Genomic DNA, 48,183 nt, shown 5'->3' on the forward strand with positions numbered 1-48,183 from the left:
ATCGTCATAGGGATGGACAAAGGTCATGCCGCGTGTCTCGCAAAGCTTGCGGGCAAACTGCGCGGCGTCCTCCAGCGTCGCGCCGGAGATGATGACTTCGGCGCCATGGCGCCGCGTATTCTCGATCTTCACCATCGGCGTGCCGATCGGCATCACGATCGTGGCGGGAATGCCGAGCCGCAAGGCGTGGTAGGCGACGCCCTGCGCATGATTGCCGGCCGACATCGCGATCACGCCGCGCTGTCGTTCCTCCGGGGACAAAGCTTGCAGGCGGTTCAACGCCCCGCGTTCCTTGAAGGAGGAGGTGAACTGCAAATTCTCGAATTTGAGCCAGATCTCGCAGCCGCAGATCTCGCTCAGCGTCCGGCTCTGGTTGCAGGCGGTGACGATGACGGAATCGCGGATGGTGGCCGCGGCGGCCCTGATATCGGCCAGGGTGATCGGAAGGTTTTTCAAGTTGACCTCGGTTTGTCCTGTAGCTCCTGTTGGCGCGCCTGTGGCATGCTCACGGCCTCCCTCCTTGGATACGGTCTGGAATGCCAACCTATATTGCCCTGCTCCGTGCCGTGAATGTAGGCGGAACCGGCAAGCTGCCAATGGCCGAGCTGAAAGCGATGTGCGTCGCCGAAGGATTTGCAAGCGTACAAACCTATATCGCCAGCGGCAATGTGGTGTTCGACAGCAAATTGCCCGCCGGGAAGGTGAAGGCTGCATTGGAGAAGCGGCTGCAGGCCTATGCGGGCAGCCCGATCGGCGTGGTGATCAGGACTGCGGAGGAGATGGCCGCGGTGCTGAAGGCCAATCCGTTCCCCAAGGCGCAGCCGAACTGGACGGTTGCGATCTTCCTCGACGAAGCGCCGCCGCCCGATGCGCTTGCCGCGATCAGGGGGCAGCAGGACGAGGACGTGCGCCTCGGCAAGCGCGAGATCTATGTCGCCTATCGCTCAGGCATGGGTCGCTCGAAGCTGAAGATACCGGCAGCCGCAAACGGCACCGCGCGGAACATCAATACGATCGCCAAGCTCGTGGAGCTCGCGTCGGGCAGTTAGAGCATCCCTGGGCGAAGTGGAGACCGGCTCAGGCGTCCTGGAGTGCGGCCTGGGCGTGCTCGCGCGGCCTCACCGGCTCGGCCCGCTCGACCACGTCGCAATTCTCACAATGCAGGACGGTACGAAAATGCTTGTCCAGCGCGACGGTCCGTTGCCGGCCGCATTGGCAGCGCATCTGCTTGTCCATGGGAATGACCCTGGTTGTACTGGTTCGCGGGAAGGTCAGTGCGCCTAGCTAGCCGCTAAGGGTTAACCTAGTGTGACGACGATGACGCAAATCAGGCGCGGCTTCGACAAGCCATCTTGCCGCGGCGCCGATTTTCCTGCGGTTCGAGGCCGACCTGGTCGCGGGCTCAATGGCGCCGAGGGCCAAGCTCAGAGGCTCGGCACTTCCTCCAGCGCGACCGCTTGCAAGCCGCCAAAGCGGCGTTCCCGGCCGTGGAAGGAGGCTAGCGCCTCGGCGAGATCGTCCCCGTCGAACTCCGGCCACATCCGATCGGTGAAGTGCAGCTCGGCGTAGGCGCCTTCCCACAGCATGAAATCGGACAGGCGCTTTTCGCCGCTGGTGCGGATGATGAGATCGACGTCGCGCAGATTCGGCTCGCCGGTGACGAGCTCTGAGAAGGCCTCGCGCGTGAGCTTGCCAAAGCCGGCGACCCGCGTCGCGGCGTTGAGGATGGCATCGCGGGCGGAGTAATCGATCGCGATGCGCAGATGCAGGGTGTCGCCATCGGCCGTTGCGTCTTCCGCACGGGCGATCGCAGCCGCAATGCCGTTGGGCAGACGATCGCGGCGGCCGATCACGGTGAGGCGGACGCCATTGCGCACCAGCGCCTGGATCTCGTTGGCGAGATAGAAGCGCAACAGGCCCATCAGCGCGGTGACCTCGGTCTTCGGCCTGCGCCAATTGTCGCTGGAGAAGGCATAGAGTGTCAGCGTGCCGATCCCCTGTTCGGGCGCTGCCTCGACGATGCGGCGGATCGCTTCGACCCCGGCCTCGTGGCCGCGCAGCCGCGACAACCCCCTCCGCGTCGCCCATCTTCCATTGCCGTCCATGATGATGCCGACGTGAAGTTTGGAGGAAAGATCACTTTGCATTACAAAGTCTCCGATCAAAAAAGGGAATCGTGATCAGGCCGGCAGGATGCCGAGCTGGGAAGGCGCGGCGCCCTCCTTGCCCGCGGCCTTGGCGGCGTCGCGCACCAGCCGTTCCAGCACAGCCAGATAGTCGAGGAAGCGGCGGCGGCCCGCCTTGGTGAGGCGGCAAGTGGTGTGCGGGCGATTGCCCTCATACCTCTTGGTGACTTCGACGAGTCCGGCTTCCTGCAACACCTGCAGATGACGGCTGAGATTGCCGTCGGTCAATCCGCAAAGCTGCTTGAGATCGGCGAACGCCAATCCCTTGGGATGCGTCATCAGCGAGGTCATCAGCCCGAGTCGCGCCTTCTCGTGGATCACGCGGTCGAGACCGTCATAGGAGAACGGCGCGGTGTTGGCTTCAATCTTCGACATCGTTTTCTCCGGTGGCGAAATACAACAGGGCAGCCATCAAAACCTGACCGACGACAAAGGGCAGGCCCATGGTCCAGGGCGACAACGCGTGGCTCTGGCTCGCGACCACCAGCACCGCAAAGCCCGAGAGGAAATACCAGGCGCCGGCAAAGGCGATGCTGCGCGGCAACGAGCGGACAGAAGCGAACACGCCGAGGCTCACCAGCACCTGCCACAGGCCGGGCAGCATCCACAGCGTTTCGGGCGCGAACTTCCACAACAGGATCGCGAGCAAGACGCCGGCGACGCCCGCGGGCAGGAACTGCTCGACCGCTTGCTGGATCATGGCGTCCGCGAGCCCGGAATGATGCCGGCGCGAGCGCGCCCGCATCTCGGTCCAGATCAGCGCGGCCGAAAGCAGCGCGGCGACGGTCCAGCCGCCAAAGAAGGTGAGCGGGTTCCCGGTCGGATTGTTGAGCCAGAGGAACTGCAGGATGGCTGTCAAGAACGCGACGCCGCCGGTGGCGGCCACGGTCGCCGGGCCATAGCCGCGGAACGCCGTGCCCGCCGCAATCTGGCTGCGGATGGCGAGGATATCGGCCAGGGCCTTGTCGAGGTCGCGCATCGGTTGTCCGAACTTTGCATTGCAAAGTATACCGAGTCGCAACACCGGCGCAAGTCGGCCAGCGGCCGACTGGGATCACTTCGGCCGTCTCCATGGAAACAGTTTGTGTAGCGCCAGCGCCGCTACACCTTCACCAGGCTCGCAAATCCGCCATAGATCATGCGCTTGCCGTCGAAGGGCATCGACTTTCCGTTCATCATGGGTTTGAGACGCTCATCCGCCATCACCTTGGCATTGATCTTGTCGCGCTGGGCACGCGATTTGTAGGTGATCCAGGCGAACACGACGGTTTCGCCGGGTTTCAGCTTGACGCTTTGCGGGAACGAGGTGAGCTTGCCGGGCTTGACGTCCTCGGCGACCCATTCGCGATAGTCCAGCGCGCCATGCTCGCGCCAGATCTTGCCGCACTTTCGCGACATCTGGGCATAGGCGGCGAGATTCTTCTTCGGGACGGCGACGATGAAGCCATCGACATAGGGCATGGGCGATTCCTGTTGTTGTTCCCGTCCTTGCGAGGCGCGAAGCAACGAAGCAATCCATTTCTCTGCTTGCGGTGGATTGCTTCGCAATGACGGTTTGTGGGTGCGTCAGCTATGGCAACAGGATGCCTGAAACGGCATCGGCTGGTATTGGTCACGGTGCCGCACCCAGTCCATCGGATAAGGCAGGCCCTCTTCATGCCGGCCGAGCGGCGTGAGATCGAGATAGTGGTAGGCCGCATTCATCATGTCGGTACCTCGGGCAAAACACGAATAGGTGTGAAAGACGTTGCCGGTCTCGTCGCGGTAGAACACGCTGATGCCAGGCGCCTCCTCGATACCAAAGCCGGACGTGCCGAAATTGTAGATCTTAGCGCCCGACTTCACTTCTTCCGGCGTGAACGACACCGCGAAATCATGGTTGAAGTCGCTGTTGGCCGAGGACAGCCAGTCGAACGTCCAGCCCATCCGTTTCCTGAACGCTTCCAGCTTCTCGAATGGCGCACGCGAGATTGCCACCAGCGTGGTGTCGCGCGCTGCAAGATGCGGGATCATGCGCTCGTATCCGTCGGCCCAGAACGAACAGCTCTTGCAGCCTTCGTCCCAATCGGGCCCGAACATGAAGTGCTGCACCACGAGTTGCGGCCTGCCCTTGAACAGGTCGGCGAGCGCTATCTTGCCGTTCGGGCCGTCGAACATGTAGGCCTTGTCGATCTTGACCCAGGGCAATGCCCGACGCTCCGCGCTGAGGGCATCGCGGGCACGGGTGAGCTCCTTTTCATGCGCCATATGGACCTTGCGGGCTTCAATCCACTCCTCCCGTGACACGACTTTGTGTGGCTGCATGGTGTCCTCCCTTGACAGTATTCAAGCGATGAAACTTTCCAGCTTGGTGAACAGCTCCGTCCATCCGCGCTCATGATTGTCGCGCGCGGTCTCGTCGACGAACTGCTCGTGATGGAAGGTCAGCAGCGTGCCGGCGCCATCTGACCTCAGCGATACCGTCACCAGCGACTCGCGCTCGGGCGTCGAATGCCAGGCCCAGGTGAACACCAATCGCTCGTTTGGCACGACATCGCGATAGACGCCGCCGACTTCGTGATATTCGCCGTCGTTGCCGGTGAAACTGATGCGGTAGCGCCCGCCGGCGCGAACGTCGAGCTCAGCCCGCACCGAGCCGGGCTTCACATTCGCCGGCCCGAACCACTGCACTAGGTTTTCCGGTTCGGTCCACGCGGCGTAGACTTTTTCCGGCCGCGCACGGAGGCGGCGCGTGAGGGTGAGGCCGGGGCGCGCGGCGGGGCCGGAGCTGGCGGTGCTGATGGCCATGGGTCTTCCTCCACGAAGGCGGCAAGGCGATCGAAATTGTCGGACCAGAAGCGCACATAGCGATTGAGCCAGTCCATCGCCTGCTCCATCGGGCGCGCGGTCAGCCGGCACGCCACCGTGCGGCCGGTCTTCTCCCGCGTGATCAGGCCGGCATCCGACAACACGTCGAGATGCTTCATGATCGCGGGCAGCGACATCTGAAATGGCTGCGCGAGCTCGCTCACGGACAAGTCGTCCTTCTCGCCAAGCCGTGCCAGAAGCGCACGGCGGGTGGGATCGGAAAGCGCCGCGAAAGTGCGGTCCAGCGTCTCGTCGAGATACTTAACCATATGGTTTAGTATAGACGCGATCGATCACGAGTCAATGGCGCGTATCGCGAGAACATTCACGAAAATTTGGCGCGCAAGAGAAGGGGACAGAAGCGACTAGCGCGCGCCGTTCTTTCCTTCTCCCCTTGTGGGAGAAGGTGGCGCGCATGCAATGCGCGACGGATGAGGGGTTGTCTCCGCGGGCGACGGTGATTGTGGAGACAACCCCTCACCCTAGCGGGTCTGTTGCTGACGCCGGCGCAGCCCTCTCCCACAAGGGGAGAGGGCACATCAACTCACGCCGCGAAGGCGCACCGCGTGAAGCGCGCCGTTCGCAAGCTCAGTTGTAATAATAATAGTCCCTATGCACGCGCCCGCGACGCGGCGGCTGCTGCTGACCGAAGGCGACGCGTGGATTGATGTTGCAATAGAGGTTGCGGCCGGACGCGCTCGCCATGCATTGCCCGTAGGTTTGATACGAGCAGTCGCCCGGAATGCCGAAGCCCCTGCCTTGGGCGCACCAGGGATAGTCATAGGCCGCGGCGGGAGCGGAGCCGGCGGTGACACCCGCCCCGACGGCCATCACGGCCAGCACTGCCAACATCAGTTTGCGCATCGTCGTTCTCCTTCGCCTGGGCCAAGCTGACCATTGCCCCGCATCTGCGTAGTCGCATCGCCGGCGTCAAGGTTCAGAACGCGATTGCCGCAGGAAGGTTCTGGCTGGTGCGCGCTTGTGTCCTATTCCACCTTGAGCCCGGCGCCCTCGACGACTTTCCTCCACTTTTCGGTCTCGGCGACGATCTCCGCGCCGAACGCCTCCGGCGTCTGGATGCGCGGCTCGCCGCCCAGTTCAATCAAACGTGTTTTCATCGCCGGCTCGGCCATCACAGCGTTGATCTCGCTGTTGAGCTTGGCGATGATCTCCTTCGGTGTGTTCTTTGGCGCGCCCATGCCGAACAAGGCGCTCGCCTCATAGCCCTTCACGGTCTCGCTGATGGCCTGCACGTCGGGCAGTTGCGATGAACGCTCCGCCGTGGTGACGCCGAGCGCCCGCAATGAGCCGGAGCGGATATGCTGGATGACCGAGGGCATGTTGTCGAAGATCACGTGCACTTGACCGGCAAGGAGGTCGGTGATGGCCGGCGCCGCGCCGCGATAGGGCACGTGCTGCATCTTGGCGCCGCTCATCGCCATGAACATCTCGCCGGAGAGATGTACCGAAGTGCCATTGCCTGATGAGGCCATGTTCACCTTGCCGGGATTGGCCTTCACATATGCGATGAACTCGGCGACGTTTTTGGCCGGGACATCCTTGTTGACGGTCATCACGTTCGGCACCCGCTGGAACGAGGCGACCGGCGCGATGTCGCGAACGAAATTGAACTTCAAATTCGCATACAGCGTGGCGTTGATGTAGTTCGCGGGATTGACCAGCAGCACGGTGTAGCCGTCCGGCTCGGCGTTGATCGCCGCCTCCGTGCCGATATTGTTGCCGGCGCCGGGCTTGTTCTCGACCACGAATTGCTGTCCGAGCTTTTCCGACAGCCGCTGCCCGATCAGGCGCGCGAGGATATCGGTGGCGCCGCCCGGCGGATAGCCCACGATCCAGCGGACCGGCCGAGCCGGATAGTCCGCCGCTGCCGAAGCGCGGCCGATCGCAAATGTCGAAATCCCGGAACCGATCAGGCCAAGCGCAGTACGGCGTGAAATCATGTAGTTTCCTCCGATATGGCCGGGTTCACACTCCGGTCCGTTTCTATTGAATTAGTGACGGCGCGCGTTGTAACAAACTACGCACTGGACAGCCAGTGCGCGGCCTGCGCGCTGGACCGCGACGAAAGGATGAGGCCATGGCCGTCAAGGTGAACGCGCTCGACCATCTCGTGATCAACGTGTCCGACGTGGCGCGATCCACCGAATGGTACAGCAGGATCCTCGGCATGGAGGTCAAGGTGTTCGATCCCGGCGAAGGCAAGGCGCCACGGACATCGCTGGAGTTCGGCAACCAGAAGATCAATGTGCGGCCGCGCGATGCCTCCAAGATCGAGTGGTTCACGGCCGACCACGAGACGCCCGGCAGCGAGGACCTCTGCTTCCTCACCTCCAGCACGCCCGATCAGGTGGTCGCGCATCTGAAGGCCAACGGCGTCAGGATCGAGGAAGGCCCGGTGCCCAGGCATGGCGCGCGCGGCATGCTGCGCTCGGTCTATTGCCGCGATCCCGACGGCAGCCTGATCGAGATTTCGTCGTATGAGGATGGCGGCAAGTAAGCGCGAAGTAAGCGCACCTTTCCGAGCACGCCCTCAGTCGTCATGCCCGGGCTTGACCCGGGCATCCACGTCTTGCTTGCCGCGGTTTCGTGGATGGCCGGGTCAAGCCCGGCCATGACGGGAGAAATAGCGCGATTTGATCGCGCCGGAATCCAGTGGCAAAACTGTCCTCCGAACAAGCACGACGAAAGCAGCCGGCAAGGTTGCACGGGAGGAAGCATGACCAATTCACAGGCAGCACCTGGGATCGTGGGACCGTTCGCAGGCCTCGACGTGCCGTGGCTGCTTCGGATGCGCGCCGAGGTCCGGCGCGATCACCCGTTTCTGATCTGGGCGCCGTTCGAGGCGCCGGCGCGAAAATGGACCTATGGCGAATTTCACGAGCGCGTCGGCGCGCTGGCCGCAGGACTTGCGAGACGCGGCATCAGGCCCGGCGAATATGTGCTGATCCATCTCGACAATTGCATCGAGGCGATGCTTGCCTGGTTCGCCTGCGTCGAACTTGGCGCGATCGCGGTCACCACCAACACGCGCTCGGCCGCCGCCGAGATGGAATATTTCGCCGGGCATTGCGGCGCGGTCGCCGCCATCACCCAGCCGGCCTACGCGGAACTGATCGCGGCCAATTGCCGCGAGCTGCGCTGGATCGCCGTGATCTCGCATAACGCCGGCGCCGCGCCGGCACAGGCCACCTCACGTAGCGACAGTTTTGAAGCGCTGTTCGCCGACAGCGCCGACCGGCCGCGCCGCGCCACCGACCCGCTCGCCCCCTGCAGCGTGCAATACACGTCCGGCACGACATCGCGCCCGAAGGCGGTGTTGTGGACCCATGCCAATGCGCTGTGGGGCGCCAAGGTCAATGCCGCGCACGAAGACCTGCATGCCGGCGATGTGCACCAGACCTACCTGCCACTGTTCCACACCAATGCGCTGGCCTATTCGATGCTGGCGACGCTCTGGGTCGGTGCCTCCTGTGTGATCCAGCCGCGCTTTTCCGCAAGCCGGTTCTGGGGCGTCGCGCTGGAGCATGGCTGCACCTGGACCTCGACCATCCCATTCTGCATGAAGGCGCTGGTGGAGCACGAGATCCCGAAGAACCACAAGTTCCGGCTCTGGGGCACGGCCGTGTGCGAGCCGCCGGCCTTTGCCGCGTTCGGCGTCAGGACCATCGGCTGGTGGGGCATGACGGAGACCATCACCCACGGCATCGTCGGCGAGGTCGACCAGCCGAACGCGCCGATGTCGATCGGCCGCGCGGCGAGCGAATACTCGATCCGGATCACCAATGATGACGGCTCGGCGACGGAAGTCGGCGGCACCGGCAATCTCTCGATCAAGGGCATTCCCGGATTGTCGCTGTTCAAGGAATATCTGCACAACGAAAAGGCTACCCAGGAAAGCTTCGACGAGCACGGCTATTTCCTGACCGGCGACCGCGTCACGTTGCTCGAACACGGCTTCGTCAAGTTCGGCGACCGCGCCAAGGACATGCTGAAGGTCGGCGGCGAGAACGTCGCGGCGTCCGAGATCGAACAGGTGATCGCGGTGGTCGCAGGCGTGCGCGAGGCGGCGGTGGTTGCAAAGAAGCACCCGATGCTCGAGGAGGTGCCGGTGGTCTTCATCATTCCGCAAGGCGGCGTCGCACCCGCAGGCCTGCACGACGATGTCATGGCCGCCTGCCGCAACGCGCTCGCCGACTTCAAGGTGCCGCGCGAAATCCGCTTCGTCGACGACATGCCGCGCTCGACGCTGGAGAAGGTCGCGAAGGCGGAATTGCGCAAGCTGCTGGAGTGACACGCGGACGCGTCATTTCCGGAGCTACGCCTCTCCACGTCATTGCGAGCGAAGCGAAGCAATCCATGGTGCCGCTTGCGGAAGCATGGATCGCTTCGTCGTGGAGCCTGTCATCGGGCCCGCCAGAGGCGGGACCCGTTGGCTCCTCGCAATCACGGGCGGCGCAGTCCGAATCAATAATGCCCGAACGCGACCGGGCGGAACGCCTGCAGCAATTGCTGGTCGAGCTTGGCGCCCATATCTTCCATGATCGCGAACGCCTTGGCGTGGGTGAACTGCAGCCGGTAGGCGCGCCTCTCCACCAGCGCGGCATAGATATCGACGATGGTGGTGACCCGCACGATGTCGCTGATCTGGCCGCCGTGGAGGCCATTCGGATAGCCGGAGCCGTCCAGCATCTCGTGATGGTGCAGCACCACGTCGAGCATTTCAGGCGGAAAGCCGCCTTGGACCATGAGCGCCTCGTAGCCGCGCCGCGGATGCTCGCGCATCTCGGCCATCTCGTCCGCGGTCAATTCGGTCGGCTTGTCCAGGATCGAGGTCGGGATGAACGCCTTGCCGACATCGTGCAAGAGCGCCGCGCGGGCGAGGCGGCGCTGGTCGTCCTCTCGCATGCCGAGGTGCTGCGCGAACGCCACCGCAAAGCCGGTCACGAACAGGCAATGACGATAGGTGTCGGTGTGATGGCAGCCGACCATGGTCAGCCATTCGCGCAAGGATGAGTGCTTGATCGCCTTCAGGATCTTGCGCTCGGCGGCGACGATGTCGCTGAATTGCAGGGGCACGCCGGCCGGCAGCTTTTCGAACATCTTGACCATGACCGCGTGCGCCGCCTCGACGCCGCGGTTCAGCGCCTTGCCGCGATCGGTTTCATCGTAGCCGTCGGCGTCCGGAAACGCGGCGCGAATGCGCTGCAACAGTCCGGCAGCGTCGAACGGACGCGAGATCGTGTCGGTGGCCCCGAGCGCCCAGGCCTGCATGGTCGCGTGGTGCAATGCATCCTGCAGCACGAACAGGCGCGGCATTTCGCGATAGGCTTCCGTCCTGAGCTTGTTGCGCACGAGTTGCACGCTCTCGGGCGAGCGCAGGTTGATGTCGACCACGATGCCCGAAAGATTATCCGCGGGCTTCTCGGGAATCTCCGCGGTCGAGATGGTATCGACCTCGCCGACGGACCGCAAAATCCTCGCCAGTTCGCTGCTCTGGTCGCCTCGATCCGACGCCAGCAACAGGCGGCGTCTTAGCGAAGTCTTGTTGGCTAACGCTGTCATGAAATCCTTGGGCGTTCGCAATGACGATCGACAAGCCAGGCTAGCGGAGAATGGGTTCCCTGCGGCTTAATAGGCGTGATGAACGGGGGTCTAGCGCCAATGCTAGAATTTTAACGATCGGGCCTTCCATTTCTGCATTTCCCACCCGCGAACGGATCGCGCTAGGATGATTGCGCAGCATCGCTGCGGAAAATCTGGTCGGGGAAACGCAATGCCGAAAATCAAGCGAGATGGGGTCGAGATTTATTACGAGGTCCATGGCGATGGCCCTCCCCTGCTTCTGACCCACGGCTATTCATCGACCTCCGCGATGTGGCAGGGCCAGGTCGGGGCGCTGTCGAAGCGCCACAGGCTGGTGCTGTGGGACATGCGCGGCCACGGCCAGTCGGACTATCCGAGCGATCCCGCGGCCTATAGCGAAGCCCTGACGGTCGCCGACATGGCCGCGCTGCTCGATACGGTCGGCGCGGAAAAGGCGATCGTCGGCGGGCTCTCGCTCGGCGGCTATATGTCGCTTGCATTCTATCGCGCCTACCCTGAGCGGGTGCGCGCGCTCCTGATCATCGACACCGGACCCGGCTTCAAGAAGGACGACGCCCGCGATGCCTGGAACAAGCGCGCTTACGACACCGCAGAGAAGTTCGAGCGCGAAGGCCTGGACCTTTTAAAGTCGTTCAGCCGTGAGCGCTCGACGGTAACGCACCGCGATGCCACTGGTCTTGCGCTTGCCGCCCGCGGCATGCTGACCCAGCGCGACGCGCGCGTGATCGAGTCGCTGCCCGAGATCAAGGTGCCGTCGCTGATCGTGGTCGGCGCCGACGACACGCCGTTCCTCGCCGCCTCCGACTACATGGCGGCCAAGATCCCCGGCACGCAGAAGATCGTGATCCCGGCCGCCGGCCACGCCGTCAATATCGATCAGCCGCAAGCCTTCATCGAGGCGGTGTTGCCGTTCCTCGATAGCCTCGAAGTCAAGTCGGAGCAGAAGGCTGCGTCATGAGGAGGATGACCGCGACACTGCTCGTGCTCGTGCTCGCCGCTGCCGCGGAACCGGCCTGCGCGCAACACCTGCCGCCATTTGGCGGTCCTGCTCCTGCGCCATCTTACTTCGTTACAACGCTGTCGAACACCGCGCCGCTGGTGTTCGGGATGGACGTGGAAGAAACGTCGCGCGCGCTCGGCACGCCCCTCACCTACCTCAAAGGACGTCCCGGCAATGAGATCTATCTCACCTTCCGTGACCTCGGCGGCAGCGGCCTGTTCCCGCACAAGGACCGGCTGTTTCTGCAGTTCCGCAAAGGACGACTCGCCGGCTGGAAAGCCGACTGGGGCCAGAACTGGATGTGGCGGTAGAGCATGATCCGGAAAAGTGGAAACCGGTTTTCCGAAAAGATCACGCTCAAACAAGAGATGAGATCATGATCCGATTCCGTAATCGGATCATGATCTACCCGCTGCTCTTTCGCGAACGGTAATTGCAACCCTCAAACGAGAAGGGATGACCCATGGGACATGATATCACGCTGACGGCTTCGGACGGCTTCAAGCTCGGTGGCTACCGCGCGGACCCGTCCGGCGCGCCAAAGGGCGCGATCGTGGTGATCCAGGAGATTTTTGGCGTCAACCACCACATCCGCTCGGTCTGCGACCGCCTCGCGCAGGAAGGCTATGTCGCGATCGCACCCTCGATCTTCGACCGCAGCGAGCCGAATTTCCAGAGCGGCTATTCCCCTGATGAAATCGCCGTTGCGCGAAAGTTCGTCGCCAATCCGGATTGGACGGCGATACTGCGCGACACGCAGGCTGCGATTGATGCCGTGAAGAGCGTCGGCCCGGTCGGCATCATCGGCTTCTGTCTCGGCGGCAGCGTCGCCTATGTCGCGGCGACCAAGCTGACGGGCCTGAAGGCAGCCGTCGGCTATTACGGCGGCGCCATCGTCCGCTTTGCCGACGACAAGCCGAAAATGCCGACGCAACTGCATTTCGGCGAGAAGGACAGCGGCATTCCTTTGACCGATGTGGAGACCATCAAGGCCAAGCGACCCGAGGTCGAGATCCACATCTATCCCGGCGCGCAGCACGGCTTTCACTGCGACGAACGGGCGAGCTACGACAAGGCCAGCGCCGACATCGCCTGGCCGCGCAGCCTGGCGTTCTTCGCGAAGCATTTGAAATAGCGCACTCTCTCCACCGTCATTCCGGGGCACGCGCAGCGTGAGCCCGGAATCCATCGGGCCGCAGGCGCCGGCGGCGAAATGGATTCCGGGCTCGATGCTTCGCATCGCCCCGGAATGACGAGTGGAGAGAGTGTCGCCTAGCCTAGAACCACCGCTCGCCGACGAACACCGTATCGCCGGGACTCATCGGCGTGCCGAGCGGCACGGTGTAGCGCCCCGAGCCGCCAGCGTCGGTATGCGTCAGCGTCACCACGTCGCGCTTGGCGCGCGGCGAGAAGCCGCCCGCAATCGCCACGGCGCTTTCGACGGTCATGTTGGGCACGTACGGATATTGTCCGGGCGCGGCGACTTCGCCCAGGATGAAGAACGGCCTGTACGCCTCGATCTCGACGGCGACCGAAGGCTCGCGGATATAGCCGCTGCGCAGCTTTGCCGCGATCTCGCCTGCGAGCCCCGACGTCGTCCTGCCGCGCGCGGGCACCTGCCCGATGAGCGGCATGGTGATCGAGCCGGCAGCATCGATCGCGTAGGTGTTGGTGAGCCCCTCCTGGCCGTAGACCACGACGCGCAGCCGGTCGCCGGCATCGAGATGATAGGCCGAGTCGTAGCGGACCGCAGCAACCGGCGCCGCCGCATAGGCCGCGCGGGGTGAAGCGGCAAAGGCGGAGCGAAGCGCGCCGACGGCGCCACCGCCGCTGCTGGCGACTGCGACCGGCGCAGGGGTGGCGGGCCCGCCATAAGCCATGGAGTCGAGATCGGCCGGCGCTGGAGCGACCGCGACCGGGCCGCTCGCGTGCATGCAGCCTGACAGCACGAGTGCAGTCATAACGGCAGTGATCGGCAATCGAAACGCGCGTGCAACCCGCACCCTGGCCATCCCTGAAAAGCGAGACAGCCTAGTCTTGCACCGGTTATGGTTAACAAATGGTTTGTTAGAGAGAACTCCCTCGCCCCGCTCTTGCGGGGCGAGGGAGAACGCGATCAGGCGGTGACGCCGACCCCGATCGGGCACGACACGCCGGTGCCGCCAAGGCCGCAATAGCCCGCCGGATTCTTGGCGAGATATTGCTGATGATAGTCTTCCGCGAAATAGAACTCGCCGGCCTTTGCGATCTCGGTGGTGATCGGACCGAGGCCCTTGGCCGAAAGCGCTTTCTGATAGGCGGCCTTCGAGGCCTCCGCGGCCTTCCGCTGCGCGTCGCCAAAGGTGTAGATCGCGGAGCGATATTGCGTGCCGACATCGTTGCCCTGACGCATGCCCTGCGTCGGGTTGTGATTTTCCCAGAATGTCTTCAGGAGTTGCTCGTAGGAGATCTTCTTCGGATCGAACACGACCAGCACCACTTCGGTGTGGCCGGTACGACCGGAGCAAACCTCCTCATAGGTCGGATTCGGCGTGTAGCCGCCGGCATAGCCAACGGCGGTCGTGTAGATGCCATCGCCGAGCTCCCAGAATTTGCGCTCGGCGCCCCAGAAGCAGCCGAGCCCGAACACCGCCTGCTCCAGACCTTCAGGATAAGGCGGCTGCAGCTTGCTGCCGTTGACGAAGTGGGTGGTGCCGGTCGGGATCGGCGTGGCGCGTCCCGGCAGCGCTTCGGCTGCACTCGGCAACGTGGTGGTCTTGCGCATGAACAACATGGATTACCTCCAGGCGGGCACATCGGCCTGAAGCCGAGAGCGGCTTCGGCCGGCTAGGCCCTCATATAGGTATTTACGCGCGATCTGGCAGCCCTGTTACGTCCCCACAACCCGAAGGAGCAAAGTTACGATCAATCGCGCGCGTAGCCGATCAGCGGCTTGCGCGGCCGGAACAGGATCATCAAGAGGATGCCGGCGACACCGAGCACGACGAAAACCGGCTGGTCGAGGATGATCTTGATCACGCTGTCCCAGAGGAAAGGCGCGGTGCGCTCGATCCAGGCACGGAAGGCCGCCTGGCTGGACTGGTGGATGTCGTTCCAGAACTGGCCGAAACGGGTGAAGCGCAGGGTCTGATCGGCGACGAAGCGGGCGCCGTCATAGACCATGAAAACAAATCCGCCGGCCAGGAGCAGCAGGCCGATTAACCGAAAAAACCCGCGGATCATGCCTCACCCTTAGTCCCTGTCCGCCCCAAGCGCGCCAAGGCCCATTAACGGCAGGAAGGGCGGAAATTCAACCTGTTCAGCACCTTGGCGGCCATTTTCTGCCGGTTTCGGCCCTCCGAACCGGGTGGAAAACGTTGACGCTGGGGGCCGGCCCCTCTATAAGACCGCGCAATGGCGGCGGGCGCAATCCTGCCGCCGCTGTTCTTTGGACGGGCGGCCGCCGGGACTTTTGCTTCTGGGCACGGCTCCCTCAAGAACACATCTCGACAACACAGCAGAGTAGATCACGCGATTTCAACGGCCGGCGCGCTCGAGCCCGACCAACAGAGCGACCAACGCCGAAGGACAATTGAGACCATGGCCAACACCACTTCCGCCAAGAAGGCGACCCGCAAGATTGCCCGCCGCACCATCATCAACAAGTCGCGCCGCACCCAGATGCGTGGTGCGGTTCGCACGGTCGAAGAAGCGATCAAGCGCGGCGACCGCGATGCAGCGCTGAAGGCGATGGCGCATGCCGAGCCCGAACTGATGAAGGCCGCACAGCGCAACATCGTTCACCGCAATACTGCGAGCCGCAAAGTCTCGCGCCTGACGCATCAGATCGCCAAGCTGGCGAAGTGAGCTGACGGAAAAACACTTTCGTCAAGGGCCCGGCTTTACGCCGGGCCTTTTTCTTTTGCGAAGCTTCGAACGACTGTGCTCCCGAAGTGACTCGCTGTTGCAGGACAGCGCGTGTGCCATATTCCGCGCGTCCGTAGTTTTACCGAACCTGCAGTTCTTGCTGCGCCTCACACGCGACGACGCGATTAAATACGCACGCGCGCGCCACATAATGGAATAGCACTAAACATTTCCTCGGCGAAAAGCCGCGAAGGGTTACCCTCCAAAAGCAATCGCGAAAAACTTCGTCTCGCTAATCACTTACCCACATAGCGAAGCCGACTTGTTTGAAAAATGGCGCCGCCGAGATGCTACGTAAATATTTTATGAACTTTTTTTTCCGTTACACCGCGCTTTGTGACACGCGCGAATCTGCGCGGTGATTCAAAAACTTGCTTTCCGGTTTCGCAATTGCAATGCCGCAACACCGGCGAAGACTCAACTCACGAGCCACAAACAACGGATTGTCAGAAATCGCGCTTGGTGTATTTGTTTATGCGTTCGCGGCGCCCACGGCTCTTAAGATCAGCGCGATCTTAGACCCACGGGCGGACGTGCAAATCGGCGGCGGTGTGCGCGTTAGCGACGCTTTCCAAGCGAAGCTGAGTTGGCAACTCATAGCAATATGAGAACGGTTGTTCTGTGTCTGGATTTCTCGATCGCAGCGTCCGCGCTGCGAGAGAGACGAACTGGGGAGACACGCAACAGCCGCAGCCTTAAGCAGCGGGGAACGCGGTGCCCGTGAATGGGTTGACAAGGACTGAACTACGCGGCGGCGCAGCACTGGACATTTCGATGTTTGGGAGCGGCACACTGAATTTGGACCACTTGCGAGCGGATTGCTCGCCGCGCGCAATCGCGGCGAGAGGGGGAGGCAGTATGATTTACGGAACCATCGCAGCATTCGAATTGCGCATTTCAGACAAGTCCGTATTCGACACCTTGAATTGCTCTTCCGCAAACAGCTCCACGCGAACTCCAGATACTCCTTCGAGTACGCGCTGACCTCGCGAACGCACGTCTGTTCCAGCACATAATCTGCCCTGCGGCGGTTTCGCCGAACGGGAGAGATGTGCCCGGAACAGAAGGCCTCGCTCGAGGTCGCGCCGTGGCAAGAAACATGCACGGCGCTTTCACAATCAACGGCACTACTCTTGAGAAAAGTCTTCAGGCAATGACAAACACGGAACAGGATCGCTGGTCGCGGGTGAAGGGACGGTTGCGGACGAGCGTAGGGGAGGATGTCTATACGAGCTGGTTTGCACGCATGGATCTTGAGGGCGTGCAGGACGAAAGCGTCCGCCTGTCGGTTCCGACCCGATTCCTGAAGAGCTGGATCCAGGCGCACTACGCCGATCGCGTGCTCTCCTGCTGGCAGGCCGAGATGCCGGAGGTGCATCGCATCGATCTGACCGTGCGCACGGCAGTGCGGCCTTCGGCCACGGTGAAGGAGATTCCCGCGCCGGCAGAAACGCGCCGCGTCGAGCGTCCGGAAGGACGGCCTTCTGTCGAACTGCGTTCGACCGCGACCGCGCCGGTATCGGCGAGCCACGATGCGCTCGGTGGTTCACCGCTCGATCCGCGGCTGACATTTGCGAGCTTCGTGGTCGGCCGCTCGAATACGCTCGCGCATGCGGCGGCGCGCCAGGTTGCGGAAGGTCGTCGCGGCGATCCCGTGATGTTCAACCCGCTCTACATCCATGCCGGCGTGGGGCTCGGTAAAACCCATCTTCTGCAGGCAGTGACCTGGGCCGGCAATTCCGGTGGCGAGCGCAAGGTGCTGTATCTCACCGCGGAAAAATTCATGTACGGGTTCGTCGCGGCGCTGAAGACGCAGACGGCGCTGGCGTTCAAGGAAGCGCTGCGCGGCATCGACGTGCTGGTGATTGACGACCTGCAATTCCTGCAAGGCAAATCGACTCAGGCCGAGTTCTGTCACACGCTGAATGCGCTGATCGATGCCGGCCGCCAGGTCGTGATCGCGGCCGATCGTCCGCCGTCCGATCTGGAAAGCCTCGACGATCGCGTGCGCTCGCGGCTTGCTGGCGGGCTCGTGGTCGAAATGGGATCGCTCGGCGAGGAGCTGCGCCTCGGCATCCTCAAATCGCGCGTGGCCGCGGCCCGCGTCCATCACGCAAGCTTCGACGTGCCGGACGAGGTGCTGGACTATCTGTCGCGCACCATCACCCATAATGGCCGCGACCTCGAGGGCGCGATCAACCGCCTGCTCGCGCACAGCAAGCTGAACAACCAGCCGGTGACGCTGGAGATGGCCGAGCGCGAGGTCCGCGATCTGATCCGCCCGCAGGAGCCGAAGCGCATCAAGATCGAGGACATCCAGCGCGTGGTCGCCCGGCAGTACAATGTCAGCCGTTCCGACCTCTTGTCCTCGCGCCGCACGGCGAACGTGGTGCGTCCGCGCCAGGTCGCGATGTACCTGGCCAAGACGCTGACGCTCCGCTCGCTGCCCGAGATCGGCCGGCGCTTCGGCGGGCGCGACCACACCACGGTGCTCCATGCCGTGCGCAAGATCGAAGCACTGGTCGCCAAGGACAACTCGCTCTCCGAAGAGGTCGAATCCCTGAAGCGCCAATTGCAGGAATGAATTCTTCCCTCCCGTCCCGTTTTCCGGGGCGGGAGGGACCTTTATGCCTGAAAACGTGGGGAACGGCGTCCCGCTCCCTTGCGCTCGCGCGTTATCCGCGCCACCTTGCGGTCCCCCCGACGGTTTGGTCAAATCCCATGGATTGATCGGCTTTCGGGCCTCAAACGCCGCGGCGCGCCCCATGGCCGCCCGGCCTTTCCATCTCAGAGCACGGTGGGTTACCGGTTTTCGGACAGACCATGCTCAACTCAGGGATCTGGCGGGTATTGCAATGAAGGTCACCGTCGAGCGCGCGCAACTCCTGAAGTCGCTCAGCCACGTGCATCGCGTGGTCGAACGTCGCAACACCATCCCGATCCTCGGCAATGTGCTGGTCCGCGCCGAAAATGCCAAACTCTCGCTGAAGGCGACCGACCTCGATCTCGAGGTGACGGAGACGCTGGCCGCGGAAACCGCCACCGCCGGCTCGACGACGGTGCCCGCCCACATGTTCTACGACATCGTGCGCAAGCTGCCCGACGGCTCCCAGATCGTGCTGGAGGCGGACGGCGACCGCTCGGTGCTGGCGATCCGGGCCGGCCGCTCGCGCTTCACCCTGCAAACGCTGCCGGAGAGCGATTTCCCGGATCTGGCCGCCGGCGACATGACGCATTCGTTCTCGCTTCCCGCCGCCGGCGTCAAGCGCCTGATCGACCGCACGCAGTTTGCGATCTCGACCGAAGAGACACGCTATTACCTCAACGGCATCTACCTACATTCGGCGGGCAGCGCCCAACAGGCGACGCTCCGCGGCGTCGCGACCGACGGCCATCGCCTGGCGCAGGTCGACCTGGTGCAGCCGAAGGGTGCCGCCGGCATGCCCGGCGTGATCGTGCCGCGCAAGACCGTCGGCGAAGTGCAGCGGCTGATCGAGGATACCGAGGCGGAAATCACCATCGAGCTCTCGCCGGGCAAGATCCGCTTCACGCTCGGCAATGTGGTGCTGACCTCGAAATTGATCGACGGCACCTTCCCCGATTACGGCCGCGTGATCCCGCAGAACAACGACAAGGAACTGGTGGTCGACAAGAAGGATTTTGAAGCCGCCGTCGACCGCGTCTCGACCATCTCCAGCGAGCGCGGCCGCGCGGTCAAGCTGTCGCTGTCGGCAGGCAAGCTCGTGCTGTCGGTGACAAACCCGGATTCCGGCAGCGCCACCGAGGAACTGGAGGTCGAATACGCCTCCGACGCACTCGATATCGGCTTCAACTCGCGCTATTTGCTCGACATCGCCGCCCAGATCGAGGGCGAAGTCGCAGTCCTGAAACTCGCCGATCCCGGCTCGCCGACGCTGGTGCAGGACAAGGACAACAAGAGCGCGCTGTACGTGCTGATGCCCATGCGGGTGTGACCTCGTCCCGCGAAACGCGCTCCGACGTACCCTCTCCCCTTGTGGGAGAGGGTGGCGCCTCACGAAGTGAGGCGCCGGGTGAGGGGTTCGCGCCGCAAACACCACACCATCGGCCGATCGCCAAGCGCATCCGCACCTTCGCGAAGAAGATGCGGCGGGAGCCGACCGATGCCGAAGCGAAGATGTGGCGATTGCTCCGCGATCGACGCCTTTCACACCTGAAGTTTCGTCGCCAAGTCCCGTTTCAGACCTATATTCTCGACTTCGTCTGTTTCGAGAAGCGCCTCGTCATCGAAATAGACGGCAGTCAGCACGCGTCATCGACACGAGATGCGGTGAGAGAAGCCGCCCTCATCGCGGAAGGCTTTCGTGTCGCACGTTACTGGAACAACGATGTGCTGCTGCAACCCGGCGCGATATTGGAGGACATTCTCGCAAAGCTTGCCGAGCTGTGAGATACCCCTCACCCGTCGCCTCGCTTCGCGAGGCGCCACCCTCTCCCACAAGGGGAGAGGGGAAGGACGACGAACGACATGACCCCTTCGCGCATCCATCGGCTGTCGCTGACGCATTTCCGCAATTATCGGGCGGCGAGCGTTTCGACGCGTGGTGACGTGGTGGTGCTGGTCGGGCCGAACGGTGCCGGCAAGACCAATTGCCTCGAGGCGATCTCGTTTCTGGCGCCGGGGCGGGGCCTGCGCCGCGCGACGCTGGAAGACGTCGCCGACAACCAGGGCGAAGGTTCCTGGGCGGTCTCCGCCGAGGTCGAGGGCGCGCTGGGACTGTCGACGCTCGGCACCGGGATCGAAGCGCCCGCGCAAGGGGGCGAGAGCGTCAGCCGGCGCTGCCGCATCGATCGCGAGCCGGTGGGTTCGGCCGCGGCCTTCGGCGACCATCTGCGCATGGTGTGGCTCACGCCTGCGATGGACGGCTTGTTCATGGGCGCGGCCTCCGAGCGACGGCGGTTCTTCGATCGGCTGGTGCTTGCGATCGACTCCGAGCATTCCAGCCGCGTCTCGGCGCTGGAGCGCTCGCTGCGCTCGCGCAATCGCCTCCTGGAAGTGCGCAATTATGACGACCACTGGTGCGGCGCGATCGAACGCGAGACCGCAGAGCTTGCGGTCGCGGTGGCGGCGACGCGCGGCCAGACCGCCGCAAGACTGTCGGCGATGCTGCGCGAGCGCGCGCAGGGCTCGGCGTTTCCTTCCGCCGAGATCGCGCTCGACGGCTGGATAGAGAATGCACTGCTCAGCGAGCCCGCAACGGCCGTCGAGGACCGCTACCGGGAGATCCTGCGCCTCAGCCGCGCGCGGGATGCCGCCGCCGGACGCACGCTCGACGGCCCGCATCTGACCGATCTGCAGGTCGTCTACGCGCCGAAGAACATGCCGGCACGCGACGCCTCCACCGGCGAGCAGAAGGCGCTTCTGATCGGGCTGGTGCTGGCACATGCGACATTGGTCGCCGAGATGACCGGCATCGTGCCGCTGCTGTTGCTCGACGAAGTGGTGGCGCATCTCGATCCGAACAGGCGCAAGGCGCTGTTCGACGAGTTGGCAAAGCTCGGCGCGCAGGTCTGGATGACCGGCGCCGATCCTGCCGCGTTCGTCGATATTGGGGCCAATGGCGAGATCTTCGACGTCGACGCAGGCCGCATCAGCCGCCGCGGCTGACGCTACTTTCCCGGATCGCTTGCTTTGCGCCCGTCGAGCACACGGTCAATCACCGCGTCGACGAGATAGGCCGAACCCTTCTCGGTGAGGTGAATGCCGTCGCTTGCGGTGATATCGCCGGCACTGTCGCCGATCCGGGTCAGGCAGCCCTCGCCATTGCACAGCACATCCCAGGCGGAGACGAAGTCCGCACCGGCGGGCGCAAGCTTGTCACGCATCACCGCGTCGAACCATCCGCTGGTCACGCCGCCGCTCCAGCGCGCCGGGAGCAGGTCGTGATAAAGCAGGAAATAACGCAGCACTTCATTCGGCAGCCCGCGCCGCCAGGTCGGCACCGCACCGAGCACGACCACGCGCGCGCCGGTCTCACGCTTCAGCGCGGCGGCGGTCTCGGCGATCTTGTCCGGATAGCGATCCCAGGTGCCGTGCATCAGCACGATGTCGGGCCTGATATCGCGGATCAGTGAGAACACCTTGTCATTCATCGCGCGGCAGTTGGGCGTGCCGGGCACATCGACATTCAGGATGGGGACGCAGGATGCCGAGGTGAACTGCGCGATGCCGAAATTCTTCGTCTCCTGCACTTTCCGCAATCCGGGCAACAGCGCGCCCGCGGTCGAGTCGCCCCAGATCACGACCAGCGGACGGTGGCCCAGATCGACGCAATCATCTGCGAACGATGTGTCGCGGCCGAGATCGAGCAGGCATCGGTGGTACCGCCATTGCGCTGATTGTGTCGACACACCGGCCATGGCGCGGATTTCCGGCGGCAGGCGGAAATCATAGCCACGCCCCCAAACGACAGTGCCACCGAGCGCGGCGATGAGCACGATGCTGGCACCCAGCGCAACCAATTTGCGCGGCTGCGGCCGGCCGAAACGCAGCGGCTTCTCGATGAAGCGGTAGGTCGCGCAGGCAAGCAGCACGCTGAGCAGCAGGATCAGGCCGCGCTCGAGCAGCGTCAGCGGACTGAACTTGATCAGCGCAAAGAACACCAGCAGCGGCCAGTGCCAGAGATACAGCGGATAACTGATCAGCCCGATCCATACCATCGGCCGGCTGGCGAGCAGGCTGCGATTGAGCCAGGCAGCGGGAGCCGACAGCAGCAGCGCGGACCCAACTACCGGCAGCGCCGCGCGCCAACCCGGAAACTGGCTGTGACTGTCGTACAGGCCGACCGCGAGCGCGATCAGGGCGAACCCTGCGAACGCACGCCAATCACTCGCGACGGTCGGTTTGCCGGTCTGGCTCCAGCCCAGCGCCAGCAAGGCGCCGGCGAGCAATTCGAAGGCGCGCGTGAACGGCAGATAGAAGGTTGCGACCGGGTTTGCGCCGATCAGCACCAGATTGAGGGCGAAGGAGGCGGCGCCGAGGATTGCGGCGATCCAGAACAGTTTCAGCCGCAGCCGCGCCACCAGGATCAGCAATAGCGGCCAGAACAGGTAGAACTGCTCCTCGATGCCGAGCGACCACAGATGCAGCAGCGGCTTCTTGGCCGATTCGACGTCGAAATAGCCTGACTGCAGCAATAGCGCGATGTTGGCGAGAAACGCAGCGCTGGCAAAGACGTCGCTGCCCAGTTGCACATAGGCGGACGGCAGCATCAATAGCCAGCCCGCCACCAGCGCGACAGCGAGCACGACGATCAGCGCTGGAAAAATCCGCCGGATGCGCCTGGCATAGAAGCCGGCCAGACTGAAGCGCTGCTCGCCGAGCTCGCGCGCGATGATACCGGTGATCAGAAAGCCGGAAATCACGAAGAAGACATCGACGCCGACGAACCCGCCCGGCGCGGCTTCAGGAAAAGCGTGAAAGATCAGCACCAGCATCACGGCGATGGCGCGGAGGCCATCGATATCGGGCCGATAAAGCTGGGACGGCAGGGACAAGGGCAAATAATCCGGAAATCGCGGAACTAGGAGAAGGCATCGAAGTCAGCCTGCTTCGATGCCCTCTCTAGCAGGTCCGCGAAGCGCTGCCAGAGGGAGCTCGCCGAGCGATCCAAATCGGGATTCTCGAGCGCTCGCAATGGACCTCGAATCGCGCTTTTTCGCGGCCTTTGAAACAGCCTTAAACCGTCTTGAAAAAAGGCAGAAAAATACTATTTATTCAACAGCTTGCGGAGACAGACTTTGCGCTAGGCGCGATGCATCTTTCGTGGCACAAATAGTGTAATCAGCCCTCAGTTTTGCGCTGCTGATTCGGGACATCCTAAGGCCTCACATGACAGAACCAGCCCGGCAGACCCCTGCCGAAAGCGAGCATCCCATTCCCGTGGAATATGGTGCGGAATCGATCCGGGTCTTGAAGGGCCTGGATGCCGTGCGCAAGCGGCCGGGCATGTATATCGGTGACACCGATGACGGTTCCGGCCTGCATCACATGGTCTATGAAGTCGTCGATAACGCGATCGACGAAGCGCTCGCGGGCCATGCGACGCGCGTCGAAGTCGTGCTCAATCCCGACAATTCCGTCACCGTGCGCGACGACGGCCGCGGTATTCCCGTCGGCATCCACAAGGGCGAAGGCATCTCCGCGGCCGAGGTCATCATGACCCAGCTCCATGCCGGTGGTAAATTCGACCAGAACTCCTACAAGGTTTCGGGCGGCCTGCACGGCGTCGGCGTCTCCGTCGTCAACGCGCTGTCGAGTTCGTTGAAGCTCCGCGTCTGGCGCGACGACAAGGAACATTTTGTCGAATTCGCCCATGGCGATTCGCTCGCCCCGTTAAAGGTGGTCGGCGACGCCAATGGCAAGCGCGGCACCGAGGTCACCTTCCTCGCCTCCACCGAGACCTTCAAGAACATCGAATATGATTTCGCGACGCTGGAGCATCGCCTGCGCGAACTCGCCTTCCTCAATTCCGGCGTCAACATCGTGCTCTCGGACATGCGCCATGCGGTCGAGAAGCGCGAGGAACTGCACTATGTCGGCGGCGTCGAGGAATTCGTCAAATATCTCGACCGCAACAAGAAGGCGGTCGTCGCCAATCCGATCATGGTCCGTTCGGAGATGAACGGCATCGGGGTCGAAGCCGCGCTGTGGTGGAACGACAGCTACCACGAGAACGTGCTGTGCTTCACCAACAACATCCCGCAGCGTGACGGCGGCACCCATCTGGCCGGCTTCCGCGGCGCGCTGACGCGTCAGGTCAACGGCTATGCCGAGGCCAACGCGAAAAAGGAAAAGATCACGCTGACCGGCGACGACTGCCGCGAGGGCCTGACCGCCGTGCTCTCGGTGAAAGTGCCGGATCCGAAGTTCTCGTCGCAGACCAAGGACAAGCTGGTGTCCTCGGAAGTGCGTCCCGTTGTCGAGAACGTCATCAACGAGGCCCTTGCCGCCTGGTTCGAGGAGCATCCGAGCGAGGCGAAAGTCATCGTCGGCAAGGTGATCCAGGCCGCGGCCGCCCGCGAGGCCGCGCGCAAGGCGCGCGAACTGACCCGCAAGAATCCGCTCGCGGTCTCCTCGCTGCCGGGCAAACTGGCCGACTGCCAGGAGAAGGATCCCGCCAAGTCGGAGCTCTTCATCGTCGAGGGTGACTCGGCAGGCGGCAGCGCCAAGCAGGGCCGCAACCGCGAATTCCAGGCGGTGCTGCCGCTGCGCGGCAAGATCCTCAATGTCGAGCGCGTCCGCCCCGACAAGATGCTGTCCTCTGAGCAGATCGGTACGCTGATCACGGCGCTCGGCACCGGGATCAGCGACGACTTCTCGATCGACAAGCTGCGCTATCACAAGATCATCGTGATGACGGACGCCGACGTCGACGGCGCCCATATCCGCACGCTGCTCTTGACCTTCTTCTATCGCCAGATGCGCGAGATCATCGACGGCGGTTATCTCTATATTGCGCAGCCGCCGCTCTATAAGGTCACGCGCGGCAAGTCCGAGCAGTATCTGAAGGACGAGCGCGCGCTGGAAGATTATCTGATCGAGGCCGGGCTCGACGATTGCGTGTTCACGCTTGGCACCGGCGAGGAACGCTCGGGCCGCGATCTGCGCTCCCTGATCGACGACGCCCGCGTCATTCGCGCCGTGCTGCGCAACCTGCATAGCCGCTACAATCGGAAGGTCGTCGAGCAGGCTGCCATCGCAGGTCTGTTCGGCAAGGATATCTACAGCAATCCCGAAACCGCCGCTGCCGCGGCAGAATACATGGCGGGACGGCTGGACAATCAGGCCGAAGAAGTCGAACGCGGCTGGGCCGGACAATTCGTCGAAGGCCAGGGCTTCATGTTCGAACGCACCGTACGCGGCGTCAAGGATGTCGCCGTCATCGACGACGCCTTCCTCGGTTCGGCCGACGCCCGCAAGCTCCACGAATACCGGGAGCGGCTGCAGAGCGTCTATGCCCGCTCCGGCAAGCTGCGCCGCAAGGACAGCGAGCAACTCATCTACGGCCCCGTCGACCTGTTCGAAGCCGTAACCAACACGGCCCGCAAGGGCCTGACCCTGCAACGCTACAAAGGTCTCGGCGAGATGAACCCGGAGCAGCTCTGGGAGACCACGCTAGATACCGACGCGCGCTCGCTGTTGCAGGTGAAGGTCAAGGAGGTCGATGAGGCCGACGACATCTTCACCAAGCTGATGGGCGATGTGGTCGAGCCGCGCCGCGACTTCATCCAGGAAAACTCGCTCAGCGCAACCATCGACATCTGAGGCCGCGACGCTGCCAGCCCGAGCGCATCAGGCGTCGGTCGCGGCCAATGGCGGCAGGCTTTCGGTCTTGCGCGTGAGGTCGATGAGCTGGCGCAGACCGGGCGGCGGTTGGCGGCGGCTCGGATAGTAGATGGTGAAGGGCGGGCCTTCCGAGGCCCAATCCGGCAACAGGATTTCCAGCGCGCCGGATACGACCTCCGCTTCGATCCGCCGTTCCAGGCAATAGACGAAGCCCACGCCACGCAGCGCCATGTCGACCGCATGTTCCGTCTCGTTGGCGCATACCGGCCCGCGGACATCGAGCCGGATCATCGAATCGCCATTGCCCAATTCCCACGGGAAGTTGCGGTTATCGCCGACGCGCATCTCGACGCACGGAAGCTGCAGCAGATCGCCGGGAGTATCGGGACGGCCAGCACGCGCGATCAGTTCGGGTGAGCCGACCACGACCCACTTCAACGGTTTCGTCAGCGCTATCCCCACCATGTCCAGCGGCACGCGATCGCCGTAACGGATACCGGCGTCAAAGCCCTCGGCGATGATCTCGACCATGCGATCCTCGACGATTACGTCGACATACATGCCCGGAAATTCCTTGCAGTAACGCGGCAGCACGGGACCAAGCACAAGCCGCGCGGCATCACGGAGAACGTTGAGACGAAGCCGCCCCACCGGGACACGTCGATGGTTCTCCAGCCCGGTCAAGGCATCGCGGATGGTGCGAAATCCATTCTCCAGCTCAGCGGCAAGCGCGGCTCCTGCGTCAGTCGGCCTGACGGAACGGCTGGAGCGATGCAACAGCCTTACGCCCAGATCGGACTCCAGCTTGCGCAGCCGATGGCTCAAGGCGGACGTGCTCACGCCGAGTTCAATGCCCGCTTTGGCAAGGCTGCCGCGGCGCACGATTGTCAGGAACACGTTCAGGTCCGCCAGCATGTTTCGGTCGAACGTTTTCATGAACCGCTTCTCAAGACGTCGTTGAGCTGCACTCAACGAACCTACCCTGGTCGCCGCGGTTTTACGACCCATACTCAAGTTTCAAGGAAGAGGCGCCGCGCATGGAGCCGCGCTTCTCGGCGCCTTCCCCGCATGACGAAGGAGACACGCGATGACGAAACGAACTGGCAGCCGCAGGGATTTCCTCACCGTCGCCGCGGCGACGGTCGGCGCCCTTGCGGCACCGTCATTGGTGATAGCCGCCACCGACACTAAAGGAGACAATCGCATGGCACAGGCAAATCGGGCGACACAGCTTTTCAAGCCGGAGTTCCGCTTCGGGCTGGGCGGCGTTCCGCTTGGCAACGAGTTCAACAAGGTCACGGACGAGGATGCCGAGGCGACGCTGGAGGCTGCGTGGAGCGCAGGCGTGCGTTATTTCGACGTCGCGCCCTGGTACGGCTTCGGATTGTCCGAGCGCCGCTTCGGCCACTTCCTGCACAACAAGCCCCGCGGCGATTACGTCCTTTCGTCGAAGGTCGGCAAGCTGTTCAAGGCCTCGAAGAACAACCGGCATGCGGAAATCTTTCCACTCTCGGACTCGCCGAATGACGTCACCTACGACTACACCGCTGACGGTGTTCGCCGTTCAATCGAGGACAGCCTGCAGCGGCTCGGTGTCGACAGCCTTGATGTGGCGTTCGTCCACGACATCTCGCCTGATTTTCCATACTTCCCGACATCATGGCAGGAGCAGTTCGCGATCGCCGAACGCGGCGCGTTCCCGGCACTGTCGCGCATGCGCGAGGAAGGCATCATCAAGGCCTGGGGCATCGGCGTGAATTGTCCCGAGCCGATCCTGCGCGTCATGGACGTTGCCGATCCCGACGTCTGCCTGTGCGCCTCACAGTACTCGCTGGTCGATCATGCCAACGCCGTCAATCAGGTTTTCCCGGCGGTGCGGCAGAAGAACGTGTCGCTGGTGATCGGCTCGGCGCTGAATGCAGGCTTCATCTCCGGCAGTCCGCGCTACAATTACGGGCCGAACAATTACAAGATCTCCCCGGCCCATATCGAGAAACGCGACCAGCTGCGCGCAGCAGCCGCCCGCCACGGCGTCGATCTGCGGACCGCGGCGTTGCAGTTCTCATCAGCCCCTGACGTTGTCGTCGCCTTGGTCGTGGGCGCGAGCAGCCACCGGCAGATCCTCGAGGACTACAATTCGATGCAGGCCAAGATCCCCGCGGAATTCTGGCAGGAGTTGAAGGAAAGCGGGCTGATCGAGCAGGCCGCCACAGTCCCGGCCTGATGGCCGGGCAGTGGATGCTAAGGGCATGACTTGGACGAGCCTTGTGTGCTATGTCGCTCTGACTGCCCTTTGATTCCGTTACGGAATCTTCCACGAGCGAACCAACCAACCCGTCGAGGACAACGTGGCGCCCATCCAATATATCGTCGAGGGCGGCCACCGGCTCTCCGGCACGATCGAGCCGTCCGGCAACAAGAATTCGGCGCTGCCGATCATTGCGGCGGCGCTATTGACCGAGCATCCGGTCACGCTGACCAATGTGCCGCGGATCCGCGACACCGAGACGCTGGTTGAGCTTTGCCGCTCCGTCGGCGCCTCGGCCGAGTGGACCGAGCGAAACACGCTGCTGATCCACGCCAAGGAGATCCGCGCCGCCGATCTCGATCCAGAACTGTGTGCGCGGATCCGCGCCTCGATCCTGCTCGCAGGCCCCCTGCTCGCCCGCTGCGGCGAGGTCGCATTGCCTCCGCCCGGCGGCGACGTGATCGGCCGCCGCCGCCTCGACACGCATTTCCTCGCTTTCGAGCAGTTAGGTGCCAGCGTCACCGCGACCCATCGGCTCGAGTTCCGCGCCTCCCGCCTGAAGGGCGCCGACGTGTTCCTCGACGAGCCCAGCGTCACCGCGACCGAGAACGCGCTGGTTGCGGCCGTGGCCGCACGCGGCACCACCTACCTGCGCAACGCCGCGTCCGAGCCGCATGTGCAGGATCTCGCGCATTTCCTGGTCGCGCTCGGCGCCAAGATCGAGGGCATCGGCACCAATACCATCATCGTGCACGGCCCGGCCACGCTCGGCGGCACGCACTACGCGATCCAGCCCGATCACATCGAGGTCGGCTCGCTGATCGGGCTTGCCGCGGTGACGCGCTCGCCGCTGCGCATCGCGCGTGCCGGCGTCGAGCATCTGCGCTCGATACGGATGGGTTTTGAGCGGCTCGGCATCGTCTGCGGCGTCGAGGGCGACGACCTCGTGGTGCCCTCGGGCCAGACCATGAAGATCCATGATGATTTCGGCGGCCATGTGCCGAAGTTGGAGGACCAGCCCTGGCCGGCCTTCCCCGCCGATTTGATGTCGATCGCGATCGTCACCGCGACCCAATGCGATGGCGTCATCCTGATGTTCGAAAAAATGTTCGAATCGCGGATGTTCTTCGTCGACAAGCTCATCGCAATGGGCGGGCGCATCGTGTTGTGCGACCCGCATCGCGCCATCGTCGCCGGTCCGAGCCGCCTGCGCGGCGCGCCGATGACCTCCCCCGACATCCGCGCCGGCATGGCGATGCTGCTTGCGGCCGTCTGCGCCGAGGGCACCTCCACCATCAACAATGCCGACCAGATCGAGCGCGGCTACGAGCGGATCGAAGAGCGGCTGAACGCGCTCGGCGCCAAGATCACCCGCGTGCCCGAACGCGTGCGGTAAATTGGAACTATCGGCCGACCTGTCCGTTGCACTGCCAATCCCCGATAGGCAGGTGCGACCATGCGCGTTCGTCTGCCCAGCTTTCTCCAGATCACCGGCGGCGATGCCGCCAATCTCACCATTGCCGCCGCAGCGGTCCTGGCGCTGACGATTGCGCTCTGGCTCGCGCATAGCAATGAGAGCCCGAGCGGCGTCGCGGGCATCCCGGTCGTGATCCCGCACCATTCGGCGGCGCTCCTGACCAGCGAGCGCGCCCATGTCAGCGATCCCCGCGTTGGACAGATCGCCGACGGCGTCATCGAGGCCCAGCAGCGCGAAATCAACGCGATCAGGCAGGGCCAGCCGTAAACCGGGCCGTAGCCCGGGTGAAGCGAAGCCAACCCGGGACAGCCGCATCGGCATTCGCGAGCGGCCGGGGGTTACGCCTGCGCTCCACCCGGGCCACCGCAGTGGCTGTTCCGCCACCTTTTAGGCGCGCGGCAGTGCTAATCTCACGCCATGACCTCAACCGAGAACATCGAACGCGCTTCGATGGCGCCGCGCGTGGCCGCGCGTGCGCCTCGTCACCATTTGCGCGACGAGCTCACTGAGACCCTGCGCCTGGCAGTACCGATGGCGCTGACGCAGCTCGGCCAGATCGCGATGATGACGACCGACCTCGCCTTCATCGGCCGGTTCGGCGACGAGGCTGTCGCCGCCGCAGCCTTGGCAGGCACGGTCTACTTTGTCAGCTTCACCTTCGGCATGGGCCTGATGTCCGCCGTCGCCCCGCTGGCGGCGCAAGCCTTTGGCGCGCGCAATCCGCGCATGGTGCGGCGCTCGCTCCGCGTCGGGCTGTGGGCTGCGCTGTTCATCACGCTGCCGCTGATGGTGCTGCCGTTCCGCGGCGAGCAGATCCTGCTCGCGCTCGGCCAGTCCGCCACGGCCGCGCAGCTCGCGCAGCAATATCTGTTCGGCCTCGCCTGGGGCATCCTGCCGGCGCTGTGGTTCATTGCGATCCGCGGCTTCATGAGCGCGGTCAACCGGCCCGAGCCGATCCTGTGGATCACGCTCGCGGCGATCCCGGCCAATGCGCTGCTGGTCTATCTCCTGCTCTATGGTGCTTCCTATGGCGCTTGGCGATTGCCGTCGCTCGGGCTGTTCGGGGTCGGCATTGCCACCTCGATCGTCAATCTCGGGACCTTCCTCGCCGGCCTGTGGTTCGCCTACCGCCGCCGGCCGTTCCGGAAATACCAGGTGCTCGGCCGCGTCTGGCGCATCGATTGGCCACTGATGCGGCAGCTCGTCATTGTCGGCGCGCCGATCTCGGTCTCGTTCCTGCTGGAATTTGGCCTGTTCGGCGCAGCGGGGCTGTTGATGGGCCTGATCTCGACGGCCGCGCTGGCCGCGCATCAGATCGCGCTGCAGATTGCAGCCATCCTGTTCATGGTGCCGTTCGGCATCGGCATGGCGGCGACCGTCCGCGTCGGCCATGCTGTCGGGCGCACCGATGCGCAAGCGGTCAGGCGCGCGGGACTCGTCGCAACCGGGCTCGGCATCGCCTTCATGTCGACGATGACGCTCTTTGTCATTCTCGGACGATCCGCGATCGCCGAAATCTTCCTCGGCGAAGCAGCCGAAGCGACCGTGCAATTGACGGCCTCGCTGCTCCTGGTCGGCTCGACCTTCTTCATCGCCGATGGCGTGCAGACGGTGGCCGCCGGCGCGCTACGCGGCATGAACGATACGCGCCTGCCGCTGCTGTTCGCCACGATCAGCTACTGGCTGATCGGGTTCACCTCCGCATGCCTGCTCGGCTTCGCGACCACGCTCGGCGCGGTCGGCATCTGGATCGGGCTATCGGCCGGGACTGCGGCCTACGCCCTTCTGCTGATGTTGCGTTTCCGCCTGCTGACCAGCAGACTGGCCGTGTGATGAAAGCGCGCGAAGTCACGCCCGATATCGATCCCGGCCCGTTGCTCGCGGGCGCGGAGTTCATCGACGCCTTTCGCATCGCCGTCGACGGCACCGCGCTCGATGCGCGCAAGGCGGCCGAGAAGATGTTTGCGCGCCGGCAGCGCTGGATCGAAGCGCTGTTGCGATTGCGCAATCTGATTGTCGCGCCGCTTGGCCTGAAGACGTCGGGCGAAGGCGATAGGGCATCGCTTGGCATGGTCGGCATGTTTCCGGTTCTCAGCGAGACGCCGGAACGGCTGGTGGCGGGCTTCAACGACAGCCATCTCGATTTTCGTGTCGTGGTCGATGTCACCGCCCATGCCGGCAGCCAGGAGGTCACCACCACCACGCTGGTGCGGACGCATAATCGGCTCGGCCGGACCTACCTCGCGATCATCCTGCCCTTTCACCGTCTGGTCGTGGCCGCGATGCTGCGGCAGGTCGCGCTTTAGAGCCAGCCTAACCGCATCGCGCGCTCGGCCGTGAACTAAACCTAGAGCGTGATGAGATAAGGTCGAATTGTGTTCCCATGGGCGCTGCCTCTTCTCACCTCTCCCATAGGGAGAGGTCGGCGCGTAGCGCCGGGTGAGGGGATCTGCTCTATCGAGGGACCGTAACCCCTCACCCGCGCCTCCGGCGCGACCTCTCCCTTCGGGAGAGGTGAACTTGCGGCCAAGCCGATTCAACCAAATGACATCGCGCTCTAGTCGCGATGGAAGAAGAAAACTTTGGTCGTGAGACAAAGCATCAAGATGACGGTGCACTCGAGAAACAGCAACGTCGCAACGAAAAGCACGGGCTCTTCGGAGGCAACAATCGTCCTGGTAAAACCGAGCTTTTTCCATCCGATTGTCAATTGTCCGAACAGGTAGGAATGCAAAGGTCCCGCAATCGCGGCGACCGCAAGCCCTGCCGTCGCGAGCAACTTCTTCCACATCGGCCAATCGGCAAATCGCCTGAGCTGCTCAGTCCTGAATGTCTGCCGTTCGGCATCGCTCATAAGCAAGAAGCGGCGGTTAAGGATGCCGAAGTAGACGAGCCATCTTTTCCATCTCGGTAATGCCGCAAAGCGCTGAGCTTTGCTTTCTTCGGATTCGGTATCATTCATCGCATGGCCGCATGATAGTGGAGATGAAGCCTGTGTCTCCGGACGATACCTCCTAAGATTTAAGAGCGGTTGAGCGCGAGGCGGTAAAGTGCAGCTTTCGAGAGTAAACGATAGCTTAAGGTGTAACTTCCGCCTTGGTCACGAGCGCTGCGGACGGCGGCGACTTCGCCGACGTCGCGCTGCAGGGCAGCATAAATAGGCGCGATCGCCGGCGTGCAAATTGCGCCCGCCGGCGTCTTGTCGCCAGAGGTGCAATCGCTTCAAGAATCAGCGGCGAGGAGGCCATCGCGGACCGGTCCGGGGGTCCAATCGTCCCCTGAGAGCGGCCTGACCGTTACGTCATTGATGACTCCGAGCTGCAGGCTTGGATCGAAATGGCGCATCGTCCGCTCATTCAGGTCAATGATGCGGCCAGGCGTCAGTGGCCCCACGTCATTTATCTTGACGATGACCTTCTTGCCTACAGCCTCAACGAGGGCATACTTCGGCTTCGCGCCATACTGCACCCCACCGAATTTCTGACGCAAACTTGTCTTGATGGCAGCCGCCCAGCCAGAGGGATCATAGCGCTCGCCGGAGGCTGTATTCGGGCCGCCCTCCCGCCATCCGGGCCGGAACGGATTGTACATGGATGCTGCGCCAACGATCGCATCCCCAGAAGCGACATCGACGACAGCGCTTGAATAAACCGCGCGGGTTTCACTGCGAGCAATGGTAACAGAAATGGCAAGTGCAACTAGGGCGCCGCAAATTGCGGCGCTCGAGCGGAAGAGCATCATAACTCCTTGATTGATTTTCTTCGATCGTTCGGTTCCCGATGCCGCAACGCATGGCCAAGCGAACGCGGAGGCGTTTACGAACTTGTGCCAATTTTTTGCGGATTCGCGCCAACCCGGGCGATGGAACCGCTATGGGAACCGGGGCGGTTCTCACACAGTGTTTTAGTTCTCATCGACTAAGACAGAGATTGCGTCAGCAGCATGACAGCGCGTGCGCAGGAGCAAGCGTTCTGCCGAGGGCGCAAGGAACAAGCCACAAGCCCATTGGATCGCGCGGCAAATGCGGCCAAGGAGGGCCGGTGTTTCCTGCGAGACGATTCAGTGGAGAACGGGCAACCCTATCAAGCCATCATCGCAGCAGCCAAGGGCAGGGGCCGCGATCTCATTGTTATGTCATCCTACAGAGCGCACGCCCTATTCTTCGGCCGCCTCTTTCGCCGCTGCCGACGTCTCCGACCACTCGCCAACGACGCGATCGAGATCGAGCAGGTTCTGCCGCATCTGCTCCAGCGAGAAGCCGAGTGCGAAGAAACGCTCCGCCATGTCGCCGGGAAGACCGCGGATCAGGCCCTCGCTGCGAACAGCGGCGACTTCGTTCGCATAGCGCTGCAGGGCGGCATGAACAGGCGCGATCGGCGGTGCGCCCGCGCCCATGCGCAGCGCTGCGGCGGCAGAACGCAAATAGAGCGTGATCGCCTTGCTGACGTCGGACAAGGGCGCCGCAAGTCGCGCCTGCACATTCGCCGGCAGCGGCACCACAGTGGCGCGGCCGATCATCACGACATCATGGCGCAGTCGCAAGATGGTCCGCAGCAGCGGCCCGGTGTCCGGACCGGACGATAGATGCGCGGAGCGCTCGCGCTCCGCCTCCGCGCCGGTTGCGTCCAGGCCGACCAGCGCGGTGCCGATGCCGTCCTGGATGCGGTGGAGAGCGTCATTGTCACGCCCGCGCGTCAGGCCGGCGAGCAGCTCAGTGAAGGCGGCCGCGATCAGTTCCAGCAGGCGCGCGGCGTTGACGCGGATCTGGCTCACCGCGCGCGACGGCAACACCAGAAACGACACCAGAAGCCCGGTGACCGCGCCGACCGCGACCTCGCTGACGCGGTCGATTGCGGATACCAGCGGATCGGCGTGATGCATGGTCGGGACCAGCAGCACGATCACGGCCGTCACGGTGGCCGCACTGAGGCTGGGGTTGATGGCCGCGACAAAGGCCAGTGGCGCAACCGCCAGCACCAGCAAGCCGAGCAGGCCGCTCTCTCCGGAATACGGAATCAGCACCGCGATGGCGCCGCCATAGATCGCGCCGCCGATGGTGCCGAGCATGTAGTCGCGGGTTGCCTTCAGCGATCGGCCGACGCTCATCTGGGTCACGATCAGCGACGTCAGCACCGCCCAGAGCGGCAGCAGGAGGTGCAGCGCGACGGCCACCGCATAGGCGATCGCGGCCGCCACCGTGACCCTGACTGCCAGCGCCAATTGGCCCTTTCGGCTGCGAATCCAGCCGAGCACACGTTTCGCGGCGGCTGTCATGCGACCAAATCTCTGCTGCTCACGACGATCCTATGGCTGACGTTCGGCATGGCTGATGCCCGCGGCGTGAAGGCGGCTTGAAACGTGAAACCGGCCCGCCTACCCTGCGCGACAGAACGAGGAAACACGATGGCCAACGAAACCGCAACGCTCGCCGCCTATGTCGCTAACCTGAAATTCGCGGATATTCCACCGGAAGTATTGCAGCGCGCCAAGGTGCTGACGCTGGACTTCCTGGGCAGCACGATCCGGGCGCGGCGCGAAGCCGAATCCACACCCTCGCTGCTCAAGATGCTGGAAGCGCTGGCGCTTGATGGCAAGGGCGAAGCCACCGTGTTCGGCGACGGCAAGACCTGGACGCCGGCGGTCGCGGCGCTGCTCAACGGCGCGCTCGGCCATTCCCTCGACTTCGATGACACGCATGCCGATTCCTCGCTGCATCCGAGCGCGCCCGTGGTGCCTGCTGCGTTTGCCGTCGGCGAGATGGTCGGCGCGTCCGGCCGCGACGTGCTGACCGCTGTTGTCGCGGGCTATGAGGTCTGCTGCCGGCTCGGCAATGCGCTCGATCCGACCTCGCATTATGCGCGCGGCTTCCATCCGACCGCGACCGCCGGCACCTATGGCGCGGCCGCGGCGGCCGCGAAACTGTTCGGACTATCGAAGGAGCAGATCATCGCGGCCTTCGGCGTCTCCGGCAGCCAGGCCGCGGGCTCGCTGCAGTTCCTCATCAACGGCGCCTGGAACAAGCGCTACCAGGTCGGCGCCGCCGCGATGAACGGCGTCATCGCCGCAACGCTGGCGCGCAACGATTTCGTCGGCTCGGTCGAATCGGTGGAAGGCAAGCATGGCCTGCTCGTCGGCTACAGCGACGACGCGCACCCGGACAAGGCGATTGCGGGGCTCGGTAGCATCTTTGAGACCATGAAGATCGGCGTCAAACCCTATCCGAGCTGCCGCTACACCCATGCCGCGATCGATGCGCTGATCGCGATGCGGCGCGAGCACAATCTGACGCCGGACCAGGTGAAGCGGGTCGAGATCGGCCTGCACCGCAACGGCATCACCCTGACCGGCGACGCCGCCACCAAGCGGCATCCGACCTCGATCGTTGGCGGCCAGTTCTCGATGTTCTTCACCGGTGCTGTTGCACTCGACCAGGGCCGCTTCGGCTGGGACGACTACAGTCGACTTGGCGATGCCGCGATCGATGCGCTCGCCGACAAGTTCGATGTGGTGCAGGACGACCGGCTGGAGATCGGCCGCACCCATCCGTTCGGCGCGCGCGTCAGCATCACCACCGACGACGGCGTGCATGAGCGGCTCTATGCCGATCCCTCCGGCGAGCCGACCTCGTTCCCCGATGCGCAGGCGATGCAGCAGAAATTCCTCACCCTGGCCCGCCCGGTCCTGAACGGCCGTGCCGACCAATTCGCCGATGCGATCCTGTCGCTGGAACGCTTCGACCGCGTGGAACAGGCGACGCAATTGGGCCGGCAGTAGGCCTCTCAAACCGTCCATCGATCGCGATCGGTCACCCAGATATCGACGGTATCGCCATTGAGCTCGGCCTGGCCGTCGATCTTCGCACCAAGCCGGCGTGCCACGCTCTGCGAGGCGGCGTTGACCGGATCGATGCAATGAATGATGCGATCGACTGCAAGATTGGCGAACACCCAGTCGATGGCCGCGCGCGCTGCCTCGACCGCATAGCCTTTGCCGCGATGGTCCTTGGCGATACCCCAGCCGACCTCAAACCCCGGCCATCCCGCCGGGTACCAGGGGCCCACACGGCCCACGTAGCGGCCGGATGATCTTTCTTCGACGGCAAACATGCCGAAACCATACAGCGCCCAGTGCCCGGCGATGACGGCCGCATTGCGCCAGCCAGTCGTTTCGTTTGTCACCGCCTTGTGGTCGGGCGTGATGAATCGCGCCGTCTCGGGATCGGCGAGCATGGCGGTATTCGGCGCGATGTCGGAAGCCTTCCACGAGCGCAGGATCAACCGCGGCGTCTCGATTGTGGGACCGTGAAATTGCGCCGGCGCTGAGCCGGACTTGAGCCAAGCGACCATTGCTCCTGCACCCTACTGACCAGAATGAGAAGATCCGCGGATATCACTTCAATCTAGCGGAAAAGCGTTCATCCAGGTAGCGGCTCACCAGCACCGCCGACCGTGCGTCCAGGTGCACGCCGTCGTCCCATCGCAGTTCGCTGCGGTCGACGTCGATCGGCAGCCAGCGGCTCTGATCGGGAAATGCGCGATGGACGATCTCGCGCGTGGTCCTGACATAGAGCGATGTCTCGATCGGCGCGGCGTAGGGCATTTCCATCAGCAGCACGCGGGCGCCGCGCTGTTCCAGCACCTCGATGAGCCGGCCGATCGTTTCGATATTGACCTTGGCGGGGGCGCTCGGGTCTTCGGACTCCATCTCGCCGATCGCCCGCTGCAGATAGACGTGGTTGTCGAAATTGCCGGGCGGCTGCGCGAGCAGGCTTTTCAGCCGGGCCGCGATCTGGGCGTGGGTGACCGGGGCATGCACCCGGTTCTCATAGGCGGCAACGGCGGTCCGGATCGGGCGCAAGAACAACGCCTCGTGCCCTTCCTTGGTGGAGAAGCGCTTCACCAGATCCGCATCCGGTGCGCGGGACAAGATATTGGTCTCGACGACGATCAGCTTGGGAAGCTGCCGCTGGCTCGCGAGGATCTCGAGCGCAGTGACGGGCGAGCCGCCCGCGAACGCCAGATTCCCCACGCGCGGCGTTTCGAAATATTCCTCCCTGAGCCGGAAGGTCAGCGAGCTGCCGACCAGCACGACATCCGGAACAGGATTGTCGACATAGCGGTTCACGATGACGAGCGCGCCATCGCGCGCGGTCGTCGCCGGCAGTTGCAGCGTGTGTCCAAACCGCGCGGTCGCGATACCGCAGGCGAGCAGCAGGAGCGCTGCCGCAACGGCGCTCTTGATCAACCAGGCGGTGGGTTTGGGCTGCTGCTCCATGCGATCAGAACTGGAAATAGATGAAGGCACTGTCCGGCCCCGCCTCCAGATAGGCAAGCGCGACCAGCGCACCATAGGCATATGGCTCCCACCGCGTCAGCGCGGTCTCGAACAGCGATGTGATGCGCATATGCTGCAGCAGGACCGGAAGCGCGTAGAGCAGCGCAAGATTGTAGAACAATTTGGGCGGATTCGGGTTGGTGGTCGGCGTGAACATGCCGGTGAGATAGGCGAGCGCATGATCGAAATTCGGCAGCTTGAAGAAGATCCAGGCCATGGTGACGCAGAAGAACACCACCCCCATCCGCAACAGGCGCAGCGGCACGGAATCGATCGCCTGCAGCAGGCGCAGGAACGGCCGCTCGATCACCAGGAACAGCCCGTGCAGCACTCCCCACGCCAGATAGCTGAAGCCTGCGCCGTGCCAGAGGCCGCCCAGCCCCATCACGATCATTAGGTTGAGATAGGTTCTGACACGCCCATGGCGGTTTCCCCCTAAGGGGATGTAGAGATAGGTGCGCAGCCAGGTTGACAGCGAGATGTGCCATCGGGTCCAGAATTCCGAGAACGACAGCGACGTATAGGGCAGGTCGAAATTGATCGGCAGGCGGTAGCCGAACAGAAGCGCGAGACCGATCGCGATCGCAGAATAACCGAAGAAGTCGGCATAGATCTGATAGCCGTAGAGGAAAACGAGCAGCCAGCGGTCCTGGGTTTGCAGCGTCTCGTAGAGCGGGAAGTCCATATAGGCCGTCATCTCGTTGAGATTGTTGGCCACGTAGAGCTTGAAGAAGAAGCCCGCGATGATCCATTTCGTGGCTTCGACGAACGGCACGTCGGCAAGCTGCTTCGGCACGATCTGCGGCATGAAATTGCCGGCGCGCGTGATCGGCCCGGAGACGAGCTGCGGAAAGAAGATGATGTAGAGGAAGACGTCGGTGAGAGGCGGCCGCAAGGCCTTGCTGCGCGTGAGGTCAACCAACAGGCTGATATTGTGGAAGACGAAAAAGGAAATGCCGATCGGTAGCGGCAGCCTCAAGAGGAAGTCGATCGCCGCATTGTCGACCAGCACCGGCGCCTTCGGATCGAGAAACAGGAATTTGTATTTGAAGAAGGCGAGCAGCGCGAGGTTGAAGACGATGCCGGCCGGCAGCCAGCGCCGATCGTGCAGCGACAGCACCAGGAACAGATAGGTCCCGCCGACCGCGACCGCGAGCAGCGGCAGCAGCTCGGGCTGGCCGTATCCATAGAAGAACAGGCTCGCAACCACCAGGAGCAGGACCTGGAACCGCCGGAGCGGCGGGAGGTAGTAGGCCACAAATACGATCGCGGCAAACAAGCCGAATTGCCACGACGTGAAAGTCATGTTCCGGGGGCCTCGCAGGAACCTTGAAGCCCATGGCATGCCCCATTGGCGATTCCGGAGTCAAGCCACGATGATGCCAAAAGCCGGCACCCGGCGTGCACGTCCGGGATGATGGCGTGCAGGCGGCGGATTCCTGCTATCATTGAAGCCACGAAATAAGGAGTCCCCCTCATGAGCTGGCTTCCCTCCAACGATCCGATCCTCGGCGATCCCAAGACCTGCGACGCGCTGGAGCTCGTCATCGTGCCGCGCACCCGCGATCTCGGCGACGGCTTTGCCGTGCGGCGCGCGCTGCCGCATGGCAAGCGGCAGATGGTCGGGCCCTTCATCTTCTTCGACCATTTCGGGCCGATGCAGTTTCTCGCCGGCAAGGGCATGGATGTGCGGCCGCATCCGCATATCGGGCTTGCCACCGTCACCTATCTCTTCGACGGCAGCATCATGCACCGCGACAGCGAGGGCAACATCCAGGAGATCCAGCCCGGCGCGATGAACCTGATGACCGCAGGCCGCGGCATCGCCCATTCCGAACGCACGCCTGACGTCCAGCGCCGCGACGGCCAGAAGATGCTGGGCCTGCAGAGCTGGATCGCGCTGCCTCAGGCCAAGGAAGAGATCGCGCCCTCGTTCCAGCATTATGCCGCCGGCGACCTGCCCATGATCAGCGAACGCGGCTTCACCGCGCGCGTCATCGCGGGCTCGTCGTTCGGCATCTCTTCGCCGGTCGAGATGGTCTCGCCCTGGTTCTACACCGAGGTCGCCGCAGAAGCCGGCACCAGCGTGCCACTCGATCCCGATCATGAGGAACGCGGGATCTATCTCGTCGAGGGCGAGGTCGAGATCGCGAACGAGCGTTATGAGGGACCGCGCCTCCTGATCTTCCGGCCCGGCGACCGCATCACCGTGAAAGCGCTGCAGCCGACGCGGATGATGTTCCTGGGCGGCGACGCGCTCGAAGGCCCACGCCACATCTGGTGGAATTTCGTCTCGTCCAGCAAGGAGCGGATCGAGCAGGCCAAACAGGACTGGAAAACCGGACGTTTCGAGCCGGTCCCGCAGGAACATGAGTTCATTCCGCTGCCGGAGTGAGCTATCTCCCCATCGCTCTATGCCGCCCGCAATCTCGCGGGCGGCCGCTTTGAAGGTCTGACCAGATGAATGCGATGCGCGCCAGCGACCTGCCCTTGCCGCAAATCGGCCGCGGCAAAGTCCGCGATATCTATGCCGTGGGCGAGGACCGCGTGCTGCTGTTGACCACCGATCGCATCTCGGCGTTCGACGTGGTGATGGCCGAGACCATCCCGATGAAGGGCGCGGTGCTGACCCAGATCAGCGCCTGGTGGTTTCGCCAGCTCGAGAGCACCGTGCCGCATCACATGATCAGCGCCGATGCCGATGAAATCATCCGCGAGGTGCCCGCGCTGAAAGGCCATCGCGCCGATATCGTCGGGCGCGCGATGCTGTGCCGGCGCACCACCGTCTTCCCGATCGAATGCGTGATCCGCGGCTACATCTCCGGCTCGGCCTGGAAGGAATATGCCGCGCACGGCACGCTTGCCGGCGAAAAGCTGCCGGCGGGCCTCGTCGAGAGCGCCAAGCTGGAGCCTGCGATCTTCAGCCCGGCGACCAAGGCCGAGACAGGGCATGACGAGAATATCACGGTCGCCCGCGTGCGCGAGATCGTCGGCTTTGATGTTGCCGACACGCTGGAGCGGATGGCGCGCACGGTCTACGCCTACGGCGAAAAGGTCAGCCGCGAGCGCGGCATCATCATCGCCGACACCAAGTTCGAATTCGGTCGCGATAAGGATGGACGGATCATCCTGATCGACGAGGTGATGACGCCGGACTCCTCGCGCTTCTGGGCGGTCGATGTCTACAAGCCGGGCCAGCCGCAGCCGAGCTTCGACAAGCAGCCCTTGCGCGACTATCTCGACACTGAGCGCCACGCCGGCCGCTGGAACGGCGACGCCCCGGCGCCGCCATTGCCAGCCAGCGTGGTGGACGCGACCAGCAAGCGCTACCTGGAGGCTTATCGGCGGGTAACGGGCAGCGAGCTCAAAATCTAACTTCTCGTCGTCCCGGCCTTGAGCCGGGACCCATTCCGCGACATCCATCCATAGCGCGATCTGCTCGACACTCTCGCCAGACAACGACTCCCCTGTGGTTATGGGTTCCCGCTTTCGCGGGAACCACGAATGCACGCGTTGACACAAGAATCTTGTTGTCGCGGCCGGCCGCGCTCGTTTACCAGTGGCGCGGGTGTTGAGGGCAATGCAAGGCGTGGTGCATCGAAACGTCAAACCGGGTCCGCGGATTGGTCGCGCGTTCAGTGACATCCTCGGCGGCAGCGCCGCCAGCGTGCTCTCGATCACCTTCGGCCTGTCCTATGCGCTCCTGATCTTCGCAGGCCCACTGTCGCCCTATCTCGCTTACGGCGTCGCCGCCACCTTCATCTCATCGGCGGTGCTGGCGCTGGTGATCGCGCTCGGCAGCTCGGTGCCATTTGCGGTCGCGGGTCCCGAGAGTTCCACCGCGGCGATGACCGCGATCCTCGCCTCCGCGCTGGTCGAGCGCGTGGCGGCCGTCAATCCGGCGGCGCCTATGCTGGCGCCGGTCCTGATCACGCTCGGGCTTGCCACCATCGTCACCGGCATCGTGCTGTGCGGCTTCGGCGTGACGCGGATGGGCCGCGCCATCCGCTATGTGCCCTATCCCGTCGTCGGCGGCTTTCTCGGCGCCACCGGCTGCCTGCTCGTGCTCGGCGCCATCAGGGTCATCACGGGCATGGAGCTGAAGTTTGCGACGCTGCCTCAGTTCGCAAACGTCGTCACCATCGCCGAGCTGTCGGCCGCCTGCGCCATGGCGCTGATCCTGTACCTGACCTGGCATCGCTCGCGCAGCCCGTTCGGGCTGCCGGTGATCCTGGTCGGCGGCGTGCTCATCGGCCATCTCGCATTCTGGATCGTCGGCCTCACGCCCGCCGAGGCGCAGGCCGCGGGCTGGACCTTTCAGCCGCCGCCTCCGACCAGATTCATGCTGCCGTGGAGCGCGGAGAATTTCGCTGACTATCCCTGGTATGCCGTGCCGGACCTGCTCGGCAATCTCGTCGCCGTCGTGTTCGTGACGGCAACCAGCACCCTCTTCAACACCACCGGCATCGAGGTCGCCGCGCATCGCGAGGCCAACCTGGAACGGGAACTCAATATCACCGGCCTTGCCAACATCCTGACCGGCGCCCTGGCCGGTTACGCCGGCTGCACCTCCACCACCCGCTCGCTGCTCAGTCTGAACAGCGGCGGCACTGGCCGCCTTTGCGGCGTGACAGTCGCGGCTTTCTCGCTACTGATGCTCGCGGTCGCGCCCGAGCTGCTGGGCTACATGCCGAAATTCGTGCTCGGCGGCCTGTTGATCTATCTCGGCGCCGATCAGCTCCACAAATGGATCGTCGAGTCGCGACGGCGGTTGTCGAAAACCGAATATGTGTCGCTGCTCGCGATCATCCTGATCATCCTGCAATGGGGCTTCGTCGCGGGCGTCTTGATCGGCGTCGTGATCGGCTGCGCCACCTTTGCCTTCAGCGCCGCGCGGATCGAATCGATCAAATATGGTTTCGACGGCACCGAGTATCGCAGCTCGCTGGACCGCTCGCGCGATGATCTCGACCTGCTGGCGGACCATGGCAGCGCGATCCAGGGCCTGAACCTGCAGAGCTATCTGTTCTTCGGCTCGGCCAACCGGCTCTACCAGCACGTCAAGGCCCTGCTCGCGCGCCATCCGGAATGCCGTTATCTGGTGTTCGACTTCAAGCTCGTCACCGGCATCGATTCATCGGCAGCCTACAGCTTTGCACAGATCAAGCGCTGCGCCGACGAGCGCGGCGTCAAGCTGCTGCTGGTGCATCTGGCGCCAGCGGCCGAAAAGACGTTGCGCGCGAGCGGCTTCATTTCCGGCGAGGTCAGGATCGAGCCCGAGCTCGATCATGCGCTGGAATGGTGCGAGAACGAGATCATCGCCGAGCACCGCGGGCTGGAGCAGGAGGAAGCGAGCCTGCGCGACTGGTTCACCGAAATTCTCGGCTCCGAGCAGGAGGCGAGCGCGCTGATGCATTATTGCGAGCGCGTCGAGGTCGATGCCGGAGAGACCATCGTCCGCGCCGGCGACCTCGCCGAATCCATGCATTTCATTCTGGACGGGCGCGTCGGTGTGATGGTCGCGGCCGATGATGGCCGCCCGACCCGCGTGCGCAGTCTCGGCCGCTACACCACGGTCGGCGAGATGGGCCTGGTCTCGCAAACGCGGCGCAGCGCCACCATCCAGGCCGAGGTCGCGAGCGTGCTCTACGTCCTGAACACGCATCAGTTCGAAGCGCTCAGGGACGACGACCCCGCGCTCAGCCACAAGCTCCTGACCTATTTCGTCTCGATCATGGCCGAGCGCCTGAGCTTCGCCAACCGCACCATCGCGGTGCTGCGGCGATAGCAACGGTCGTAGCCCGGATGGAGCCAACGGGTCGCGCGAATGCGCGCCCGATGACAGGCTCCGCGCAATCCGGGGTTCTCGCGCTTGGCTCCGGTGGAAATTAATCACTTGTTAACCATACGGTCGCCTAATGCGAATGATTTGGGGGTATTTAGATCCACCGCCCCGGCGACGCGAGCGAAGTCGATGCCTTTGTCGGCCGATCTTACGTTCCTTTGCCAGGCTGACGGTTCGCGTTACGGCTGTCCTACGCGGAGCAAAAAATGTCCGGAGAGAACGATCTAGTGGACACTCTCAGCCGCGATCTCGATCGCGCGCGCGGAAAGCGCGACGCACTTGCATCCGATGTCACGACACTGACGGCTCAGATCGCCGAGATCGAGGCCCGCCTTTCTGAGGAAAGAGTTCGGCGCGAACGCAATCACGTTTTGGGCGAAATCGAAGCGATAAAAAAGCGAATCGCGCAAACTGGCAAAGCGTTTACACCTGTCATCAGCGAGCTCTGCGAGGCGACCGAGATGGCGGCCGCAGTCGTGCCCGAAGCTCGCGAGCTCAATAATTTTCTATCATCCGTCGCGACAGAAGTCGAAGCCGTCATCGACCCCTTGTTGCGCGAACTGGACCGACGCGCGGATGCGGTGCGAGTTGGCCACGCTGCGCTGGATCTCCCGCGCCTGGCCAATGAGGCGCCGACCGAGCTGCCAAAAGATAACAACGATCGCCTGCTTGGCTTACTCCGTCTTCCAGCATGGCTGTCGCGCAGCAAGGAGGTTGGAAATAAAGAAGCAGCAGAGAACCCGGGCAGCACAGCCGCGTAAAACAGCGGCGCGCTGCGCACCTCGAGGAAGGCCCTCGATGCTCGTGTGACGGACTTTTGCAATCCGTCTACTTCCGGCAGTTGGACGTGCTCAGGTGGCCTTCCGGCGCAGGAAGGCCGGGATATCGAGAAGGTTTTCCTCGATCAAATTCCGCCCAGGAGCGGAGCGGCCGTACGGATCGCGGCCTTGCGCGGCCACATGGCGCGCATGCTCCGAAATCGGCGCTGCCGGTTCAGGGTGGCGGGTCGTCGGGCGGAGCGGCGAACGCTCTGATTGAGGCACCGGTGCGTGACGCTCGATCCCATTGGCAATGCCACGGTTGTCGTTCTGCAGCCTGCCCGCAAGTTCGGTAACTGCGCTTTCCACCCGTTGCGCCCGCTGCGCCGGGCCAAGATTATCGATGCCGGTCGCCACCACGGAGACGCGGACGATGCCTTCCAGGCTTTCGTCGAAAGTGGCGCCGATGATGATGTTGGCGTCCGGGTCGGCCTGTTCGCGAATGCGCGTAGCGGCTTCGTCGACCTCGAACAACGTCAGATCCCTGCCGCCGGAGATGGAGACGATGAGGCCGCTGGCGCGCTTGATCGAGGGGTCCTCGATCAATGGATTGGAGATCGCGGCCACGGCGGCGTTGAGCACGCGCTTCTCGCCGGAAGCCTCGCCCCTGCCCATCATGGCTTTGCCCTTCTCGCGCATGACCGAGAGAACGTCGGCAAAATCGAGATTGATCAGACCTTCCTTGACGATCAGATCGCTGATGCAGGCCACGCCCGAATAAAGCACTTGATCGGCGAGGACGAAGGCATCGGCGAATGTGGTTCTCTCGCTGGCGACCCGGAACAGGTTCTGGTTCGGGATGATCAGCAGCGTGTCGACAGCCTTCAGCAGTTCGGCAATGCCTGCTTCGGCAACGCGCATGCGGCGCTGACCCTCGAAGTGGAATGGCTTGGTGACGACACCAATGGTGAGAATGCCAAGCTCGCGCGCGGTCCTGGCTATAACGGGCGCCGCCCCAGTGCCCGTACCGCCGCCCATGCCGGCCGTGACAAACACCATGTGCGCGCCGGCCAAATGATCGCGGATTGCATCGGTCGCCTCTTCGGCCGCAGCGCACCCCACTTCAGGCTGCGCGCCGGCGCCAAGACCCCCGGTCACCTGGGTGCCCATCTGAACGATGCGCGTGGCCTTCGACATGCTGAGTGCCTGCGCGTCGGTATTGGCAACGATGAAGTCGACGCCTCTCAGCCCACTCGCGATCATGTTGTTGACGGCATTGCCGCCGGCGCCGCCGACCCCAAACACGACAACGCGCGCCTTCATTTCCCTGATATCGATGGTCTGGGTCATTTGTGCCTCACGTTGCTCCGCAAGTCGGGAATGAGGGGGTACGGATCAGCTATCTACAAGCCTTACGGTCTGTTTCCACTTTGGTCCTCGATCTTCGCCGCTAATCGGGGCGATGTTGCCTGACGTCGCTTGGCAAGCGAACGAGCAGCCTCTGGCGGGACTGTCAGGCGGGCACCTGGAGCGGCATATGTCAGCGCCTCGACGGACATCGGCTGTTCTCCTAGAACGAACCGGGCGGCAATCGGCTGATGATGACCGGGCGATGACCGCAGGCTAGGCTGCGTTGGTTAACAGAGTGTTACCGGGCGTGTATGATCTCACGCAGCAAAAAGCCGCCCGGAAAGAGCGACCTCAGCGTCGTAGGGTGGGCAAAGCGCAGCGTGCCCACCATTCTGGCTCGACTGCGGATGGTGGGCACGCTGCGCTTTGCCCACCCTACGCGACTTCGCTCCGACGACGGACTACACGCCCGCCATCATCACGTATTTGATCTCGACATATTCTTCCATGCCGTGATGCGAGCCTTCGCGCCCCAGGCCGCTCTCCTTGACGCCGCCGAACGGCGCGACTTCGGTCGTGATCAGGCCGGTGTTGACGCCGACCATGCCTGATTCCAGCGCCTCCGCGACGCGCCAGACGCGGCCGAGGTCGCGTGAGTAGAAGTACGAGGCGAGGCCGAACGGCGACTTGTTGCACATCGCGATCACGTCGGCTTCATCCTTGAAGCGGATCACTGGCGCGAGCGGGCCGAATGTCTCTTCCTGCGATACCAGCGCGTCCGACTTGACGTCGGAGAGCACCGTCGGCTCGAAGAAGGTGCGGCCGAGCGAAGAGCGCTTGCCGCCGGTGACGACCTTGGCGCCGCCCTTCACCGCATCGGCGATGTGCCGCTCGACCTTCTCGATCGCTTCCATGTTGATCAGCGGCCCCTGCACCACGCCCTGCTCGGTGCCGTCGCCGATCTTCATGGCGGCAACCTTCTTCGAGAGCTTCTGCACGAACTCGTCGTAGATCTTGTCCTGGGCATAAAGGCGGTTAGCGCAGACGCAGGTCTGGCCCATGTTGCGGTATTTCGAGACGATCGCGCCCTCGACCGCGGCATCGATATCGGCGTCATCGAACACCACGAAGGGCGCGTTGCCGCCGAGCTCCAGCCCGAGCTTCTTCACGCCGACCGACGCCTGCCGGTACAGGATCTTGCCGACCTCGGTCGAGCCGGTGAAGCCGACGAAGCGCACGGCAGGATGCTCGCACAGGACCTTGCCGATCGGCGGCGCATCGCCGGTGATGATGTTGAACACGCCCTTCGGCACGCCGGCCTTCTCGGCCAGCGCCGCCAGCGCCAGCGCCGACAGCGGCGTCTCGTTGGCAGGCTTCAGCACCACGGTGCAGCCGGCGGCAAGCGCCGGCGAAACCTTGCGGGTGATCATCGAGTTCGGGAAGTTCCACGGCGTGATCGCGCCGCAGACGCCGATCGGCTGCTTGATCGCGAGCAGCCGCGCATCCGGCCGCTGGGTTGGGATGGTCTCGCCATAGACACGGCGGGCCTCCTCGGCGAAGAACTCGACATAGGCGCCGCCGATATCGACCTCGCCGAGCGCCTCGGCCAGCGGCTTGCCCTGTTCCGAGGTCAGGATCAGCGCCAGGTCCTCGCGGTTGGCGATGATCAGTTCGAACCATTTGCGCAGGATGTTGGAACGCTGCTTGGCCGTCAGCTTGGCCCAGGCCGGGAAAGCACGTTCGGCGGCTTCGACCGCCTTGGTGGCGTCATCGGCGCTGAGTTGCGGGATCTGCACCAGTTCGGCGCCGGTGGCGGGATTGTTCACGGAGAAGACGGGCGTTCCGACCCAGGCGCCATCGATGAAGCAGCGGTCGCGCAGCAGCGAGGGATCTTTCAGGCGATCGCGAAGCGAGGTTCCTGATTGCGAAGCGCGTGCGGCAACGGGCGGATTCATGGCGTCACTCCTGGCATTTTCTGGGCGTTGTCGCCCAAAGATAAGTCGAAACCGGTCGCAATGCATCGTCCGCTGAGGGCGGATGCGTCAAGCAATTTTGCGGGTGTGCGGGAGCCGCTGGAGCGTTTTCGAGCGAAGCATAGCCTCGGACTTGATCCGAGGGTGGACACCGGTTCGCTGCGTAGACTTATCCGCGCAAAAAACGCACCAAAACTAGCAAGCTTCGGTTCTGATTCAATCAGAACCGAAGCTCTAGGTCGCGTGGACAGTTATCTTAGCCAGAGCAGAGTTGCGGCGATAGCGACGACAGCGAAGTAATTTCGTG

The 48,183-nt window shown here is 63.6% G+C and carries 47 protein-coding genes (1 of these 47 cut by a window edge); 22 read left to right on the top strand and 25 right to left on the bottom strand.

What is annotated here, in order from left to right; genetic code table 11:
- Positions 1-456, bottom strand: partial view of a threonine ammonia-lyase gene (locus AC5ZG5_RS27185; protein WP_456644271.1) — the 5' portion only. It extends 756 nt beyond the left edge of the window; 456 of the gene's 1,212 nt are visible here — the first part of the coding sequence; its start codon is at positions 454-456; its stop codon lies beyond the left edge, outside the window.
- 80 nt (positions 457-536) lie between these two features.
- On the opposite strand from AC5ZG5_RS27185, the gene AC5ZG5_RS27190 reads away from it, so the two are divergent.
- Positions 537-1,049, top strand: a complete 513-nt coding sequence (locus AC5ZG5_RS27190) for a DUF1697 domain-containing protein (protein ID WP_456644270.1) — start codon at positions 537-539, stop codon at positions 1,047-1,049.
- A 28-nt stretch (positions 1,050-1,077) separates the two neighbouring features.
- Here the strand turns inward: AC5ZG5_RS27190 and AC5ZG5_RS27195 are convergent, their stop codons facing one another.
- The 10 genes from AC5ZG5_RS27195 to AC5ZG5_RS27240 all read right to left on the bottom strand — a co-directional run bounded on the left by AC5ZG5_RS27195 (position 1,078) and on the right by AC5ZG5_RS27240 (position 6,994).
- Complete coding sequence (locus tag AC5ZG5_RS27195; protein WP_165435197.1) at positions 1,078-1,236, bottom strand: hypothetical protein; 159 nt, start codon at positions 1,234-1,236, stop codon at positions 1,078-1,080.
- Positions 1,237-1,424: 188 nt separating this feature from the next.
- A complete protein-coding gene (locus tag AC5ZG5_RS27200; protein WP_456644269.1) occupies positions 1,425-2,147 on the bottom strand; it encodes a di-trans,poly-cis-decaprenylcistransferase in 723 nt (240 codons plus the stop codon).
- Between the two features lie 33 nt (positions 2,148-2,180).
- Positions 2,181-2,561: a transcriptional regulator gene (locus AC5ZG5_RS27205; RefSeq protein ID WP_456644268.1), complete on the bottom strand. Its 381-nt coding sequence runs from the start codon at positions 2,559-2,561 to the stop codon at positions 2,181-2,183.
- Positions 2,548-3,165 (bottom strand): hypothetical protein, encoded by a 618-nt coding sequence (locus AC5ZG5_RS27210; protein WP_130225789.1) that lies wholly within the window; start codon positions 3,163-3,165, stop codon positions 2,548-2,550. Before AC5ZG5_RS27210 ends, AC5ZG5_RS27205 begins: the two co-directional genes overlap by 14 nt.
- 122 nt (positions 3,166-3,287) lie before the next feature.
- On the bottom strand, positions 3,288-3,647 hold the full coding sequence (locus tag AC5ZG5_RS27215) for a DUF1428 domain-containing protein (RefSeq protein WP_130225788.1): 360 nt from the start codon (positions 3,645-3,647) through the stop codon (positions 3,288-3,290).
- A gap of 105 nt (positions 3,648-3,752) precedes the next feature.
- Positions 3,753-4,490: a DUF899 domain-containing protein gene (locus AC5ZG5_RS27220; RefSeq protein WP_130225787.1), complete on the bottom strand. Its 738-nt coding sequence runs from the start codon at positions 4,488-4,490 to the stop codon at positions 3,753-3,755.
- A gap of 21 nt (positions 4,491-4,511) precedes the next feature.
- Positions 4,512-4,856 (bottom strand): SRPBCC family protein, encoded by a 345-nt coding sequence (locus AC5ZG5_RS27225; protein ID WP_245474701.1) that lies wholly within the window; start codon positions 4,854-4,856, stop codon positions 4,512-4,514.
- Positions 4,856-5,302, bottom strand: coding sequence for an ArsR/SmtB family transcription factor (locus AC5ZG5_RS27230; RefSeq protein WP_456644267.1), 447 nt, complete (start codon positions 5,300-5,302; stop codon positions 4,856-4,858). Before AC5ZG5_RS27230 ends, AC5ZG5_RS27225 begins: the two co-directional genes overlap by 1 nt.
- A 319-nt stretch (positions 5,303-5,621) precedes the next feature.
- Positions 5,622-5,897, bottom strand: coding sequence for a DUF3551 domain-containing protein (locus tag AC5ZG5_RS27235; protein ID WP_456644266.1), 276 nt, complete (start codon positions 5,895-5,897; stop codon positions 5,622-5,624).
- A 122-nt stretch (positions 5,898-6,019) separates the two neighbouring features.
- Positions 6,020-6,994: a Bug family tripartite tricarboxylate transporter substrate binding protein gene (locus tag AC5ZG5_RS27240; RefSeq protein ID WP_456644265.1), complete on the bottom strand. Its 975-nt coding sequence runs from the start codon at positions 6,992-6,994 to the stop codon at positions 6,020-6,022.
- Positions 6,995-7,131: 137 nt separating this feature from the next.
- On the opposite strand from AC5ZG5_RS27240, the gene AC5ZG5_RS27245 reads away from it, so the two are divergent.
- Positions 7,132-7,551 carry a VOC family protein gene (locus AC5ZG5_RS27245; RefSeq protein WP_456644264.1) on the top strand — a complete coding sequence of 140 codons (420 nt, stop codon included), beginning with the start codon at positions 7,132-7,134 and terminating at the stop codon, positions 7,549-7,551.
- A 219-nt stretch (positions 7,552-7,770) separates the two neighbouring features.
- The gene (locus AC5ZG5_RS27250; protein WP_456644263.1) at positions 7,771-9,345 is read left to right on the top strand and encodes an AMP-binding protein; all 1,575 of its coding nucleotides are present in this window, start codon (positions 7,771-7,773) and stop codon (positions 9,343-9,345) included.
- Positions 9,346-9,518: 173 nt separating this feature from the next.
- Here AC5ZG5_RS27250 and AC5ZG5_RS27255 read toward each other — a convergent pair whose 3' ends face one another.
- Positions 9,519-10,616 (bottom strand): HD-GYP domain-containing protein, encoded by a 1,098-nt coding sequence (locus tag AC5ZG5_RS27255; RefSeq protein ID WP_456644262.1) that lies wholly within the window; start codon positions 10,614-10,616, stop codon positions 9,519-9,521.
- A gap of 211 nt (positions 10,617-10,827) precedes the next feature.
- On the opposite strand from AC5ZG5_RS27255, the gene AC5ZG5_RS27260 reads away from it, so the two are divergent.
- The 3 genes from AC5ZG5_RS27260 (at position 10,828) to AC5ZG5_RS27270 (ending at position 12,793) form a co-directional block, all read left to right on the top strand.
- Positions 10,828-11,616, top strand: coding sequence for an alpha/beta fold hydrolase (locus AC5ZG5_RS27260; RefSeq protein ID WP_456644261.1), 789 nt, complete (start codon positions 10,828-10,830; stop codon positions 11,614-11,616).
- The gene (locus AC5ZG5_RS27265) at positions 11,613-11,969 is read left to right on the top strand and encodes a hypothetical protein (RefSeq protein ID WP_456644260.1); all 357 of its coding nucleotides are present in this window, start codon (positions 11,613-11,615) and stop codon (positions 11,967-11,969) included. Before AC5ZG5_RS27260 ends, AC5ZG5_RS27265 begins: the two co-directional genes overlap by 4 nt.
- Before the next feature lie 152 nt (positions 11,970-12,121).
- Entirely contained in the window at positions 12,122-12,793 is a 672-nt protein-coding gene (locus AC5ZG5_RS27270; RefSeq protein WP_456644259.1) for a dienelactone hydrolase family protein, read from the top strand.
- Between the two features lie 142 nt (positions 12,794-12,935).
- Here the strand turns inward: AC5ZG5_RS27270 and AC5ZG5_RS27275 are convergent, their stop codons facing one another.
- The 3 genes from AC5ZG5_RS27275 to AC5ZG5_RS27285 all read right to left on the bottom strand — a co-directional run bounded on the left by AC5ZG5_RS27275 (position 12,936) and on the right by AC5ZG5_RS27285 (position 14,880).
- Positions 12,936-13,619 carry a polysaccharide biosynthesis/export family protein gene (locus tag AC5ZG5_RS27275; RefSeq protein WP_456644258.1) on the bottom strand — a complete coding sequence of 228 codons (684 nt, stop codon included), beginning with the start codon at positions 13,617-13,619 and terminating at the stop codon, positions 12,936-12,938.
- A gap of 155 nt (positions 13,620-13,774) precedes the next feature.
- Positions 13,775-14,431 carry a peptide-methionine (S)-S-oxide reductase MsrA gene (gene msrA / locus AC5ZG5_RS27280; protein ID WP_456644257.1) on the bottom strand — a complete coding sequence of 219 codons (657 nt, stop codon included), beginning with the start codon at positions 14,429-14,431 and terminating at the stop codon, positions 13,775-13,777.
- A gap of 131 nt (positions 14,432-14,562) precedes the next feature.
- Positions 14,563-14,880, bottom strand: a complete 318-nt coding sequence (locus tag AC5ZG5_RS27285; RefSeq protein WP_028162523.1) for a hypothetical protein — start codon at positions 14,878-14,880, stop codon at positions 14,563-14,565.
- A gap of 357 nt (positions 14,881-15,237) precedes the next feature.
- On the opposite strand from AC5ZG5_RS27285, the gene rpsT reads away from it, so the two are divergent.
- The 5 genes from rpsT (at position 15,238) to recF (ending at position 21,211) form a co-directional block, all read left to right on the top strand.
- Positions 15,238-15,504 (top strand): 30S ribosomal protein S20, encoded by a 267-nt coding sequence (gene rpsT, locus AC5ZG5_RS27290; protein WP_456644256.1) that lies wholly within the window; start codon positions 15,238-15,240, stop codon positions 15,502-15,504.
- A 1,213-nt stretch (positions 15,505-16,717) separates the two neighbouring features.
- The gene (dnaA, locus tag AC5ZG5_RS27295) at positions 16,718-18,148 is read left to right on the top strand and encodes a chromosomal replication initiator protein DnaA (RefSeq protein WP_208823488.1); all 1,431 of its coding nucleotides are present in this window, start codon (positions 16,718-16,720) and stop codon (positions 18,146-18,148) included.
- Positions 18,149-18,419: 271 nt separating this feature from the next.
- The gene (gene dnaN / locus AC5ZG5_RS27300) at positions 18,420-19,538 is read left to right on the top strand and encodes a DNA polymerase III subunit beta (RefSeq protein WP_456644255.1); all 1,119 of its coding nucleotides are present in this window, start codon (positions 18,420-18,422) and stop codon (positions 19,536-19,538) included.
- 149 nt (positions 19,539-19,687) lie between these two features.
- Positions 19,688-19,993, top strand: coding sequence for an endonuclease domain-containing protein (locus AC5ZG5_RS27305; RefSeq protein WP_130229517.1), 306 nt, complete (start codon positions 19,688-19,690; stop codon positions 19,991-19,993).
- 78 nt (positions 19,994-20,071) lie between these two features.
- Positions 20,072-21,211, top strand: a complete 1,140-nt coding sequence (recF, locus tag AC5ZG5_RS27310) for a DNA replication/repair protein RecF (protein ID WP_456644254.1) — start codon at positions 20,072-20,074, stop codon at positions 21,209-21,211.
- 2 nt (positions 21,212-21,213) lie between these two features.
- Here the strand turns inward: recF and AC5ZG5_RS27315 are convergent, their stop codons facing one another.
- A complete protein-coding gene (locus AC5ZG5_RS27315; RefSeq protein WP_456644253.1) occupies positions 21,214-23,100 on the bottom strand; it encodes an acyltransferase family protein in 1,887 nt (628 codons plus the stop codon).
- 334 nt (positions 23,101-23,434) lie between these two features.
- Here AC5ZG5_RS27315 and gyrB point away from each other — a divergent pair, with 334 nt between their 5' ends.
- The gene (gyrB, locus tag AC5ZG5_RS27320) at positions 23,435-25,870 is read left to right on the top strand and encodes a DNA topoisomerase (ATP-hydrolyzing) subunit B (RefSeq protein ID WP_456644252.1); all 2,436 of its coding nucleotides are present in this window, start codon (positions 23,435-23,437) and stop codon (positions 25,868-25,870) included.
- Between the two features lie 27 nt (positions 25,871-25,897).
- Here gyrB and AC5ZG5_RS27325 read toward each other — a convergent pair whose 3' ends face one another.
- Positions 25,898-26,827, bottom strand: a complete 930-nt coding sequence (locus AC5ZG5_RS27325; protein ID WP_456644251.1) for a LysR family transcriptional regulator — start codon at positions 26,825-26,827, stop codon at positions 25,898-25,900.
- A 151-nt stretch (positions 26,828-26,978) separates the two neighbouring features.
- Between AC5ZG5_RS27325 and AC5ZG5_RS27330 the strand changes: the two genes are divergently transcribed.
- The 5 genes from AC5ZG5_RS27330 to AC5ZG5_RS27350 all read left to right on the top strand — a co-directional run bounded on the left by AC5ZG5_RS27330 (position 26,979) and on the right by AC5ZG5_RS27350 (position 31,922).
- On the top strand, positions 26,979-28,115 hold the full coding sequence (locus AC5ZG5_RS27330; RefSeq protein ID WP_456644250.1) for an aldo/keto reductase: 1,137 nt from the start codon (positions 26,979-26,981) through the stop codon (positions 28,113-28,115).
- Between the two features lie 124 nt (positions 28,116-28,239).
- Positions 28,240-29,535 (top strand): UDP-N-acetylglucosamine 1-carboxyvinyltransferase, encoded by a 1,296-nt coding sequence (murA, locus tag AC5ZG5_RS27335; RefSeq protein WP_456644249.1) that lies wholly within the window; start codon positions 28,240-28,242, stop codon positions 29,533-29,535.
- Positions 29,536-29,595: 60 nt separating this feature from the next.
- Complete coding sequence (locus AC5ZG5_RS27340) at positions 29,596-29,883, top strand: hypothetical protein (RefSeq protein WP_456644248.1); 288 nt, start codon at positions 29,596-29,598, stop codon at positions 29,881-29,883.
- 150 nt (positions 29,884-30,033) lie between these two features.
- The gene (locus AC5ZG5_RS27345; RefSeq protein ID WP_456644247.1) at positions 30,034-31,449 is read left to right on the top strand and encodes an MATE family efflux transporter; all 1,416 of its coding nucleotides are present in this window, start codon (positions 30,034-30,036) and stop codon (positions 31,447-31,449) included.
- Positions 31,449-31,922, top strand: coding sequence for a DUF2867 domain-containing protein (locus AC5ZG5_RS27350; protein ID WP_130229526.1), 474 nt, complete (start codon positions 31,449-31,451; stop codon positions 31,920-31,922). Before AC5ZG5_RS27345 ends, AC5ZG5_RS27350 begins: the two co-directional genes overlap by 1 nt.
- Positions 31,923-32,173: 251 nt before the next feature.
- Here AC5ZG5_RS27350 and AC5ZG5_RS27355 read toward each other — a convergent pair whose 3' ends face one another.
- From AC5ZG5_RS27355 to AC5ZG5_RS27365, 3 genes are all read right to left on the bottom strand, one after another.
- Positions 32,174-32,578 carry a hypothetical protein gene (locus tag AC5ZG5_RS27355; protein WP_456644246.1) on the bottom strand — a complete coding sequence of 135 codons (405 nt, stop codon included), beginning with the start codon at positions 32,576-32,578 and terminating at the stop codon, positions 32,174-32,176.
- A 260-nt stretch (positions 32,579-32,838) separates the two neighbouring features.
- Entirely contained in the window at positions 32,839-33,357 is a 519-nt protein-coding gene (locus tag AC5ZG5_RS27360; RefSeq protein ID WP_456644245.1) for an RlpA-like double-psi beta-barrel domain-containing protein, read from the bottom strand.
- 414 nt (positions 33,358-33,771) lie between these two features.
- Positions 33,772-34,890: an FUSC family protein gene (locus AC5ZG5_RS27365; protein ID WP_456644244.1), complete on the bottom strand. Its 1,119-nt coding sequence runs from the start codon at positions 34,888-34,890 to the stop codon at positions 33,772-33,774.
- Positions 34,891-35,019: 129 nt separating this feature from the next.
- Here AC5ZG5_RS27365 and AC5ZG5_RS27370 point away from each other — a divergent pair, with 129 nt between their 5' ends.
- Positions 35,020-36,390 (top strand): MmgE/PrpD family protein, encoded by a 1,371-nt coding sequence (locus tag AC5ZG5_RS27370; RefSeq protein WP_456644243.1) that lies wholly within the window; start codon positions 35,020-35,022, stop codon positions 36,388-36,390.
- Positions 36,391-36,395: 5 nt separating this feature from the next.
- On the opposite strand, the gene AC5ZG5_RS27375 is transcribed toward AC5ZG5_RS27370, so the two are convergent.
- From AC5ZG5_RS27375 to AC5ZG5_RS27385, 3 genes are read right to left on the bottom strand one after another with little or no spacing between them, the layout of a single operon-like run.
- Positions 36,396-36,962 carry a GNAT family N-acetyltransferase gene (locus tag AC5ZG5_RS27375; RefSeq protein ID WP_130229482.1) on the bottom strand — a complete coding sequence of 189 codons (567 nt, stop codon included), beginning with the start codon at positions 36,960-36,962 and terminating at the stop codon, positions 36,396-36,398.
- A gap of 43 nt (positions 36,963-37,005) precedes the next feature.
- Positions 37,006-37,890, bottom strand: a complete 885-nt coding sequence (locus AC5ZG5_RS27380) for a hypothetical protein (RefSeq protein WP_456644242.1) — start codon at positions 37,888-37,890, stop codon at positions 37,006-37,008.
- Between the two features lie 4 nt (positions 37,891-37,894).
- A complete protein-coding gene (locus AC5ZG5_RS27385) occupies positions 37,895-39,256 on the bottom strand; it encodes an MBOAT family O-acyltransferase (RefSeq protein ID WP_456644241.1) in 1,362 nt (453 codons plus the stop codon).
- Positions 39,257-39,427: 171 nt separating this feature from the next.
- Here AC5ZG5_RS27385 and AC5ZG5_RS27390 point away from each other — a divergent pair, with 171 nt between their 5' ends.
- The 4 genes from AC5ZG5_RS27390 (at position 39,428) to AC5ZG5_RS27405 (ending at position 44,556) form a co-directional block, all read left to right on the top strand.
- Entirely contained in the window at positions 39,428-40,345 is a 918-nt protein-coding gene (locus AC5ZG5_RS27390) for a pirin family protein (protein WP_456644240.1), read from the top strand.
- Between the two features lie 65 nt (positions 40,346-40,410).
- The gene (locus tag AC5ZG5_RS27395; protein ID WP_456644239.1) at positions 40,411-41,325 is read left to right on the top strand and encodes a phosphoribosylaminoimidazolesuccinocarboxamide synthase; all 915 of its coding nucleotides are present in this window, start codon (positions 40,411-40,413) and stop codon (positions 41,323-41,325) included.
- 205 nt (positions 41,326-41,530) lie between these two features.
- Complete coding sequence (locus AC5ZG5_RS27400; RefSeq protein WP_456644312.1) at positions 41,531-43,738, top strand: SLC26A/SulP transporter family protein; 2,208 nt, start codon at positions 41,531-41,533, stop codon at positions 43,736-43,738.
- Between the two features lie 263 nt (positions 43,739-44,001).
- The gene (locus AC5ZG5_RS27405; RefSeq protein ID WP_456644238.1) at positions 44,002-44,556 is read left to right on the top strand and encodes a hypothetical protein; all 555 of its coding nucleotides are present in this window, start codon (positions 44,002-44,004) and stop codon (positions 44,554-44,556) included.
- Between the two features lie 90 nt (positions 44,557-44,646).
- On the opposite strand, the gene ftsZ is transcribed toward AC5ZG5_RS27405, so the two are convergent.
- Complete coding sequence (gene ftsZ / locus AC5ZG5_RS27410) at positions 44,647-45,903, bottom strand: cell division protein FtsZ (protein ID WP_456644237.1); 1,257 nt, start codon at positions 45,901-45,903, stop codon at positions 44,647-44,649.
- A 461-nt stretch (positions 45,904-46,364) separates the two neighbouring features.
- On the bottom strand, positions 46,365-47,858 hold the full coding sequence (locus AC5ZG5_RS27415; protein ID WP_028162549.1) for an NAD-dependent succinate-semialdehyde dehydrogenase: 1,494 nt from the start codon (positions 47,856-47,858) through the stop codon (positions 46,365-46,367).
- Between the last annotated feature and the right edge of the window lie 325 nt (positions 47,859-48,183).

This window comes from Bradyrhizobium sp. Ses1 (assembly GCF_059512365.1).

Coding starts and splice junctions, on each gene's coding strand:
- AC5ZG5_RS27190 (WP_456644270.1), top strand. CDS start 537: ATGCCAACCTATATTGCCCTGCTCCGTGCCGTGAATGTAGGCGGAACC.
- AC5ZG5_RS27195 (WP_165435197.1), bottom strand. CDS start 1,236: ATGGACAAGCAGATGCGCTGCCAATGCGGCCGGCAACGGACCGTCGCG.
- AC5ZG5_RS27200 (WP_456644269.1), bottom strand. CDS start 2,147: ATGCAAAGTGATCTTTCCTCCAAACTTCACGTCGGCATCATCATGGAC.
- AC5ZG5_RS27205 (WP_456644268.1), bottom strand. CDS start 2,561: ATGTCGAAGATTGAAGCCAACACCGCGCCGTTCTCCTATGACGGTCTC.
- AC5ZG5_RS27210 (WP_130225789.1), bottom strand. CDS start 3,165: ATGCGCGACCTCGACAAGGCCCTGGCCGATATCCTCGCCATCCGCAGC.
- AC5ZG5_RS27215 (WP_130225788.1), bottom strand. CDS start 3,647: ATGCCCTATGTCGATGGCTTCATCGTCGCCGTCCCGAAGAAGAATCTC.
- AC5ZG5_RS27220 (WP_130225787.1), bottom strand. CDS start 4,490: ATGCAGCCACACAAAGTCGTGTCACGGGAGGAGTGGATTGAAGCCCGC.
- AC5ZG5_RS27230 (WP_456644267.1), bottom strand. CDS start 5,302: ATGGTTAAGTATCTCGACGAGACGCTGGACCGCACTTTCGCGGCGCTT.
- AC5ZG5_RS27235 (WP_456644266.1), bottom strand. CDS start 5,897: ATGCGCAAACTGATGTTGGCAGTGCTGGCCGTGATGGCCGTCGGGGCG.
- AC5ZG5_RS27240 (WP_456644265.1), bottom strand. CDS start 6,994: ATGATTTCACGCCGTACTGCGCTTGGCCTGATCGGTTCCGGGATTTCG.
- AC5ZG5_RS27245 (WP_456644264.1), top strand. CDS start 7,132: ATGGCCGTCAAGGTGAACGCGCTCGACCATCTCGTGATCAACGTGTCC.
- AC5ZG5_RS27250 (WP_456644263.1), top strand. CDS start 7,771: ATGACCAATTCACAGGCAGCACCTGGGATCGTGGGACCGTTCGCAGGC.
- AC5ZG5_RS27255 (WP_456644262.1), bottom strand. CDS start 10,616: ATGACAGCGTTAGCCAACAAGACTTCGCTAAGACGCCGCCTGTTGCTG.
- AC5ZG5_RS27260 (WP_456644261.1), top strand. CDS start 10,828: ATGCCGAAAATCAAGCGAGATGGGGTCGAGATTTATTACGAGGTCCAT.
- AC5ZG5_RS27265 (WP_456644260.1), top strand. CDS start 11,613: ATGAGGAGGATGACCGCGACACTGCTCGTGCTCGTGCTCGCCGCTGCC.
- AC5ZG5_RS27270 (WP_456644259.1), top strand. CDS start 12,122: ATGGGACATGATATCACGCTGACGGCTTCGGACGGCTTCAAGCTCGGT.
- AC5ZG5_RS27275 (WP_456644258.1), bottom strand. CDS start 13,619: ATGACTGCACTCGTGCTGTCAGGCTGCATGCACGCGAGCGGCCCGGTC.
- msrA (WP_456644257.1), bottom strand. CDS start 14,431: ATGTTGTTCATGCGCAAGACCACCACGTTGCCGAGTGCAGCCGAAGCG.
- AC5ZG5_RS27285 (WP_028162523.1), bottom strand. CDS start 14,880: ATGATCCGCGGGTTTTTTCGGTTAATCGGCCTGCTGCTCCTGGCCGGC.
- rpsT (WP_456644256.1), top strand. CDS start 15,238: ATGGCCAACACCACTTCCGCCAAGAAGGCGACCCGCAAGATTGCCCGC.
- dnaA (WP_208823488.1), top strand. CDS start 16,718: ATGACAAACACGGAACAGGATCGCTGGTCGCGGGTGAAGGGACGGTTG.
- dnaN (WP_456644255.1), top strand. CDS start 18,420: ATGAAGGTCACCGTCGAGCGCGCGCAACTCCTGAAGTCGCTCAGCCAC.
- AC5ZG5_RS27305 (WP_130229517.1), top strand. CDS start 19,688: ATGCGGCGGGAGCCGACCGATGCCGAAGCGAAGATGTGGCGATTGCTC.
- recF (WP_456644254.1), top strand. CDS start 20,072: ATGACCCCTTCGCGCATCCATCGGCTGTCGCTGACGCATTTCCGCAAT.
- gyrB (WP_456644252.1), top strand. CDS start 23,435: ATGACAGAACCAGCCCGGCAGACCCCTGCCGAAAGCGAGCATCCCATT.
- AC5ZG5_RS27325 (WP_456644251.1), bottom strand. CDS start 26,827: ATGAAAACGTTCGACCGAAACATGCTGGCGGACCTGAACGTGTTCCTG.
- AC5ZG5_RS27330 (WP_456644250.1), top strand. CDS start 26,979: ATGACGAAACGAACTGGCAGCCGCAGGGATTTCCTCACCGTCGCCGCG.
- AC5ZG5_RS27340 (WP_456644248.1), top strand. CDS start 29,596: ATGCGCGTTCGTCTGCCCAGCTTTCTCCAGATCACCGGCGGCGATGCC.
- AC5ZG5_RS27345 (WP_456644247.1), top strand. CDS start 30,034: ATGACCTCAACCGAGAACATCGAACGCGCTTCGATGGCGCCGCGCGTG.
- AC5ZG5_RS27350 (WP_130229526.1), top strand. CDS start 31,449: ATGAAAGCGCGCGAAGTCACGCCCGATATCGATCCCGGCCCGTTGCTC.
- AC5ZG5_RS27355 (WP_456644246.1), bottom strand. CDS start 32,578: ATGAATGATACCGAATCCGAAGAAAGCAAAGCTCAGCGCTTTGCGGCA.
- AC5ZG5_RS27360 (WP_456644245.1), bottom strand. CDS start 33,357: ATGATGCTCTTCCGCTCGAGCGCCGCAATTTGCGGCGCCCTAGTTGCA.
- AC5ZG5_RS27365 (WP_456644244.1), bottom strand. CDS start 34,890: ATGACAGCCGCCGCGAAACGTGTGCTCGGCTGGATTCGCAGCCGAAAG.
- AC5ZG5_RS27370 (WP_456644243.1), top strand. CDS start 35,020: ATGGCCAACGAAACCGCAACGCTCGCCGCCTATGTCGCTAACCTGAAA.
- AC5ZG5_RS27375 (WP_130229482.1), bottom strand. CDS start 36,962: ATGGTCGCTTGGCTCAAGTCCGGCTCAGCGCCGGCGCAATTTCACGGT.
- AC5ZG5_RS27380 (WP_456644242.1), bottom strand. CDS start 37,890: ATGGAGCAGCAGCCCAAACCCACCGCCTGGTTGATCAAGAGCGCCGTT.
- AC5ZG5_RS27385 (WP_456644241.1), bottom strand. CDS start 39,256: ATGACTTTCACGTCGTGGCAATTCGGCTTGTTTGCCGCGATCGTATTT.
- AC5ZG5_RS27390 (WP_456644240.1), top strand. CDS start 39,428: ATGAGCTGGCTTCCCTCCAACGATCCGATCCTCGGCGATCCCAAGACC.
- AC5ZG5_RS27395 (WP_456644239.1), top strand. CDS start 40,411: ATGAATGCGATGCGCGCCAGCGACCTGCCCTTGCCGCAAATCGGCCGC.
- AC5ZG5_RS27400 (WP_456644312.1), top strand. CDS start 41,531: ATGCAAGGCGTGGTGCATCGAAACGTCAAACCGGGTCCGCGGATTGGT.
- AC5ZG5_RS27405 (WP_456644238.1), top strand. CDS start 44,002: ATGTCCGGAGAGAACGATCTAGTGGACACTCTCAGCCGCGATCTCGAT.
- ftsZ (WP_456644237.1), bottom strand. CDS start 45,903: ATGACCCAGACCATCGATATCAGGGAAATGAAGGCGCGCGTTGTCGTG.
- AC5ZG5_RS27415 (WP_028162549.1), bottom strand. CDS start 47,858: ATGAATCCGCCCGTTGCCGCACGCGCTTCGCAATCAGGAACCTCGCTT.